At 67.9% G+C, this 49,656-nt stretch carries 38 protein-coding genes and 2 tRNA genes; 6 read left to right on the plus strand and 34 right to left on the minus strand.

The genetic code is table 11. From position 1 onward, the window contains the following. The first annotated feature begins 983 nt into the window (after nucleotides 1-983). A complete protein-coding gene (locus GZ997_RS11585) occupies nucleotides 984-3,446 on the plus strand; it encodes a DEAD/DEAH box helicase (RefSeq protein WP_162679998.1) in 2,463 nt (820 codons plus the stop codon). Nucleotides 3,447-3,485: 39 nt separating this feature from the next. Beyond that, nucleotides 3,486-5,084 (plus strand): cation:proton antiporter family protein, encoded by a 1,599-nt coding sequence (locus tag GZ997_RS11590; protein WP_162679999.1) that lies wholly within the window; start codon nucleotides 3,486-3,488, stop codon nucleotides 5,082-5,084. A gap of 8 nt (nucleotides 5,085-5,092) precedes the next feature. Here the strand turns inward: GZ997_RS11590 and GZ997_RS11595 are convergent, their stop codons facing one another. The 4 genes from GZ997_RS11595 to GZ997_RS11610 form a co-directional block, all read right to left on the minus strand. Next, a complete protein-coding gene (locus GZ997_RS11595; protein WP_162680000.1) occupies nucleotides 5,093-6,766 on the minus strand; it encodes a GTPase in 1,674 nt (557 codons plus the stop codon). Between the two features lie 26 nt (nucleotides 6,767-6,792). After that, complete coding sequence (locus GZ997_RS11600; protein ID WP_162680001.1) at nucleotides 6,793-8,562, minus strand: dynamin family protein; 1,770 nt, start codon at nucleotides 8,560-8,562, stop codon at nucleotides 6,793-6,795. Nucleotides 8,563-8,565: 3 nt separating this feature from the next. Further along, entirely contained in the window at nucleotides 8,566-9,990 is a 1,425-nt protein-coding gene (gene hisS / locus GZ997_RS11605; protein WP_162680002.1) for a histidine--tRNA ligase, read from the minus strand. 272 nt (nucleotides 9,991-10,262) lie between these two features. Beyond that, nucleotides 10,263-11,087, minus strand: coding sequence for an MBL fold metallo-hydrolase (locus tag GZ997_RS11610; protein ID WP_161924082.1), 825 nt, complete (start codon nucleotides 11,085-11,087; stop codon nucleotides 10,263-10,265). 225 nt (nucleotides 11,088-11,312) lie between these two features. On the opposite strand from GZ997_RS11610, the gene GZ997_RS11615 reads away from it, so the two are divergent. Beyond that, complete coding sequence (locus GZ997_RS11615) at nucleotides 11,313-12,947, plus strand: DUF349 domain-containing protein (RefSeq protein WP_162680003.1); 1,635 nt, start codon at nucleotides 11,313-11,315, stop codon at nucleotides 12,945-12,947. Nucleotides 12,948-13,062: 115 nt separating this feature from the next. Here GZ997_RS11615 and GZ997_RS11620 read toward each other — a convergent pair whose 3' ends face one another. The 9 genes from GZ997_RS11620 to GZ997_RS11660 all read right to left on the minus strand — a co-directional run bounded on the left by GZ997_RS11620 (nucleotide 13,063) and on the right by GZ997_RS11660 (nucleotide 22,099). Further along, nucleotides 13,063-13,920: a TrmH family RNA methyltransferase gene (locus GZ997_RS11620; protein ID WP_161924084.1), complete on the minus strand. Its 858-nt coding sequence runs from the start codon at nucleotides 13,918-13,920 to the stop codon at nucleotides 13,063-13,065. A gap of 603 nt (nucleotides 13,921-14,523) precedes the next feature. Further along, nucleotides 14,524-15,567, minus strand: a complete 1,044-nt coding sequence (locus GZ997_RS11625) for a hypothetical protein (RefSeq protein ID WP_162680004.1) — start codon at nucleotides 15,565-15,567, stop codon at nucleotides 14,524-14,526. Between the two features lie 6 nt (nucleotides 15,568-15,573). Then, nucleotides 15,574-16,050: a hypothetical protein gene (locus tag GZ997_RS11630; RefSeq protein WP_162680005.1), complete on the minus strand. Its 477-nt coding sequence runs from the start codon at nucleotides 16,048-16,050 to the stop codon at nucleotides 15,574-15,576. A gap of 271 nt (nucleotides 16,051-16,321) precedes the next feature. After that, on the minus strand, nucleotides 16,322-16,936 hold the full coding sequence (locus tag GZ997_RS11635; RefSeq protein WP_161924086.1) for a hypothetical protein: 615 nt from the start codon (nucleotides 16,934-16,936) through the stop codon (nucleotides 16,322-16,324). A 184-nt stretch (nucleotides 16,937-17,120) separates the two neighbouring features. Further along, nucleotides 17,121-18,179: a hypothetical protein gene (locus GZ997_RS12875; RefSeq protein WP_238994441.1), complete on the minus strand. Its 1,059-nt coding sequence runs from the start codon at nucleotides 18,177-18,179 to the stop codon at nucleotides 17,121-17,123. A gap of 3 nt (nucleotides 18,180-18,182) precedes the next feature. Further along, a complete protein-coding gene (locus GZ997_RS11645) occupies nucleotides 18,183-18,878 on the minus strand; it encodes a hypothetical protein (protein ID WP_162680006.1) in 696 nt (231 codons plus the stop codon). 41 nt (nucleotides 18,879-18,919) lie between these two features. Continuing rightward, entirely contained in the window at nucleotides 18,920-19,528 is a 609-nt protein-coding gene (locus GZ997_RS11650) for a hypothetical protein (protein ID WP_162680007.1), read from the minus strand. Nucleotides 19,529-19,613: 85 nt separating this feature from the next. Then, nucleotides 19,614-21,740 carry a DUF6571 family protein gene (locus GZ997_RS11655; RefSeq protein ID WP_162680008.1) on the minus strand — a complete coding sequence of 709 codons (2,127 nt, stop codon included), beginning with the start codon at nucleotides 21,738-21,740 and terminating at the stop codon, nucleotides 19,614-19,616. Nucleotides 21,741-21,868: 128 nt separating this feature from the next. Then, nucleotides 21,869-22,099 (minus strand): hypothetical protein, encoded by a 231-nt coding sequence (locus GZ997_RS11660; protein WP_162680009.1) that lies wholly within the window; start codon nucleotides 22,097-22,099, stop codon nucleotides 21,869-21,871. Nucleotides 22,100-22,469: 370 nt separating this feature from the next. Here GZ997_RS11660 and GZ997_RS11665 point away from each other — a divergent pair, with 370 nt between their 5' ends. Next, nucleotides 22,470-23,075: a hypothetical protein gene (locus GZ997_RS11665; protein ID WP_162680010.1), complete on the plus strand. Its 606-nt coding sequence runs from the start codon at nucleotides 22,470-22,472 to the stop codon at nucleotides 23,073-23,075. On the opposite strand, the gene GZ997_RS11670 is transcribed toward GZ997_RS11665, so the two are convergent. The 21 genes from GZ997_RS11670 to GZ997_RS11770 form a co-directional block, all read right to left on the minus strand. After that, nucleotides 23,048-25,414: a bifunctional (p)ppGpp synthetase/guanosine-3',5'-bis(diphosphate) 3'-pyrophosphohydrolase gene (locus GZ997_RS11670; RefSeq protein ID WP_162680011.1), complete on the minus strand. Its 2,367-nt coding sequence runs from the start codon at nucleotides 25,412-25,414 to the stop codon at nucleotides 23,048-23,050. The two genes, GZ997_RS11665 and GZ997_RS11670, sit on opposite strands and share 28 nt — an antisense overlap. Nucleotides 25,415-25,464: 50 nt before the next feature. Further along, entirely contained in the window at nucleotides 25,465-26,019 is a 555-nt protein-coding gene (locus tag GZ997_RS11675; RefSeq protein WP_162680012.1) for an adenine phosphoribosyltransferase, read from the minus strand. Further along, complete coding sequence (secF, locus tag GZ997_RS11680; protein ID WP_162680013.1) at nucleotides 26,016-27,119, minus strand: protein translocase subunit SecF; 1,104 nt, start codon at nucleotides 27,117-27,119, stop codon at nucleotides 26,016-26,018. The genes GZ997_RS11675 and secF overlap by 4 nt, the downstream gene beginning before the upstream one ends. After that, entirely contained in the window at nucleotides 27,116-29,176 is a 2,061-nt protein-coding gene (gene secD, locus GZ997_RS11685; RefSeq protein WP_162680014.1) for a protein translocase subunit SecD, read from the minus strand. The genes secF and secD overlap by 4 nt, the downstream gene beginning before the upstream one ends. Before the next feature lie 75 nt (nucleotides 29,177-29,251). Next, a complete protein-coding gene (locus GZ997_RS11690; protein WP_237564338.1) occupies nucleotides 29,252-29,680 on the minus strand; it encodes a preprotein translocase subunit YajC in 429 nt (142 codons plus the stop codon). 144 nt (nucleotides 29,681-29,824) lie between these two features. Beyond that, nucleotides 29,825-30,880, minus strand: a complete 1,056-nt coding sequence (gene ruvB / locus GZ997_RS11695) for a Holliday junction branch migration DNA helicase RuvB (RefSeq protein ID WP_237564339.1) — start codon at nucleotides 30,878-30,880, stop codon at nucleotides 29,825-29,827. After that, nucleotides 30,873-31,505, minus strand: coding sequence for a Holliday junction branch migration protein RuvA (gene ruvA, locus GZ997_RS11700; protein WP_161924097.1), 633 nt, complete (start codon nucleotides 31,503-31,505; stop codon nucleotides 30,873-30,875). The genes ruvB and ruvA overlap by 8 nt, the downstream gene beginning before the upstream one ends. A 57-nt stretch (nucleotides 31,506-31,562) precedes the next feature. After that, on the minus strand, nucleotides 31,563-32,177 hold the full coding sequence (locus tag GZ997_RS11705; RefSeq protein ID WP_272927777.1) for a crossover junction endodeoxyribonuclease RuvC: 615 nt from the start codon (nucleotides 32,175-32,177) through the stop codon (nucleotides 31,563-31,565). A gap of 123 nt (nucleotides 32,178-32,300) precedes the next feature. Further along, nucleotides 32,301-33,062 carry a YebC/PmpR family DNA-binding transcriptional regulator gene (locus GZ997_RS11710; RefSeq protein ID WP_161924099.1) on the minus strand — a complete coding sequence of 254 codons (762 nt, stop codon included), beginning with the start codon at nucleotides 33,060-33,062 and terminating at the stop codon, nucleotides 32,301-32,303. A gap of 183 nt (nucleotides 33,063-33,245) precedes the next feature. Beyond that, a complete protein-coding gene (locus tag GZ997_RS11715) occupies nucleotides 33,246-33,884 on the minus strand; it encodes an NUDIX domain-containing protein (RefSeq protein WP_162680015.1) in 639 nt (212 codons plus the stop codon). Continuing rightward, on the minus strand, nucleotides 33,868-35,070 hold the full coding sequence (locus GZ997_RS11720; RefSeq protein ID WP_161924101.1) for a PrsW family intramembrane metalloprotease: 1,203 nt from the start codon (nucleotides 35,068-35,070) through the stop codon (nucleotides 33,868-33,870). The genes GZ997_RS11715 and GZ997_RS11720 overlap by 17 nt, the downstream gene beginning before the upstream one ends. Next, nucleotides 35,067-35,726, minus strand: a complete 660-nt coding sequence (locus GZ997_RS11725; protein WP_237564381.1) for a hypothetical protein — start codon at nucleotides 35,724-35,726, stop codon at nucleotides 35,067-35,069. The genes GZ997_RS11720 and GZ997_RS11725 overlap by 4 nt, the downstream gene beginning before the upstream one ends. Before the next feature lie 55 nt (nucleotides 35,727-35,781). Then, a complete protein-coding gene (locus GZ997_RS11730) occupies nucleotides 35,782-36,963 on the minus strand; it encodes a glycosyltransferase family 4 protein (RefSeq protein WP_162680016.1) in 1,182 nt (393 codons plus the stop codon). 7 nt (nucleotides 36,964-36,970) lie between these two features. Continuing rightward, on the minus strand, nucleotides 36,971-37,954 hold the full coding sequence (locus GZ997_RS11735) for a phosphatidylinositol mannoside acyltransferase (protein WP_162680017.1): 984 nt from the start codon (nucleotides 37,952-37,954) through the stop codon (nucleotides 36,971-36,973). Further along, nucleotides 37,951-38,589 (minus strand): phosphatidylinositol phosphate synthase, encoded by a 639-nt coding sequence (pgsA, locus tag GZ997_RS11740; RefSeq protein WP_161924103.1) that lies wholly within the window; start codon nucleotides 38,587-38,589, stop codon nucleotides 37,951-37,953. Before pgsA ends, GZ997_RS11735 begins: the two co-directional genes overlap by 4 nt. A gap of 11 nt (nucleotides 38,590-38,600) precedes the next feature. Then, entirely contained in the window at nucleotides 38,601-39,197 is a 597-nt protein-coding gene (locus GZ997_RS11745) for an HIT domain-containing protein (RefSeq protein WP_237564382.1), read from the minus strand. A gap of 103 nt (nucleotides 39,198-39,300) precedes the next feature. Then, entirely contained in the window at nucleotides 39,301-41,343 is a 2,043-nt protein-coding gene (gene thrS, locus GZ997_RS11750; protein WP_162680018.1) for a threonine--tRNA ligase, read from the minus strand. Nucleotides 41,344-41,448: 105 nt separating this feature from the next. Continuing rightward, the gene (locus GZ997_RS11755) at nucleotides 41,449-42,489 is read right to left on the minus strand and encodes a GNAT family N-acetyltransferase (RefSeq protein ID WP_238994442.1); all 1,041 of its coding nucleotides are present in this window, start codon (nucleotides 42,487-42,489) and stop codon (nucleotides 41,449-41,451) included. Between the two features lie 185 nt (nucleotides 42,490-42,674). Then, on the minus strand, nucleotides 42,675-43,940 hold the full coding sequence (locus tag GZ997_RS11760) for a carboxylate--amine ligase (RefSeq protein WP_162680019.1): 1,266 nt from the start codon (nucleotides 43,938-43,940) through the stop codon (nucleotides 42,675-42,677). 85 nt (nucleotides 43,941-44,025) lie between these two features. Beyond that, nucleotides 44,026-44,097: transfer RNA gene (locus tag GZ997_RS11765), tRNA-Val, on the minus strand. 1 nt (nucleotide 44,098) lies between these two features. Next, a tRNA-Gly gene (locus tag GZ997_RS11770) sits at nucleotides 44,099-44,171 on the minus strand. A 440-nt stretch (nucleotides 44,172-44,611) separates the two neighbouring features. Between GZ997_RS11770 and glgX the strand changes: the two genes are divergently transcribed. Both glgX and treY read left to right on the plus strand, forming a co-directional pair. Beyond that, on the plus strand, nucleotides 44,612-47,080 hold the full coding sequence (gene glgX / locus GZ997_RS11775) for a glycogen debranching protein GlgX (protein WP_162680025.1): 2,469 nt from the start codon (nucleotides 44,612-44,614) through the stop codon (nucleotides 47,078-47,080). Beyond that, nucleotides 47,077-49,608 (plus strand): malto-oligosyltrehalose synthase, encoded by a 2,532-nt coding sequence (gene treY / locus GZ997_RS11780; protein ID WP_162680020.1) that lies wholly within the window; start codon nucleotides 47,077-47,079, stop codon nucleotides 49,606-49,608. The genes glgX and treY overlap by 4 nt, the downstream gene beginning before the upstream one ends. Nucleotides 49,609-49,656 lie beyond the last annotated feature (48 nt).

The following is a 49,656-nucleotide window of genomic DNA, read 5'->3' on the forward strand; positions in this document are numbered from 1 at the left end:
CAACCGTCCCAGAAGTCATGAGACTCAACCGTCCCAGAAGTGTGGAGACAGCACAGGCACCTACAGGTACGAACCGTCATGCGAAGTGCCGAAGCGTCGTAAGGGGACCGCGCCGTCACGCTGGGGCTGTGCCGCCGCGCGGGAAGCGCCGATGTGTCACCCCCGGGGTGCGCGAGCGAGTCCACCAGACGCCGCCCGGGAATACATGAGTTGGGGTCACCCCCGGGGGCGCACGGGTGAGCGGGCCCGGTTCGCGGCCCCTCGCAGCGGTGCGTGGCGCGCACGGCGCCGTGGGCGTGGTCCATACGTGGTTGCCTGTAGCTGGCTGACACCGGCGTAGCCCGCACGGCGCCGTGGGCGTGGCACTCGCCGGCTGTGACGTGCGCGCGCATGGGCACGTCTTTGCCTGCGGCGCCCGGGGCGCGGTAGCAGAATCACAGGCACCGCCGGAAGCGCCGGAACCGGTCGCTGGCCGGCGCCACCAACCGCCACCGCCCCGCTCCAGCAGCCGCATGGCCTCAACAACTCCAACGCCCCCTCCGCGCCGCCCACACGGCCGACCCTGCCGCCCCGCGCGCGACCCCGCCGAACCGAGCGCGACCACCACACCGCGGCCCGGCCCTCAATGCGCACCCGCAAACCTAAAGAGCCCAATTCGCAGGTCCGAAGAGACCGGACTCACGTGTGAGTTGTTGCGCGCAAGCGCAATTGGCCCGCCCGCCGCGGCGCGCTAACCCTAAGCTGGTACCAGGAGTGATCCGTGCTGTGAACCCCGTTCACGGCTCGTTCTGCCGCCTCAAGTCAGCGGCGCCGAGCGTGATCCCGTGAGTATGTACGTGAAGCCCGCGAATTCAGCCGTGTACTACGCGGCGGAAAGCCGGGCAGCTGTGGTGGGTGCGGCGCGGCAAGAGCGGAGGCCGCCCGGTCTCCCCCACACTCCGCGACCGGTTCCACACAGCGGAACCAGATACGGGAAAGCAAAGATGACATCTACCCCGACTGGGCCCTCTGCGCCCTTCGGCACCCCCGATGAGGCCCCCCTGGGCATCGACGACCTGTTCAGCGCGCAGATCGGCGGCGCGCCTGTAAGCACATCACCCTCTGACGTCTCCGCCGCACCGAGCCCGGCGAGCCCGGAGGGCGCTGCCTCGGACGAGCATGCGGACACCGTCGCCGCTCCTGCCGATGCCGACTCCGGCCCCGCCTTCGTTTCGCCCCCGTCGGCGGATTCCTTTGACACTCCGGCGTCCTCCGACTCCCCTGAGGATCCGGAGGGCCTCGAGGACGAGCACGAGGAGGACGACGTCGACCTGAACCTTCCGGAGAACGACCCCGAGTACCCCGAGACCGACTCGGACCCCGGGCAGGACGAGTATGACGACCTCGCCGCCGGTGATGCCCCGGAGGACGGGGCCGGCGCCGAAGACGCGGACGTCGAGGAAGATGACGACGCGGCACAGACGCGGGAGGATCAGGAGGATACGGAGGCCTCCGCGGAGGCTCCCGCAGAGGTAACCTTCGATGCTCTTGGGCTTCCGGCCGACCTGCTGAAGGCGGTAAAGGACATGGGCTTCGAGGTTCCGACCCCGATTCAGCGTGAGGCCATCCCCGTACTGCTGTCCGGACGCGACGTCGTGGGCATCGCCCAGACGGGAACAGGCAAGACCGCTGCCTTCGGACTGCCGCTGCTGGACGCCGTCGACGCCCGCGACGGCGCGGTGCAGGCCCTGGTGCTGGCGCCGACTCGTGAGTTGGCGCTGCAGAGCGCCGAGGCCATCACCGACATGGCGTCCCGCTCACGCGGACTCGACGTCGTCGCCGTATACGGCGGCGCCCCCTACGGGCCGCAGATCGGGGCGCTCAGGGACGGCGCCCAGGTGGTCGTGGGCACCCCCGGACGCATCATCGACCTGATCGAGAAGGGCGCTCTGAGCCTGGATGAGGTGAAGTACTTCGTCCTGGATGAGGCCGACGAGATGCTGCGCATGGGATTCGCCGAGGACGTGGAGACGATCGCCGCCACCATTCCGGCCGAGCGCCGCACCGCCCTGTTCTCCGCCACCATGCCGCCCGCCATTCAGGAGGTCGCCCGCCAGCACCTGGACAACCCGGTGCGTGTGGAGGTTGCCCGTCAGGCCTCCACCGTGGACACCGTCCACCAGACCTACGCGGTGGTGCCCTTCCGCCACAAGATCGGGGCGGCCGCGCGCGTGCTGGCGGTTACCGACGCTGAAGCCGCCCTGGTGTTCGTGCGCACCAAGTCCACCGCCGAGGACGTGGCCATCGAGCTTGCCGGCCGCGGCATTCAGGCGGCCGCGATCTCCGGCGACGTGCCTCAGCGCGAGCGCGAGCGGCTGGTCGAGCGGCTGCGCGCCGGCACCCTCGACGTACTGGTCGCCACCGACGTTGCCGCCCGCGGCCTGGACGTGGACCGCATCGGCCTGGTTGTCAACTTTGACGTGCCCCGCGAGGCGGAGGCCTACGTGCACCGCATCGGCCGCACCGGCCGCGCGGGTCGCCACGGCGAGGCCGTCACCTTCCTGACCCCGAAGGAGAAGGGCAAGCTCCGCCAGATCGAGCGCCTGACCGGCACCCGGCTGGAGGAGGTCACCCTCCCCTCCCCCGCCGACGTTTCGGCGCACCGCGCCGGCAAGCTGCTTGAGCGTGCCGCAGCCCGGTACGAGCGCGGGCGCCTGGAGATGTACACCGAGCTGGTAGCCGCCAAGAGCGAGGAGCTGGGGGTAGACGCCGACGAGCTCGCCGCCACTTTGCTGGCGCTGGCGGTCGGTGACGAGGGGCCGCGCCGACGCAGCGATGGCGAGCGGCCGCGGCGCGGCAACCGTGAGGAGCTCCTGGATGAGGACGGCTCCTTCGTGTCAGCGTCCTTCGAGGGCGGCCGCGACGACCGTCGCGGGCGCCGCGGAGACCGCATCGACGGCAAGCCGGGTGCCGGTCGCGGCGGGCGTCGACGTCATGAGGACGGCTCAGGCACCGTGTACCGCATTGAGGTCGGACACCGAGACCGGGTGCTGCCGGGGGCGATTGTCGGCGCCCTGGCCAATGAGGGCTCTATCTCCGGGTCGGATATCGGCAAGATCGACATCATGCAGTCCTTCTCCCTGGTGGAGATCCACACGCCGCTGAGCCAGGAGCAGCTGGAGAACATGCGCCACGCCACCTTCGCCGGCCGGGAGCTGCGTATTCGTGTGGACGAGGGGCCCGGGCACGGCTGGGATGGTCCGCGGGGTGGTCGCTCCGGTGGCGGGTACCGGGGCGGACGGAACAATGACCGCGGTTCCGGACGTTATGACCGCGGCGGCTTCAAGCGGCGCTACGACCGTGATGACCGCCGCAACGACAGGAATGACAGGAGCGGGCGCTGGGACAACCGCGGTTGGGACGGCCGCCGCAAGGGAGGCTTCCGCGGTAATCGCGACGGGCGGTGACGGTATCGGCCAGGAACCCGGCCGCAGAGAGGAGAGGGCATGATCCCCGCCGTGTATCTACTGGCCGTGGTGGTCTTCGGATTCACCGCCACCTTGCTGCGGCTACCGCCGCTGGTCGGGTTCTTGGCCGCCGGATTCGTGCTGGGATCATCGCCGCTGCCGAACCTGGGGTTCGTAGAGGTGCTGGGAGACCTCGGGGTTGCGGTCCTGCTGTTCACCATTGGGCTCAAGCTTGACCTGCGCGTACTGCGCCGCAGGGAGGTAGCGGGCACGGCACTCATCGTCATGGTGGTGCTGACCGTCCTCGGCACGGCGGTTGTGGCGGCGATGCTGGCGGCGGGCCTGCAGCTGGGCGCCGCTACACCCGCGGGCGTGGCGGCAGTCGGCTTCGCCCTGTCCTTCTCCTCGACGGTGGTGGTTGTCAAGCTACTCGAGGACCGCGATGATGCCGGCTCCCTGTACGGGCGTATCGCTATCGGTGTGCTCGTGCTGCAGGACATTGCTGCAGTCGCCTACATGACCGCCGTGTCAGGGCGTACGCCGAGCCCGTGGGCAGCCGCCCTGGTGCTGCTGTGGCCGGCATCCCGACTGTTCGGGAAAGTGCTCGACCGCATTGACCACCGGGAGATGCGTGCCCTGTTCGGCATGTCTATGGCGCTGCTTCCCGGCTACCTGCTGTTCGATCTGGTTGGCATCGACGGTGATCTGGGCGCCCTCATCATGGGCGCGCTACTGGCCTCGCACCCGGCCGCGAAGGAGCTGTCCGGCGCCCTGTTCACCATCAAGGAGATCCTGCTGGTGGGGTTCTTCCTCGCCATCGGGCTGGACGGTATCCCCGAGACCGCGTCCTTCGCCTTCGCGGGCGTGCTGCTACTCCTGCTGCCGGTGCGCTCGCTCGTGTACACCCTGGTGGTGCGTACGCTGGGCATGCGGCGCCGCACCTCGGTGCTCACCGGCCTGGCACTGACGGCATACAGCGAGTTCGCGCTGATAGTGGTGGGCACGGCCTCCGAGCACGGGTTGCTGGGCCGGGAGTGGCCCGCCGCGGTCTCCTTGGCGCTGGCGCTGTCCTTCGTGGTGTCTGCCACGGTCAACCACAAGCCAGTCGCACTGGTGCAGTGGATGTCCGCGCTCCTGCCCCACCGGCCGGTAGCTGCGCTGCACCCGGACGAGCAGCCCCTGCCGCTGGATGGCGTCAGCACGGTCGTGTTCGGCATGGGGCGCGCCGGACGCTCCACCTACACCCGGCTGTACGCCGACGGGCATAGCGGCGTGCTCGGTATCGACAATGACGCCACCAAGGTGGAGGAGCTGACGCGTCAGGGATTCAACGTCATTGAGGCCGACGCTACCGACCGGCAGTTCTGGGAGCGGCTGGGAGCCGTGCAGGTCTCCACGGTGGTGTTGGCCATGTCCTCGCCGGGTGCGAATGTGCACGTGCTGGAATGGCTGGACCGCACAAGGTTCGCCGGCCGGGTCCTGGCGATCGCCCGCTACGACGATGAGGCCGCCACCATGCGGGACGCGGGCGTCGACGTGGTTATCAACCTGTACGAGGGCGCCGGTGAGGCGCTTGCCCGTGCGGCTGAGTCACTGGGGACCGATGCGCCCGCATCAGCGGACGCCGACGGCTCCTGAGCCCGGGCTCAACGCGACGGCGGGCACAGAGTGTCCAGCAGGCCGCTCACCTCGGCGTAGCGGGCGAGCTCCTGCTCCAGGGGCGTCTCCACACTAGTGCTTACCACCTCGGCCACCGCCCGCTGCAGCCGTTCACGCGCACGCGCGCGACGACGGGCGGCGCCGACGCGCGCCAGGGCTGTTCCTGCCGCCGCCAGCGCCAGGCCTCCCAGCAAACCAGCCAGTAGCAGGATCGTCGGCCAGGGCACGTGTCCCCAGCGGGGCGGATCCACTGGCAGCAGCAGGTAGCGATCCATCAGGTACAGGACCGCCAGCCAGGCCCCACCGACCAGTGCCATCAGCGTGGTAAGCACCTGCGCGGCATTCGCCACCGCCCACCAGCGCGGAGAAGCCGCCTGCTCCAGGTCCGTGCGGGCCACGGCGGCGTCGAGCTGATCGTAGAGCTGCTTCGCGCCCTCACGCAGGCGCGCTGTGGCCTGTTCCCGCGCGGCATCCGGCAGCTGGCGGGTCCGCGAGGCGGCGTAGGCCTCGGTGGCTACGCGCATGGCCGCGTCGGCGGCCACGTCCGGCGCTGGCAATGAGGTGCGCGCAACCACCGGCGTGGGGCCGTCAGGCGCAGGTCGGTGCCCGCGGACGTCGGCCCCCAGGTGCATGGCGCGCAACGGATCACGGCGCAGCCGGGACACCCAGCGCGCAGGCAGCCAGCCGACGCGGCGGGCTGCCCCGAGCCGCATAGAGGCTCCGACGGCGTCGGCTATACGCTCCACGCCAATGGCGCGGCCGGCGGCCTGCACAACCGCCTCAAGGGAGGTATCCGCGGAAGGTCCGGGCGCGCCCACCCCCTCCCGGGGGAGTCGCTCCCGCACCAGCGCAGCCCAGGCCCTGGCGTCGGCGCACAGACGCGTGTGAGTCACGTCCTCGGCGTCGGCCACTGCACGGATGCGGGCACGCAGCTCCGGTACACCCTGCCCGGTGCGGGCACTGACCTGAATCACGTCCACACCCGCCATGCCCTCGGCGGCAAGCAGCCGGGTCAGGTCTTGCGTCGCCGCCTCACGGTCGCGGTCGCTGAGCCGGTCCACCTGGTTCAAGGCGACGACGGAAACGGCCGCGTGCTCCGCCATCGGCTCGATGAAGTCGTGATGAATCACGGCATCCGCGTACTTCTCCGGGTCCAGGACCCACACGAGGACGTCGACCAGGCCGGCGAGCCGCTCGGCTACGGCGCGATGCCGCGTGACATCGGAGTCGACATCGGGCAGGTCCAACAGGACGGTGCTTGGTCCGACCCCAACGGCTGACGGGCCCCAGGAGGGAGTCTCGGGTATCCGGACGCGCTCGTGGACTCCGAGCCAGTCCAGGAGCCTGCCGACGGCGCTGTCTACCGCGGGTGGCGGCGCGGTAGGCAGCGCGGCAATCGGCTGGGTCGACGTCGGCCGGGTAACCGCGACCGGCGCCAGCTCGGCCCCACAGATCGCGTTGAAGAGGCTGGACTTGCCTGAGCCCGTTGCCCCTAGCAGCGCAACCACTCCGACGCCCGGGGCGATGAGGCGGCGCTGGCCGGCCCGCTCCACCAGGGCGCGCCCGGTATCGATCAGGTCTGCTGGCACGAGGCCCTCACCGACCTCAACCAGGCGGGCAAGCACCCCCAGGGTGTCCGCGGTCGAGATGGGGTCCGGCATAGGTGGCAGGCGCCGGTGGCTCCGGTTCACGCTCCACCCCCGGTCAGATACTCCACTGCCACGGCGGCCTCCCGCATGCGCGCCTGCAGCTGCTCGGAAGGTGGAGACGGGTCTGGAAGGGCGCGCGTGAAGACTGACTGCTGCTCGTTGAGGAAGACCGCTACCCGCTCGTCGAGGGCCAGGCGCGAGCGCCTGGCGAGGTCACGCATTGCCTGGTCGCCGAACACCGCCTCCAGCACGCGCTGCGCTACCAGGGCGGTGCCGCCCGCAATGCCCACCTCCACCCCGGTAAGGCCACCGGTGTGGGCGAATACGACGACCATGAGCGCGACACCGATCCCGTTGACCCCAAGGGACAGCAGGCGGGCGGTCAGGTGCTTATCCGCCCCCTCGGCGCGTACCAGGTCCAGCACGTCGCCCTGCCAGTCGCGCACGAGCTGCTCGGCGCGCCGAGCCTGCTGCGTCGGCGGCGGCAGCGCGGACAGTGCGGCTGACAACGGGTACGGGGCGGACCCCGCACGCCTCCAGGCCCGCTCAGTCTCCAGGCGGGCCTGCTGCACCTGGCTGAGTAGTAGTGAGGCCAGGGAGGACTCGATGGCCTCCTCAACACGCTCGGCAGGTGCGGGACGCCCCAGCACCGCGGCGGTGACGCGGTCACGCAGGCGGCTGACCTGCGACTGCAGTCCCCGCAGGAGCTCGCCGGTGCCGATCAGTTCCTGCCACCGGGCCAGGACCTCACCGCGCAGCAGTGAGCCGTCCTGCGTGGCGGCGGTGATCCGGTCACGGGCCTCCGCGTGGCACGCTGCGGCTGTGTCCGCCAAGCGCGTGCGCTCAGTCTCCTGCGCCCGCACCGCCTCCAGGACGGTGGCGGCGTCCTGTAGGGCGCGGGCCAGCGCTCCGGTGAGGGTGCGCCGGGCTACTTGACGTCGCGCGGCGGCATCTGCCGCAAGCGTGCCGAGCCAGTGCCTGAGCGGTGCGACACTCGCGTCGGGCAGGAAACCGTCTGGATCCAGCGCGGTCTCCGGGATTACGAACACCGGCGAGGAGGACAGCCCGGCCGCCTGCAGGCGACGGCGCAAGTCCTCGCTGACGGCTTGAGCCGCCCCTTCGGGGACACGGTCCAGGACCACCGCGGTGACCACATCGCGGGCCGCTGCGGCATGCAGGTGCGCCCAGGCGACGGCGTCGGCGTAGCGGGAGGCTGTGGTGACGAAGATCCATAGGTCGGCGGCAGCCAGGAGCGTGGCAGCCAACTCCCGATTGTCGCTGACCACGGAGTCCACGTCAGGTGCGTCCAGGAGCGCCAGTCCCTGCGGAAGCGCGGAGCAGGACCGGATCTCAACCTCCCGGGGCGTGCGTGCACCCGCGGGCGTCGGGGGCGAGCCCTCGGTGACGCGCACGTGCGCCAGCGAGCCAAGCACCCGGTCGCCGTCGAACCAGGCGCCGTCACCGGTGGCGTGCAGCAGCAGGGGGCGCCGCGTTGTTGGCCGAACCGCCGAGGAGACGGCCACGTGCCGCCGCACGAGGGAGGACACGAGCACGGACTTGCCCGCCCCGGTTGAGCCTCCGACCACCGCAAGCAGAGGCGCGTCCATCGCGCTGACGCGGGGCAGCACGTAGTCGCCCAGCTGGTCGCCCACGATTCTGGCGGTGCGCTCGGCCGCGGCTGTATCCGGCAGCGCGTACGGCAGGGACAGCGCCGCCAGGTCCCCCTGGAGGCGGCGCAGGGCAGTCTCGGCGCCGGCACCGTCCACGTCACGCCCAGGCGCCTGCGCTGCTCCCGCGTCAGCGCTCATGGCTCAGCTCCGCTCCCCCACCCGGCCGGCGGCATCGTCGGCTGCGTGCAGCCTGGGAGCGAGGTCCGCCTGATCGGCGGGCCGCCAGGTGGCCGGCTCCGCCTGTACCTGCTCACCGGTGCGGATGTCCTTGACCGAGCCGAGCTCCCCGTCGGCGCCCGGGAACCACACGAAGGGAATACCGCGCTTGTCCGCGAAGCGGATCTGCTTGCCGTACTTCGCCGCCGTCGGGGACACATCCGCGGCAATGCCCCGGGCACGCAACTGGTCGGCGACGGCGTCGGAGGCAGACCGGTGCGCCTCATCGGTGACCGCGACCAGTACGGCCGTGGGCACGGCGCGCGTCACCTCCAGCATGCCGGCGCCAATTACGCGCGCGAGCAGGCGGGAGACGCCGATCGAGATGCCCACTCCGGGGAAGGTGCGCTTGCCGTCGGATGCCAGGGAGTCGTAGCGGCCGCCGGAGCACACCGAGCCCAGGTCCTCGTGGCCGGCCATGAAGGACTCGTAGACGGTGCCCGTGTAGTAGTCCAGCCCGCGGGCGATCTTGAGGTCGGCGACGATGGCGCCGGGGCGGCGGTGCGCGGCGGAGCGCAGCAGCTCGGCCAGCTCGTCCAAGCCCTGGACCAGCAACTCGCTGGGGTCGGCGCCGTTGAGCGCGGCCAGGACATCTGCGCGCAGCTGCTCGGCGTCAGCGCCGGTGATCCGCGCCAGCCTCAGGGCCGCGTCCGCCTGCTCCTCCGTGATGCCGACGCCGTCAACCAGCTCGGTGGCCACCCGGCCGGCCCCGATCTTGTCTAGCTTGTCGACCACGCGCAGCACCTCCGCCAGCTTCTCCTCGCCGACGCCGACCGACTGGTAGAAGCCCTGGGCGACCTTCCGATTGGACACGTGGATGGTGACGGCCGGGATCGGCAGTGCGGAGAGAGCCTCGTGCATGACCAGTGGCATCTCCACGTCGTGGAACAGCGGCAGGCTGCCATCACCGACCACGTCGATATCCGCCTGGACGAACTCGCGGAAGCGGCCCTCCTGCGGGCGCTCGCCGCGCCAGACCTTCTGGATCTGGTAGCGCTTGAACGGGAAGTGCAGGGTGCCCGCATTGTCCAGCACGTAGCGGGCGAAGGGGACGGTCAGGTCGAAGTGGAGGCCGAGCTGCTTGCTCGGGTCCGTCTCCTCCGCCTCGCCGGGATCAGCCTGCAAGCGTGAGAGCAGGTAGACCTCCTTACTGGTCTCACCCTTGCGAGTCAGCTCTGACAGCGGCTCGACGGCCCGGGTCTCGATCCCGCTGAATCCGTGCAGTTCGAAGGTACGGCGCAGGGTGTCGAGGAACTGCTGCTCGACGATGCGGGCGGCGGGAAGCCACTCGGGGAAGCCTGAGAGAGACGATTGCGCCTGTCGGACCTGTGCTGGAGCCATGGGCCGCATTGTGTCATGCCGTCTTGCCGAACCATGACACCGCCGGCAACAACCGACGCCAGGCGCACGCGTACATGCTCTGTTGCCTCGTTGCCTCTGTTGCGAACTTTTGCACCCTGGTGTGCGGCATATAGGCGTTCACCAGGGTGCAAACGGTCGTAGTAGAGGCGAGTGCCGGCGCTCACGCGCCGGTCTCGCCGTGTCTTGCGCCGTGCCCGCCCCGACCGGCGCTCACGCGCCGGTCTCGCCGTGTCTTGCGCCGTGCCCGCCCCGACCGGCGCTCACGCGCCGGTCTCGCCGCCGCGCACCTTGGCCTCGGCCAGGTAGGGGTTGGCATGGTGCTCGTGAGCCATGGTGGTGGCTGCACCATGCCCGGGCAGCAGCACTGTGTCGGGATCTACGGCGCTGGCCAGCAGCCGCAGCGTCGCCCACATCTGGTACTGGTCCCCGCCGGGCAGATCTGTGCGGCCCACACTGCCCTTGAAGATCACATCCCCGTCCAGCGCCACTAGGTAGTCACGTTCGTCAGCGTCGGCGGGATCATCCAGCGCCTCCGCCTCGAACAGCAACTGGTTATCGCCAAGCCTGGCGTTTAGGAAGAACAGCGTGGAGCCCTCCGAGTGCCCGGGTGCCGGCACTGCCCGGACGGCCACACCAGGAACCAACTCAACCGCGTGGACAAAGCCGTCCTGCGGGAAGGGACGCACATCCGCCGGGCGCAGCCAGGCGCTGCCGGCGAGGTCCGCGAAGGTCTTACCGTCAACCGTGATTCCAGTAGTGGCGGCGGGGTCGTCGAGGCGGTAATGATCCGGCTGGGGAATGTATACCGGCACGCTGGTGGGGTCCGCCGTGCCGCCCGGCCCGGCATCCACGCGTCCCTCGGTCACTGCGGCGTCGATCAGGCGCTGAGCGTCCCAGACGTGGTCGGCATGCCCGTGGGTAAGCAGGATGGCCCCCAACCGCAGGTGATTCGAGCGCATCAGCGCCATCGCGCCGCGGGCGGCTCCAGCACCCGGATCCACCACCAGCGCCGGGGCTCCCGGCTCAGCGGCCAGGACGTAACAGTTGGACCCGAAAACGGCTGCGAGGGTGCGCTCAATGAGCATGGCTGCCATCGTAGCGGAACTGTAGGAGTGGCTTACGCCACCGCATTGTCCGCTACGGGGTGATTCGCGAACAACCACTGCGGTTCCCCGTCACCCGGCCGACGGGTAGGCTCGGCACCAACTGCCGCCCTCCGGCGGCGTGTCGTCGTCCGGCCGTGTGCCGGACGTGAACGGAACGGAGCGGAACCTCCCGCCCCAACCCCGTCAGATCCGTGAAGGAGCGCAATGACCGAGCAGACACAGCCCCAGGCCGAGTCCACCACACCCGAGGTGGAACCCGCGGCCGCCGCCGGGCAGGCTGCTACCCCAAGTACGCCTGCGGCACCCGCTGCCGACGAGCAGGCCACCACCACCGACGCCCCCCAGCCCGTACAGTCGTCCGCCGCGCCGGAGCCCGCCGAGCCGTCATCGCAGGACACTGCCGCGACTGAGCCTCAGGAAGAGACGGCGCCGCAGCAGACGCAGCACGATGCGTCCTCTTCGCAAGCGGACTCGCCTGCGTCGGTCGACGCCGCGCCGACGGCTGAGCCACAGCCTGCAGCCGATGACAAGCCTGCAGACAGCCAGCAGGCCAACGAGCAGCCCGCACCGGCCGAGCCGGAGATCGACCCGGAGGCCGCCATGGACGCTGCCAAGTGGGGCCGGGTGGACGGCGAGGGCCGCGTCTACGTGCAGGACGGCGGCACCGAGCGTGAAGTCGGCCAGTTCCCCGGCGTCCCGATCGCCGAGGCCATGGCCTACTACGTGCGCCGCTACCTGGACCTGAGCTCCAACGTGGACCTGTTCGCGGCCCGGTTGCCGCACCTGTCGGTACGGGAGATCGACTCCACCATCAAGAATCTGGAGGAGTCCCTCAAGGAGCCCACCGCCGTCGGCGACCTGGAGGCTCTGCGCGCTCGGTTCGCGGCCCTGAAGTCGGTGGCCGTGGAGCGTCGCCAGGCGGTCGCCGCGGAGCGCGCAGCCGCTAAGGAGCAGGCGCTGAAGGACCGCACCGCAATCGTGGAACGTGCCGAGGCCGTCGCCGCCCAGGACCCGGCCCGCACCCAGTGGAAGTCCTCCGGTGCGCAGCTGCGCACCCTGCTGGAGCAGTGGAAGGAGGCGCAGCGCCGGGGCCCGCGCCTGGACCGCTCGTCAGAGGACGCCCTGTGGAAGCGGTTCAGCCACGCCCGCACCACCTTCGACCGCCACCGCCGCCAGTACTTCAGCGAACTGGACGCCAAGCAGGCCAAGGTGAAGGCCGCCAAGGAGGCGCTGATCAAGCGCGCAGAGGAGCTGTCCAACTCCACGGACTGGGCCGGAACGTCGGCCCGCTACCGCGAGCTCATGAACGAGTGGAAGAAGGCCGGCCGCGCCTCCCGCAAGGAGGACGACGCCCTGTGGGAGCGTTTCCACGCCGCCCAGCAGGTCTTCTACGACGCCCGCCGGGCCAAGGACGAGGCTACCGACGCCGAGTACGCCGACAACCTGAAGGTCAAGGAGGAGCTGGCCGCCAAGGCTGAGGCGCTGCTCCCGATTAAGGACCCCAAGGCCGCCCGCAAGGCGCTGCGGCCCATCCAGGAGGCATGGGACGAGGCGGGCCGCGTGCCCCGCAACGCGGTGCGTCGGCTGGAGTCGCGCATGCGCGCCGTCGAGGATGCTCTGCGCCGGGCGGAGCAGGCCGAGTGGCGCCGCACGGATCCGGAGACTCAGGCTCGTGCCCAGGGGCTGGCCAGCCAGCTGGAGGACTCCATTGCTGGGCTCGAGGCCGATCTGGCCGCAGCCAGGCAGTCCGGTGATGCCAAGGCGCAGGCGCAGGCCGAGGCGGCACTGACTGCACGGCGGGCCTGGCTCGACCAGGTACGCCGCACAACCCGCGCCTGATCCGCCCGGCACCTCCGGCCACAACGACGGCGGGCCTCCTCCTCCCGGTGAGGATGGGGCCCGCCGTCGTGCTATGCGGCGCGCATCGCGGGGGGGGGCTGCGGTTCGGTGCTGGCTACTGGGCAGTCGGCGCCAGGTTGCGCCAGGCGCGGCGGTGTAGCAGCACGCCTGCGGCGACCGATACGTTCAGCGACTCCACCGCCGGGTTCATCGGGATGCTCACCGCCGCCTGCGCCAGTGCCCGGGCCTGCGGCGTCAGCCCGGTAGTCTCGGCCCCCAGGATCAGGGCGAGCCTGCCCTCCCAGGCCGAGAGCCGGTCTAGCGAGCCCGTCGCCCCGGCGTCCACTGCGGCCACATGCCCGCCGGCGCGGGTGAAGTCGGCGATCAGTGCCTGCACCTGCGGCCAGTCCATCAGCGCCACCGGCACCGAGAAGACGTAGCCCCGGCTGGCGCGGATCAGGCGCCGGTCCGCGATGGAGGCCAGCCCGGAACCCACCAGCACGATCCCGGCGGCGCCAAAGGCGTAGGCACTGCGGGCGATCGCCCCGATATTGCCAACGATCCGCACGCCGTCAAGAATCAGCAGGTCGCCGTCGGCCTCAAGCAGCTGCTCGGGCTCCACCGGTGCAGGCACGCGGGCCACGCCGAATATCTCCGGGCGCTTGTCGGACCGGAATAGCTCAGTCGCCAGGCCGGCGGCCATGACGGTGACAGGAACCCGCCTACGGCCGCACTCGGCCACAAGCTCCCGGGGCGGGCGCACTGAGTCCAGGACATACACCTCGGAGAACCTCAGCCCTGCCCGCATAGCATTTAGTAGCGGCTCCAGGTCCTCCACCAGCACGGATTTACTGGGACGCCCCGCAACCTTCGCCAGGTCAGCAATCCGCTGCGCGGCCGGCGCCGACCTGTCGGTGAGGGCCCTTTCTCCGGGGTTGTCCCCGTAACCGTCCTCGGCGGTCTTCCCGGCCATCTCAAGTCCTCTCCTTGCGGGTCACTCGGTGCGCGGCGAGTCTAGCCGGTCAGAGCTGCGTGATCGTGATTGCGCCGGATCCTCCTCCCGGACCGTCCAGACCATGAATTGACCCCGGGTCATCATCGGCGCCACGGTTGAGTTGCGCGTTCACCTCCCCTACTGGCTCTTCCGGTTTGAGGGTGGTGGTTGTGCCCGAGTGAGGTGTCTGGTGCGTCGGCTGGGCGTTAACAACGCTACTTAACGTGCTGCTGTATGCCTGCGGGCCCTTCAGCAGGCCGTTAACGGGCGTTGTTAACCCCGAAGTGGCGTAGCAGACGGTACCGCTGCCGGGTATCGGGACGCGGTCCCCAAGTCCGCCGCGGCGAACCGCAGGCTCACCCGCACCATCAATTAGCCCGCACCCCGCCGAGATCACAGCCAAACACGCGGATACGACAGCCCCGCTACCTCGAACCTGCGGCCTGGCATACCGCCAAGAGCAACCTAACCTGGCTGACTAATCCCGGCTGATCGCAATGACACCGTCTTTGCCTACATCACCGTCCCCTCGACCTGGGGCGCCGGCTCCGGCCCATCCCACACGAGCCTCCCTGTGTGATGTCATGGTTGTTTGGTTGGTCTTGTGTTGAGGGTTTGGATTTCGGCTACGGGGATGGTGGTGGTTGTGGTGGTGGTGAGGGGGTTGAGGGTGCCGGCTTGTCCGGTGGTTGAGGTCCAGGTGGCGGTGTAGGAGATGCTGGCGTCCAGTGGGGTGACGGAGTCTTGCAGGTGGGCGGAGCTGCGGGTGAACATGATCATGCAGTTGGTGCCCAGGTGGTCGTTGCTCTGGGTCCAGGGGATGCCGAATCCGGTGCAGTCGACCTCGCTGTCGGGGGCTGATAGGTCGAGCCTGGTGGAGGCGGCGGTCACGGTCACGCTGGTGGAGCCGGCGGTGGCCTGGATCTGCACTCGGCGGGGGGTGTTGTTGGTGGTCCAGATCCAGGTGGCGAAGCCGACCACGGTTGCCTGCCTGCTGCCGACCTTGGGGTTGTAGTCGATGGTGGGGGCGGGGATGCTGGCGCCTTCCCAGACGGTGGTGGCCAGGGTGGCGGGGTCGATGTGCGGGGCCGGCGGGGAGTCATCGGTGGCGACCCAGATGACTGTGGGATTGTTGCTATTGAACTCGTGCTGTGCCTTCACGAAGCTCTGGGAGTCGGGAAACACCGAGGGATTACAGTAGGAGCGCCACCACTTGCCGCTGGTGTCCTCGGCGTGGTCCTCCCAGTCAGAGTACAAAGGCTTCAACCCCGGGGCGTCTTCGGGGGCGCTGCGGAAGCTCTCGGGCTCCTGGCGGTAGATCGCTGCGATCTCGGGGCCGGTGTAGGTCGGCTTGTACCCGCATGAGGGCGGGACCTGCACAACCTGGGCGGAGGAAGTCACTGTCTGGCTGGCGGGTGTGCTACCGGGGGAGGTGTAGGCCACGGTCACCGAAGCCTCAATCGACCCACCACCATCACCAGACGACGACACACCAGCAGACGGCGAGCCGGCCCGAGAGCCCTGGTTTATAGCCACCTGCTGCGCGTATGAGTTGCCGTTGATTAGGAGGGCTGACGCCAGGGCGAGGACGGCGGCGAGCAGGGCATGGATCGTCCGGGAACGCATCGACCATCACTCCGCAGTGCACTTGTCGTTGGAGACTGTGGTTTCGGCGGTGGTGAGCCAGTTTCCGTCCGGGCCTGGGACCATGATCACGTGGTACTCCGCGTAGCCTTGGTAATCGGGCCCGGTGATGTCGTTGCCGTCGGCATCGGTGACAGTGACTTGCGTACGGTCACTGCAGGAGTTGAGTTCTGCGTAGGTGCCGTCTTCGGCGACGGAAACCTCGGTGATTGTCACTCGCAGGGGCGGGTGCAGGCGCAGGCCGTTCAGGGCGCGAGCGTCCTGCTCAATCGTGACCAGCGCGTCGCCTGTTGCGACGGCGGGGAGGTTTTCGATGCCTTGGCCGGTGGACCAGATGCGCCAGGTGACCTGGTCGTAGGCGACATAATCGACCAGTGCCTTGATCTGGGCCTCGGTGAGGTCCTTGGGGATGGAGACCATGTGATAGCCCAGCTCCTGATCAGACAGCGACTCCGCTGTCACCACGCCAGCCGCCTCAGCAGAAGCAGCAGCCGACGCGGACGCCGACGCGGCGGCCGCGGACTCCGACGCCTCCGCAGACGCCGCAGCCCCCGGATCATAGGTAGGAACACTCAGAGGACCGTCATCTGAGGCGGACGAGCACGCCACCAGAGGCGCACAGGCCAGCAACAGTGCCAGCAGGACAGCCGCCGGGCGATGCCGACCGGGACGCGATACACGGGTTGAAGGTTGCATGCTGAATGGTTCTCCTTATGGTTCGGCGCGGCGACAGGAATCAGTCGTCGGTGCTGGTGGCCGCATCCTCGGCCTCAGACGTAGGGGAGGGAACTACCACGCGTGTGCTGGTTGTGGAGGCCAGCTCGGGGATGCTCGCCAGGGCAGGCTCAAGAACGGCGTGGAACCTGTCCACCTGCTCATCCAGGTTCTCTCGGGGACCCCAGTAGGTCAGGCGTGCCAAGAGTGTCTGGTTGTCGCCGTACCGCCAGGCCACATAGATCTCAACACCATCGGGCCACACCCAGCCCTCACCCTCCACACCCTCAAAAGCCACATCCCGGGCGGTATCAGGGTACGAGGCAGGAACCTCGTCAAATATAACCGGCCCATCGCTGGTATAAAGCTTTATACTGATGCCGTAGCGGATCTCAATCAGTCCGAAGGGATCGCGATCAGAGTCCATATCGCAGCGGTAGCTGTAACCGGTCTCCCCGGTTTCCACGTTCGTTGTGGGGCTGGTGCTGTAGCTGTACCAGTAGGTGTTGAAACCTAGGCTCTCCTGGAGGTCCTGGTTGGGGAAGACACCACAGATAGTCTCATCCGCCAGCGGCGTATCCGGCGGCGGTGTGGGCTCACCCGAACCATTAATGAGCCCACACCCTGCCGAAGTCACGACCAAGCATGAGGCCACGACAACAGCCCAAGCACGTCTGCCTGGAATCCGCAATTCGGCACGCCTCCGAATGGCATGACCTGGCTGTCTAGTCTCTCTTGATCGCGGCCTCACCATTCGTGCCTCCCTTCTCCGCCACAGACCAGGACCACCCACCATCGACACCAGCCTCCACACGTCATCCCTACGGCTCCGTACTTGGCCTAGTGTTGATGGCCTGGATCTCCGCCACCGGGATGCTGGTGGTCGCCGACGTGGTGTGGGTGTCCATGGTTCCGGTGGCCCCGTCGCTGGCGGTATAGCTGATCGCATAGGACACCTTCACGTCCACCGGCGTCACAGAGTCCTTGAAGTGCGCGCTGGAGCGGTTGAAGACGATCTTGCAGTCCGTACCCCTAGAGTCATTGTCCTCACTCCACGGGACCCCGAACCCCGTGCACTTGGCAGTCCCGTCCCTGGGCTGCAAAGTCAGCATCGAAGCCGTCGCAGTGATCGTAGCCGTAGTCGCCCCCGCCGTAGCCGACACCTGCACCTCCCTGGGGGTGTCACCGGTGGCCCACACCCAGGTATCCCAACCCACGATGGTGGCCTGCATGTCCCCGTATGTCGGGTTGTAAGCGATTGTGGCTGTGGGGATGGTTACTGCGTCCCACGCCGCCCGCGCCAACGTCTCACCATCTATCTCGGGCTCCGGGGGCACCTGCCCTGCAGGAACGTACACGGGGCCGTTTGAGCGAAAGTGTCCGGCGAGCTTCAAGTACTCCGCAAAATCGTCACCGTTGTAGTACTCCCAATCGCACCACGGCATATACCAGTAACCCTCACTGTCGTCCGCATACGACTCATAGTCCGGATATTGATCCCTCAGGTACGGCATGACATAACCCCAGTTGCCGTACACGGAATATTCTTTCTCCGCCTGCCTGGAGTCGATCCACTCCGCTACCTCCGCACCCGTCCGGTCCGGCTCATACCAGCACACCGGATGCACCGTAGTAGTCACCGACTGCGACCACGACACCACCCCACCACCAGAACCAGCCGACCCATCCGCCGCAGCCGACGTGGAGGTTGCCGTGACCGTCATCGTCACTGAACCATCAGAAGCCGACGTCACCGAACCAGAACCAGAATCCCAGTTGTGATTCTCATGCGCCCAGGCAAAGGATTCGACGCCCGTCACACCTGCGAACGACAGCAATAGAGCAAGTACAACTACCACTATTCGCTTGACCATACTCATCGGTCACACCGTACACTTATTAGTCGAACGCAAAGACTCTCCTGATTCCTTCCAGACTCCATCCTCGTAAGTCATAGTGACAAGAATTTCGTAACGACCTTGAAGAGTCTCTGGATTGCTGACATCATTGCCGGCCGCATCATAGTCAACTAGATCCGACTGATCGTCACACACCAATACCTGCGCCTGATATTGGTCCACGGCGAACACCCCAATTACGGATGTCTTAACCGTTCCGTCCGTGTGCCCATCACCAGCCGCTTCCAGATTGTTCCTTAGGTTCTGGTAGGTTTCTGTGGCCATTAGGGGTTCGGCGTTTTCTACATCGGAGCGGGTGAACCAGATGTTCCAGGTGACCTGGTCGTAGTGGATGAAGGCCTTGAGCACCTCGGTCTGCAGCTCATCCAGGTCCTCAGGTATGGAGGTCACCACGTAACGGTCAGTCGACAGCGACTCCGCTGTCACCACGCCAGCGGCCTCAGCGGAAGCAGCGGCCGACGCGGACGCCGAGGCGGCGGCCGCGGACTCCGACGCCTCCGCAGACGCCGCAGCCTCCGGATCATAGGTAGGAATACTCAAGGGATTGTCATCGGAATCAGACGAGCACGCCACCAGAGGCGCACAGGCCAGCAACACCGCCAGCAGGCCAACTACTAGCCGGTGCCGACAGGGGCGGGACAGGTGTGTTGATAGTTGCATGCTAGACAGCTCTCCTTTGCAGCGCGGGGTGTAGGGGTTGGTTAGTCGTCTGGGTCGGTGGCTTCGCTCTCGGCTTCGGGCGTGGGCGAGGGAACTACGACGCGTGTGCTGGTTGTGGAGGCCAGTTCGGGGATCTGGGCCAGGGCGGGTGCGAGGGTGGTGTGGAAGTTGCTGGCCTGCTGGTCAAGGTTCTCTGGTGGGCCCCAGTAGTTCAGTCGGGCCAGGAGCACCTGGGTGTCGTTGTATCGCCAGGCCACGTAGATCTCTACGCTGTCGGTCCATGCCCAGCCCTCGCCCTCCAGACCCTCGAAAGTCACCTCCTGGGCGGTGTCGGGGAACTCGACAGGAATATCATCGAACTCCACCAGCTCGTAACCGGTATCAAGAGGTGTGCTGATGCCGTAGTCGATGTTGAGCAACCCGAAGGGGTCACTGTCGGACTCCATGTTGCAGCTGTAGTGGTAACCTGACTCGCCGGTTTCCACATTCGACGTGGAGCCGGTGCTGTAGCTGTACCAGTAGGTGTCGAATCCGAGGGTGTTCTGGAGGTCCTGGTTGGGGAAGACACCACAGATCGTCGCATCCGCCAGCGGCGTATCCGGAGACGGCGTGGGCTCACCCGAACCACTAAAGACACCACACGCAGCCAAAGAAACGACTAGACACACTGCCGCGGCGACTCGACCGCACCACGAGCGCGACTGCCGCCGGGCACTGTAGCAAGAGCGTGTAATTTTACCCCCTTTTGATGGTGATATCACCGTCCTTACCTCCTTCACCGTCACTGCCCTGGACCAGGCGCTGCCCTTTGCCAATACCGTCATCGATGGCTCCGTCGGCACCGGTGAGGACGTTGTCAGGGTCATGTTCGGGACCGATATCGTCGGCCCAGTAGTGGATCTGCTTGTTCTGCTCATCTGTAGGTGGGTTGTCGAGGTTGAAGGTGGTGGTGCCGTCGGGGTTGGTGGTGTACCACGAGTAAGGCTCACCGCTGCCCGAATGCTGGAGATACTCTGAGTTGAAGGCCTCCGGGTCGGTTATCAGCCCCTGGTTGACGGCCTCGGCGTATGCCTGGGCTTCCAGCGAGGAGGGGGTGCCGGTATCGGGCACGTCAACATCGGGGAGGTCGTCGGGGGTGAGCTGGTCGACCATTATCGGCTCGGTCACGGCCTTGCCCACATCCCAGGCCAGCTTCGCACCTTTGCCGGTTACGCCGGCACCAACCACAGTGGTCAACACGCTCACCATGGTGCCCATGGCGTCCTCGGCGGCCTTTTTCTCGGCGGCCGAGGCCTCCTCAAGATCGACCAGGCGCTCGCTACCGATCGCGTCCAGGTACCCGAACACGCCCCCAACTTTCTGATACTTCTTCTTCAACTGCTCTAGATCAGTAGTATTGGGGTGTTTTTCCATGGCGGCACTGGTGAATGCGGAGGCGATGGTGGCGGCGGCATTCTCGTTATCAATGAGCCGATATATCAGCGTGCTGTACAGGTTCCTGTCGTCATGGTCGGTCTTGCTGTCATCGCCCCGGTACAGGCCCAGCCCCCTGGGATACCCGCCGTTTGCGACGTCAACGCCTTCCTTGGCCGTGTTGGCCACCACCACGGACAGGTTCTCCTTCATGGTCTCGGTGTAGTTCGCGAAGGGCACCTGGTCGACGGCGAACTCCATGGACCTGGCCACGGCCCAGGTGGCCGCGGCGGCGGTGTCCGCATCCCCGCTGCCACGCATGGCCGAGTTACCCGCCATAACGGCGGTAAAACCGTCCAGGCCGACCTCACTGTCCCACTCCCGCCCCGTCAACAACTCCCAACGCTTCTCGGACTGCTCCCCAGGCACCCACTGCCCGCCACTCATCTGCCCATCCGGGTTGAGGTACTTGAAGGCAGCCTCAGGATTGTTACCCATGGCCATCATCACCCCATACAACGGGTCCATGGAGTAGCCCTGCAGCGCGGTGCCCTCGTTGTATATGAAGCCGTAGACGGGGTGGTTCCAGCCGTGCAGGGAGTTGGGGGTGGTGCTGGCGGCTGATCCATCGAAGGGCAGGTCCTCCAAGCCGTCGGCCAGATCAACCAACGTGGCTGTGTCATACATCGCCCCATCCACGGCCATCAGGGCGTTCAGTGCCGACATCCGCCCCCGGTGCCCCTTAACCGTCACCGCCTGATACATCGCATCCGACCAGGAGTCATGACCCGCGGGCGCCTTGCCGGACTGGGTTGCCGAGGCCAGCACCCGCCCCAACACATTTACAGCCCGATCAACAGCCTCTTGATCGATGGAGATCTGGTCGCCACTAGCAGTCGTGTAATGCCACTGCAGCTGCAGCAGCTCATCCAGGTACCCGTCCACACCACCCAGGGTCTGAACCACCGCATACCCGTAGGCGGGCACGTCCTGGTTGTTCTCCATGTCATTGAGGATCTCCTCGACGGTGCGCCCGTCCTCGGAAACGCCATCGGCGCTCTTACGTGCCTGCTGCAACGCCTCTGCGTCCTTCGCGCCGTTGGCTACCGCGTTACCGTTGTAGGCCTTGACGTTACCGGGGGTGTCCTCCACCCCGTCGGGCAGGTAGTAGGAGATCATGTCACCGTCCATCGGCGTGATCCCGTTGGAGTTCATCTCCACGGCCTGATCCAGCCGCACCTGCAGCTCCTCTGCCGTCTGTGACAGGTCACTGATACGCGTACGGGGAACCGACCACCACTCGACCTTGTCACGGATCTCGGCAGGATCGCCGTACTGGTAGTTACTCCTGCTAATGGAGTCCAACTCATCGTTATTCGAGGAAACGAAACTCTTCAGAGCGTCAATGAATGCCCGTAGGTCTTCCTCATGCAAATAGACATAAGCCATGTGTTACTCCTGAAAGACTTGACTAGCGACCCTCGTTGAACACCTGAGCGCAAAGACAATGCGCCCCGCATGCTGTGGTAAGGTCACGCACGAGCGCATCAACCGGCGGACAGCGGCCAGCAGTACGCTCAAGCATCCAGAGCGCCCTCCAGGTCGTACCAATCATTATAGATTGCAGTCACAATCTCACTGACCAGGTCCTCATAATCATCAGCCTTAGGAGACTTCCACGCATCGGACAAGTCCTGCGACAAGGTCTCAGCCTTACTGCTACCATCCTCCAGGCCGAGATCCGCGCGAGAATCCTGTACCATCCCAAGGAGCTCAGCCACAGCCTCCTCCTTCTCCTCATCAGTCACAACAAAACCAGCCTTTCCAGATGTTGAGCGGACAGTACGCACCTCAACATGCGCCTGCTGGCCGAAGCTAGCGGGTCACCGCTATTGAAACGAGCGAACGAGAACACGAGCGAGCAGAGTCCCTTCCCCGGGCTGGCGCCCGGACATCTGACTATGCACCGCCGCACCAACTCCGGAAGGCCATGCGTAACACGTCGAACACCACCAAGTTACCATACCGCCATATATATCGGTACTGGCAGCGGGCTCGACTGACCTCTCCCCGGACGCGCGCCCCTCAGGGCTGCCTGTACCACCGACCGCGTCAGAGTTTTCCACAGGCCCGGGACGAGTGCTTCCGCCCAGGTGCCGTAACGGGAAGGATTGGCCCATGACCGCTTCTAGCACTCAGGGCACACCGCCGGGCTCCATGACGCGCACAGTACCCGCACGAGTAGTGCTGGCGCACCTGCTGCGCGAACCGGTGCAGCCCGCGCTGGGCCCGCTAACCCGCCAGGAGCTCCACCTACTGCACTACCCCGATATCGACGAGCAGGTCCTCACGGAGGTGGCAGGCCAAATGGTGCCTACAGACATGATTTGCACACCGTTCCAGCGTGCCCGCGCTCTGAAACCGATTGTGTCCGTAGGCGGGACGGTAGCCGGCCGCACCGCGCTATGGGTACACACGGGAGGCTGCCCGCCAAGCCGCGTTGAGCTGGCGACGGGCACCGGCCCCGGCACCGTCGTGAAGCTCGCCGGATTGAACTGCCTACCCCTGACGAGAGTCGTCGTAGACCTGGCGCGCACCGCCCCGCCCGGGATCGCCGTATCCGCCGTACTGCGCGCGCGCCGGGCCGGAGTCACTCGCGCCGAGTTGGAACCCGACCTGCTGGCGTGCCGGGGCGGCCGCATGCGAGGCCTGCGCCGGGCCCGCCGACTGATCGACGACTTGTACGCGCCGAGGTCTCAGGCGCCTACGTGCGCGTCCTCATGATCCTGCTGGCGGCGGGTGGCCGAGGAGGTCAGCCGCCGTGCCTCGAAGACGCCGTCGATGCGGCGCAGGGAGGCGAGCGTGTGGTCCAGGTGGCTGGCCTCTGCTAGTTCGACCACGAACCTGCCTACCACGACCCGGTCGCGGGAGGTACCAACGTTCGCGCTGATCAAGTTGACGTGGTTGTCAGCCAGGACGCGTGTGATGTCCGCCAGCAGACCCCCGCGATCGAGGGCCTCCACCTCCAGCTGCACCAGGTAGGCGCTCTGCGCGTGGTCGGCCCACCGGACTTTCAATATGCGTTCCGGCTGCTGCCTGAGCTGTTCGACGTTCTGGCAGTCGGCGCGGTGCACGGACAGACCCGAACCGCGGGTTACGAAGCCAACGATCTCATCCCCGGGCATGGGGGTGCAGCACCGGGCAAGCTTGACATACACGTCGCCCTCGTCCATGCCCTCGACGACGACGCCCGGGTCCCCGACACCGCGGGTGCGCTGCTGGGTCAAGGCGGCACGGGTGGGTAGAACGCCTTCCGCAAGAGTCTCCTCCGCGCCGGCCTCGCCACCCATGGACGCAACCAGCGTATCCACGACGTGCTGGGCGGAGACGTGCCCCTCCCCCACCGCGGCGTACAGCCCATCGATGTCCTGCTTGTTCAGCGTCTCGGCCACGTTGAGCAGAGAGTCATGGCTCATCAGCCGCTGGATCGGAAGGTCCTTCTTGCGCATCGCCCGGGCAATGGCACTCTTGCCGGCCTCAATGGCCTCCTCGCGGCGCTCCTTGGAGAACCAGGCCTTGATCTTGTTGCGGGCGCGCGTGGAGCCGACGAAGTTCAGCCAGTCGCGGCTGGGCCCGGCACCCTGCGCCTTGGAGGTGAACACCTCCACCGTGTCACCGTTCTCCAGCTTGGTGTCAAGCGGTACGAGCCGACCGTTTACACGAGCGCCAACCGTGCGGTGACCTACCTCCGTGTGCACGGCATAGGCAAAGTCCACCGGGGTGGACTCGCTCGGCAGCGCCAGCACGTCGCCCTTAGGCGTAAACACGTAAACCTGCCCGCCGGACATCTCGTAGCGCAGGGAGTCCAGGAACTCGGCGGGATCCTGCGTCTCCTTCTGCCAGTCGACCAGCTGCCGCAGCCATCCGAGCTCGCCGGCGTCAGAGTCACCGGGCGCTCCCCCCAGCGGGCTGGGACCGCTGGCGTTCGGGTCCTCCTTGTACTTCCAGTGCGCCGCCACCCCGTACTCGGCCATGCGGTGCATCTCATGCGTGCGGATCTGGATCTCCACCGGCTTACCGCCCGGGCCGATCACCGTGGTGTGCAGGGACTGGTACAGGTTGAACTTGGGGACCGCGATGTAGTCCTTGAAACGCCCGGACATCGGAGTCCAGCGCGAGTGCAGCGCCCCCAGCACCGCGTAGCAGTCCTGGACTGTGTCTACAATGACACGCACTGCCACCAGATCGTAGATGTCATCGAACTCCTTACCCCGCACGATCATCTTCTGGTAGATCGAGTAGTAGTGCTTAGGCCTGCCGGTGACAATGCCCTTGATCTTGTTGACCCGCAGGTCCTCCTCTATCTGCAGGCGCACCTGGCGCAGGTACTCCTCCCGAGCGGGCGCGCGCTCTGCCACCAGGTGCTCGATCTCGTCATACACGCCCGGGTACAGCGCTTTGAAGGAGCGGTCCTCCAACTCCCACTTAATGGTGTTCATACCCAGTCGGTGCGCCAGGGGTGCATAGATCTCCAGGGTCTCCTTGGCCTTGCGCGCAGCGGTCTCCTCCGGCACATACTTCCAGGTGCGGGCATTGTGCAGCCTGTCACCGAGCTTAATGACCAGCACGCGAATGTCCTTCGACATGGCCACAATCATCTTGCGGACAGTCTCCGCCTGGGCGGCGTCCCCGTACTGGACCTTGTCCAGCTTGGTCACGCCATCAACCAGCAGGGCGATATCGTCACCGAAGTCGGCGCGCAGCCGTTCCAACGTGTAATCCGTGTCTTCAACGGTATCGTGCAGGAGGGCGGCGGCCAGAGTCTGCGGCGTCATGCCGAGCTCCGCCAGGATGGTGGCCACCGCAACCGGGTGAGTGATGTAGGGCTCGCCCGACTTGCGCATCTGCCCGGCGTGCGCCTTCTCCGCAACCCGGTAGGCGCGCACGATCAGACTGGTATCGGCCTTGGGGTGGTTTGCGCGTAGGGCGCGCATTAGCGGTTCGATGGCGGGCGGGGTCGAATGCCCCCGTGCACCGAACCACGCCAAGCGGCTGCGCACGCGCGACCCGGGCACAACAGTCTCATCCGCTGCGCCGGTTCCGTTGCGCGTGTCAGTCGTCATACCCGGATCATAGCCGGGTTAGCCGACACGAGTGGCAGCGGTGAGCGGAATCAGGCCGATTCGAAAACCACGACGGACTCGACTTCCCGGCCGGCCAGCTTCTCCCGGCCCCCGAGCCCGGCGAGCTCCAGCAGCATGCATACGGCCTCGACCTTCGCGCCGGCCTGCTCCAGCAGGCTGATGGAGGCCGCGGCGGTGCCACCAGTGGCCAGCACGTCGTCGATCACCAGTACACGCGACCCCTCCTCGACCGTCTCGGGCCGCAGCTCCATGCGGGCTGTGCCGTACTCGAGCTCGTAGTCGACACCCAGTACCGGGCCGGGCAGCTTGCCGGCCTTGCGAACAATCACCATGCCTATGCCCAGGTGCACAGCCAGCGGCGCGGCCAGGATGAAGCCGCGGGACTCCAGCCCGGCGACGGCGTCGATATGACCGCGGTAGTGAGCCGCCAGGCCGTCGATCAGGTTGGCGAAGGCCTCCCCATTGGACAGCAGCGGCGTGATGTCGCGAAACAGCACACCAGGCTCCGGGAAATCCGGGATCTCCCGAAGATTGTCCAGAACCAGACGCGTGAGTTCCTGGGGCAACGCGGACGAAACTGTCATGACCGCTTCCTCTTCCTCTTGGGCTGGGCGGAGACACCACGGTGGTGTCCGGGGATGACTGGGGCGGCCGCCGGGGCGGCTGCAACGGCGGCCAGGGCCTCCGGGTCGTCGCCGACGGCGGCAATGCGCTCGTCCCGTACCATGGCGACGCGGGCGGCCTGCTCCTTTACAACGGCCTCACGGCTGCGCAGGTCGACCAGGAGCGGGGTGGCTAGGAACAGCGAGGACACCGTGCCCGCGATCATGCCGATGAACAGAGTCAGCGCAATATCCCGCAGGGTGCCCGCCCCGAGGATGAAGGCGCCAACCACCAGCAGCGAGGCGACCGGCAGCACGCCCACGACCGATGTGTTGATCGACCGGATCAGCGACTGGTTGACCGCGAGGTTGGCCAACTCGCCGTAAGTCGAACGATTTTGGGTCTCAAAGCCGCTCGTGTTCTCCCTGACCTTGTCGAATACGACGACCGTGTCATACAGGGAGTAGCCGAGGATCGTGAGCACGCCGATGATTGTGGCGGGGGTGACCTCGAAGCCGCTGGCGGCGTACACGCCCACGGTGATCAGGATGTCGTGTACGAGCGCCAGCAGGGCCGCGGCCGCCATCTTCCAGGTGCGGAAATATGCCCAGATCAGCGCGCCGACGAGCACGAAGAAAATCACCAGGCCGCGAATTCCCTTGTTGGTGACGTCGGAGGACCAGGTGGGTCCGATCGTCGTGGCTGACACGTCCGCGTCGGCGACGCCGTAAGCATCCGCCAGCGCGGCGGACACACCGTTGAGCTGCTCGTTGGTCAGCTCGTTGGTCTGCACGCGCACGGAGGATGAGCCCACCGTGCTCACCGAGGCTCCTGAGGCCAGCCCCTCCTCCGCCAGGACGGCGTTGGCAGGCGCAACGTCGGGCTTGGCCAGCGCAGTTACGGTGATCTCGGAGCCTCCGCGGAAGTCAATTCCCGGTGTCAGGCCGACCGTGCCGATCAGGATGATCGAGGCCAGCACCGCAGCGCCGGCGATTGCATACCACAGGCGGCGCCTTCCTACGAAGGGGAAGGAGGTATTTCCGGAGTAGAGCTCGTTGCCGAGTTGGGCAAGTGACTTCATGCCTGCTCATTCTCCTTTTCGCTTGTCTCCTCGGCGTCGTCCGCATCCCCCGCGCCCCCGCGGTCCGGCACGTCACCGCTGTCTGTATCCGCCTGTGCACGCTCCTGCGCGCGACGGGCCTCGGCACGACGCCGGGCCAGCGAGCCACTACTGGTTGCGGCGGCGGCCAGCAGGCCGCCCCGGTAGGCGGCGCGCGAGCGTGCCCCCAGGTGCTCGGGGTCAAGGCCCGACAGGCGATGCCCTTCGCCGAAGAACCGGAATCTCAGGATCCACACCATCATCGGATGCGTGAACAGGATGATAACGGCGAGGTCAACCACGGTGGTCACCCCCAGCGTGAAGGCGAAGCCCTGCACGCCGCCGACGGCCAGGAAGTACAGGACAACCGCCGCCAGCAGGTTGACCGAGTCGGAGACGATGATCGTTCTACGGGCGTGCTGCCAGCCCTCATCCACGGCGGCCACCAGTGTGCGGCCGTTGCGGACCTCGTCGCGGACGCGCTCGAAGTACACGATGAAGGAGTCCATCGTGATGCCGATCGCGATGATCAGGCCGGCCACGCCCGCCAAGGACAAGCGGTAGCCCATCGACCAGCTCAGCAGGGCGATGACCAGGTAGGTGCCGGCGGCAGCCACGAGCAGCGAAGCCACTGCGACGACTCCCAGCCCCCGGTACTGCCACGCCAAGTAGGCCACGATCAGCACGAAGCCGATCAACCCGGCGATCAGCCCGTTGCGCAGCTGCTCGGTGCCCAAGGTCGCGGAAATACGCTGCTCCGACTGGACCGTGAAGGACAGTGGCAGCGAGCCGAAGGAGAGCTGGTTAGCCAGGGTGTTTGCCTGCGCCTGGCTGAAGTTGCCGGAAATCTGCACCCGACCATCGGTGATGGCGGTCGTGACATCTGGGTTGAATCCAGAGGACATGATTGTCAGCCCATCCAGCACGATGGCGAACTGTGCCTTCTGCGAGTCGTTTGAGGTCACGTCGGTCGCGCCGGAGGCGGCTGCCGCAGACGCGGCGTCCCGGTAAGCGATAAGGCGCTCTGAGACCTCGGCGAAGGCCTTGGTGCCGGCCTCGTCGAACTCAAGGGACACCACCCAGTTGTTGGTGGTTGCTCCCTGGCTGGTGGTCTCCAGTCCCGATGATGCGGAGGCGACATCGGTTCCGACGATGTCGGCGGGTCCCAGGATGTAGATCGTCCCGCTGCCGTCACGCGCGCAGGAGATCACAGCAGAGCCGGGGTCCTGGGCCTGGCCGGTGAGAGACTCCGCGGCGGTGCAATCCGTCAGGTACGCGTCATAGATGAGCTGCTCCGAGATCCAGGAGTCGGAGGAGTGGTCATCGCTGGTGGCTTCCAGCGGGTCTGGGCTGATAGTGCCGTCTCCGTCCACATCCGCGAGGGTGGTAGCCATCTCCTCCACCGTCACCGTCGCGGTGGGCAGGGGTTCAGCGGCCGCATCGGTCTCCTGATCCTCTGCGTTGGCGGTGGCGTCGCTGGACGCCTCCGGTGTCTCTGATGTCTCTGGTGTCTCTGCGTCCGTGGGCGCGCCGCTCTCCGATTCACCCGGAGCAGCGCTTTCGTCCGGGGTCGCGCTTTCAGCCGGAGTCGCATTGGCCAGGCTGGATACGTAGCTGTTCTGCGCCTCGGCGTAGGCCGCAGCACCGGCTTGCAGTATGCGAATTACGGGGCGGAAGTACAGCACCGCCGAAGTGCGCACCAGGTCGAGAGTCTCCTCGCTGGGAGTGCCCGGCAACGACACGATGATGTTGTTCCCGCCCTGCCGGGAGATCTGTGCCTCGGCAACACCGGAGGCATCCACGCGCTGGCGGATGATCTCAATGGCCTGGTTGAGGTCTTCCTCGGTGATATCTGAGCCATCGGAGGTGGTGGGCGTAAGAATGATCTGGGTGCCGCCCTCCAGGTCCAGGGCGAGCCCCGGAGTCATCTGGGTGCGTCCCGTGATGGCGCCCACCGCCAGCGCGGTGTAGCCGAGCACGATGACCAGGAGCAGCACCAGCAGGCGCCGGCCCGGATGCTTGAGCTTATTGGTGGACACGCGGTCCTCTCTTCGGGGCGGGATGCGCCGTCGCCAAGGGGCGGCCGACGCTCTGAATTCGGGGTGGGGCAGGGCTCAGGCCTGCGGCTGGGGCTCCTCCGGGTGACCGTCCCGGCCGGGCGCGGCGGAATCCTCGGCACCGGTGGCGGCGGCCTCGTGGACAGCGTCCGGGTCACCCGGCTCGTCCTCAAACTCGCCCGCAGCGTCGTCCGCGGTGTCCTCCTCAGCGGAGGCGAAGGGCGGCTCCTCAGCCCCGACGACCGCATTCTTGGCCCACAACGACTCATCTCCCAGCGGGGTAGCCAGGGTGACCACGTCACCGTCGACCTCTACTACGGTGCCGTAGAAACCGGCCCGGGTACGCACCCAGGTGCCGGGCACCAGCGCCTCCTCGGTGCGGCGTCTCTGCTCATCCAGCATCCGCTCCTGCTGCTTGCGCGCGAACCTGGACATCAGCCAGAAGGCCAGCAGCATGACGATCAGTATGAGCAGCATGGGGTCCATGGTAATGACTCCGTTCGTGAAGAAACCCTGCATCGCCCGGGCGATAGCGTCTGCGAGTCTAGGCCACCCGGGGGTGCGCACGCCCGCCCGCTCCGCCGACGGAGGTGTGACACGCGCCCCTTATACCTTCCGATTTCGACCTGATCACGCAAAAAGTGTGCCGTCCTCGGGCGGACGCAGGCCCAGGTGCGCGTAGGCTGCGGGGGTGGCCATGCGCCCCCTGGGTGTGCGGACAATCAGCCCCTCCCTGAACAGGTACGGCTCGGCCACCGTCTCAATGGTCTCAGGCTCCTCCCCCACGCTCACCGCTAGAGTGCTCAGGCCCACGGGCGCGCCGGCGAAGCGCGTGCACAGGGTCTGCAGCACCGAGCGGTCGAGCCGGTCCAGGCCCAATTCGTCGACCTCGAAGACCTCCAGCGCCCCGCGGGTCGCGGCCAGGTCCAGGCGCCCCGGTGTTCCGTGCACCTGGGCCCAGTCCTGAACCCGGCGCAGCAGGCGATTGGCGATACGAGGAGTGCCGCGGGAGCGCCTGGCGAGCTCACCGGCCGCGTCACCTTCGATGCGGACCCCCAGCAGGTTGGCCGACCTGGTCACGATACGGGTCAGGTCCTCCGGCCCGTAGTAGTCGAGATGGCCCGTGAAACCGAAGCGGTCACGCAGCGGAGCGGGCAGCAGCCCCGCGCGAGTCGTGGCGCCGACTACGGTGAAAGGCGGCAGGGTCAGCGGAATGGAGGTCGCCCCTGGTCCCTTGCCCACGACCACATCCACCCGGTAGTCCTCCATGGCCAGGTAGAGCATCTCCTCGGCGGTGCGGGCGAGCCGGTGAATCTCGTCGATGAACAGTACGTCCCCCTCCTCCAGGGAGGACAGGATCGCGGCCAGATCCCCCGCGTGCTGAATCGCGGGCCCGGAGGTGATGCGCAGTACGCCGTCGACCTCGTTGGCGATGATCATGGCAAGCGTGGTCTTGCCCAGCCCCGGCGGACCGGACAGTAGCACGTGGTCCGGGACCGCTCCGCGGGCCAGGGCGGCGCGCAGCACAACCGACAGCTGCCCCCGCACCACCTGCTGGCCGACGAAGTCCTCCAGCCGCTTGGGCCGCAGAGCAGCCTCCGCCGCACGCTCGGCGTCATCCGCGGAGCCACCAACCAGGCGCCCGTCGGCAATCGGGCCGCCGCCCTCCCCAGGGTAATTAGCCACGCGTGCCACCTCCCAGGTACCGCAGCGCGGCACGCAGCAGTTCCGGCAGTGGCAGCGGGGTGGCTGCTCCGGCATCGGCGCGCTCGGACTGGACGGTGGCAACCGCGCGGGTCGCTGCCGCCTCGTTCCAGCCCAGCTGCACCAGTGCGGCAACGACATCGGGATTGGCCTCGGCGTCCGCGGCCTGCTCGGGCCCGGGCACGGTGCCAGGCTCGCCGCCCACCGGTGGGCCGAGCTTGTCCGCGACGTCGATAATCACCCGCTGGGCGCCCTTGGGGCCGAGCCCGGGAACTCGCTTGAGCGCGGCGACGTCGTTAGCGGCAACAGCCCGCCTCAGCGCATCGGGAGTGTGCACGGACAGGATTGCCAGGGCGAGCTTGGCGCCCACCCCCTTCGCCCCGAGCAGCACTTGGAAGCAGCGGTGTTCGTCGGCATCGGCGAAGCCGTACAGGGACAGGGCGTCCTCACGCACAACCAGCTCAGTGCGGACGAAGCCCTCCTCGCCGGCGCGCAGCCCGGCCAGGGTCGCCGGCGTGGCCTGGAAGGTCATGCCGACGCCGCCGACCTCGATGGTCGCGGCCCCGAGCGAGGCCTCTAGTACGGTTCCGCGCAGTGAGGAGATCATGCGGCAGTGGCTCCTTCAGTCGAGGGCGTCGAACACCTGTTCGGCATGGTGCTGACTCTAGCGTGTTCGGCGGCGGGGGTCGACGGCGCCGGTGCGCCGTGCACGTGCCTGCGCGGCGGCCCATGCCTGCTGCGCCGGGGTACGAGCAGAGGCGCGGATCGACCCGCCGGCCGAGACCATATCCGTGCTGCCGTCAATCCCGGTGCCGCCGCCGCGCCACCCGTGGCAGATCGCCTGCGCGAGCGCATCAGCGGCGTCCGCCGGCCGCGGCGGGGCGTCCAAGCCGAGGATGCGCTGCACCATCGCCTGAACCTGCGCCTTAGTGGCCGTGCCGGAACCCGTGACCGCGGCCTTGGCCTCACTCGGGGTGTGCTGGGCCACCTCCAGGCCGGCGCGGGCACCCGCCACCATGACCACGCCAATAACCTGGGCCACCGAGATCACCGATCGCAGGTTGTCGTGCGCGAATACGCGCTCGACCGACATACTGGTAGGCGCCAGCCGCGCAATCCAGTCGTCCAGCGCGTCGGCCACGGCCATCAGCCGCAGCTCCGGACTGTCTGAGGCCGGAGTGCGCACCACCGCCACCTCCACCAGGCGGGCGCGGCGGCGTGGATCGATATCCACGCAACCCAGACCGCAGCGCGTCATGCCCGGGTCGATGCCCAGCACGCGCTGCTCGGCCACGGCACGGCGGCGCGCGGCCCGCCGCCCGGCCCGCTCAGTGGCCAGTGGCGAGGGACCGGCCGACGTTTCGGTCATTGCCCGGACGCGAGACAGTGCTGTGCGGGGCCGTCAGTCGTCCGCATCCAGCTCGGCGGCAACCGCAGGCGTGATGTCGACGGAGGTGTAGACGTTCTGCACGTCATCCAGGTCCTCCAGGGCGTCGATCAGGCGCATCACCTTGCGCGCGCCCTCAACGTCAACCGTGACCGTGGTTCCGGCGACGAACTGGGACTCGGCGGACTCGTAGTCCATGCCCGCGTCGGTCACCGCCGTTCTTACCGCCACCAGGTCGCCCGGCTCGGAGATGATCTCGAAGGACTCCGCGCCCTCCACTACCTCCTCGGCACCGGCATCGAGCACCGCCATGAGGATCGTGTCCTCGTCGATGCCCTCCCCCTTGGCAACTTCCACCACGCCCTTGCGGGTGAAGTTGTAGGCGACCGAACCGGGATCAGCCAGGGACCCGCCGGTACGTGTGAAGGCCACGCGTACATCCGAGGCAGCCCGGTTGCGGTTGTCGGTCAGGCACTCGACCAGGAAGGCAACGCCCTCGGGGCCGTAGCCCTCATACATGATGGTCTGCCAGTCCGCACCGCCGGCCTCCTCACCGGAGCCGCGCTTGACGGCGCGGGTGATGTTGTCAGCCGGCACGGAGTTCTTCTTGGCCTTCTGGATGGCATCGAAGAGAGTCGGGTTACCGCTCGGGTCGCCACCGCCGGTGCGGGCCGCGACCTCGATGTTCTTGATCAGGCGGGCGAAGAGCTTGCCGCGCTTGGCGTCAATGGCGGCCTTCTTGTGCTTCGTGGTGGCCCACTTGGAGTGACCCGACATGTGTTCTCCTTGTAGTCTTCCGTTCCTCCAGCCCGGCGGCGGGCGGGAGGCCGCTAACGAACATACCGACGCCTATCCTAGGGGATCGGTCAAAACACGCCGTCCTGCCAAGATCGGTCACGGGTGCCCGCGGCTCCTGGGGCGACGGCACGAGCCGGCCGACCGCCCTGGCCTCCACCGGGATCAGTGCTCGACGACATGCCGCACCCGGCCGTCCCAGCCCTCCATAAGCTCCCGGGCCAGTGCGGGCAGCATGTGCGGGTACACGGTCATCCCGGCTGCAACGGCGGCGTCGAGCTCATCCAGTTCCCACCAGCGCAGCGAGTCCAGCAGCTCACGTTCCGTGTCAGTCCAGCCCGACTGGTCGACGACGTCGTCCCCTGCCGCCAGGTGGGTCAGGTAGAACAGCTCGTCCTGCCTACAAGTGACCCGGTTGAAGGCGAACACGGCTCTGCGCTCCACCACGGGGCCGGTGAAGCACGCCTCCGCCAGGCCGATGCCGGTCTCCTCAGCCAGTTCGCGCCGGGCGCCGCCAAGCGGCGTCTCACCCGGCAGCAGGCCGCCTCCCGGCGTGAACGCCCAGGAGCGGGAGGCGTCGCTGAAGTCGTGCCCGACTACCAGCAGGATTGCCGGTCGTGGATCCCGGCGCAGCGCAATCACCCGCGCAGCCCGCCGAAACGGCAGGCCCTCGGCGTTGAGCCGCCACTCATCCGGATCCAGCAGCCGCCTCCAGTTAGCCGGCACTCGCCGCGGGTCGCGCCCATCGGCGGCCAGCCCGGCAGCCCCGCCACCGTGGGCAGGGCGCTCACCGGGTGAAGACATACCGGTTCTCCATGATGGCCGTCAGGAGGGCGGCCTCGTGCGGGGCGAAGTCGGCGTCCGCGTGCCCGTCGATCGCCTGCTGACGCAGCTGCGCCAGGGCGGATGCACACCCGAGGAACTCACGCATCGCCCGGGCCTGCTCCGCGCCCCGGCTCCTGGCCCAGCGGAGGGCCGCCGCACGGCCGGCACCGGTGGTGATCATGGTCACCTCGGCGGGTGAGAACCAGCCGGCACGCTGGTAATCAGCCAGCCGTTGCCGCATGGTCAGGCGCTCATTCCAGCGCAGCCAGAGCACCAGCCCGATTGCCGCCATGAAGAACGGCAGCGCCACGTAGAAGTACAAGGACGGTTCGGTTATCAGCATGCCGTTCCAGAAGGCGTGCAGCACGATCGCGCCGGCCAGCCCCAGGGGCGCGGTCCACACCCAGGCCAGGGGCGAGCGCATGCGCGCACTCGCACCGATCGCCAGCCCAGTGCAGGCGGTGAAGGTCACGTGCGCAAACGGCGATGCGATACCGCGCAGGAGGAAGGTCATCAGCAGCGTGTCGGAGGACTGCACGAAGTACAGGATGTTCTCGGCGAAGGCGAAGCCGGCAGCGACCACCGCTGCGTATACGATGCCGTCCACGGCGCCGTTGAAGTTGCGCCGCCAGATCAGGAAGATGACGAGCACCCCCAGCCCCTTGGTGACCTCCTCGATTATCGGGGCACTAACTACGGTTAAGACGAACTCGCCCCCGCTTACGGAGCCGGTGGCGGCCGATACCAGGAGTGATGCGGAGGTGTTGACCACCAGGGAGATGACGGTGGCCACACCCGCGCCCCAAAGGAAAGCGGCGGCCAGTAGCCCCGGCGGTTCCGGTTCCCAGCGGTCGATCCAACGCACCGTGGCCATGACGATGCCCAGCGGCACGAGCGCCAGCAGGATGGAGACCAGTAGCTCCGAGACCGGCCCGCTCGATGAGGCGTAAATGGTCAACAGCATCAGCGCCAGGCCTAGCGCACCGACACACGCCAGCACCGTACTGGCCACGGTTCCGCGATGCCGGTGCACCATCGCCTGCGGAGTCCACAGCGGCGCGGGGCGGGGCTGGGTGGAGCCAGCCGGAGGGTAGCCGGAGCGCTGGTAGCCGGGCCGCGGTGCCCACGACTCTCCGGGGCCCGGGTTGGTACCAGAAGCGCTCATGACTGCGGCTCCTCCTGGACGCCCTCCACCTCTGCGGTAGTGGCGTCATCGATGTCGAAGGTCTGGGGAAGCGGGGCATGACCTGCCAGGTGCAGCAGGCGTACATCGAGCGCGCCGCGCAGGCGCCGGGCCTCGGCCACATGGGTGTTGTGGAAGCGGCGCGCCAGCACCAGCCGGTATGCGGCACGATCAAGGCGCTCCAGTGACTCGTTTCCCCGCGGGTCGCCGTTCAGCGAAACGCGCGTTGACGGGTCGAGCACCGCACGGATCACGCGGGTTAGGTCCGACTCGATGCGCATCCGCGTGCGCGTGCCCCCGCCTTCACCGGTAACGCGCCCGGGCGCATCGGTGTCCAGCCCGTCCTCAACCAGCGGGCCCTCGGCATCGAGCGCGTCATATGCCGCCCGCGACAGTATCAGCGCCGACGCCGGATCGAGCAGCCCGGTGGCCGCCAGATCTGCCGCCGCCTGTGCCCGGTGCACCAGCTGTGCCTCAAGGGTGGCGCGCGAGCCCAGTACCTGTCGGTGGAGCCGATCCACCCGCAGAGCCTTGGCATACAGTGACCAGGCCACGGCGAGGACCACGAGTGCGATCATCAGGATGACCACTGCGGGCAGCAGCCAGGCGGGCGGGCCGCTGCTAGCGGCAGCCGCCATGGGCCAGGGCATGGCGGGGACGGTGAGTAGTGGAGTCAACTTCGCGAGCATCCGGTCAGTCCTCAAGGGCGTCGCGCAGCCGGCCGACCATGGTGCGCGAGCCCGGGGCCACGGTGACGCGAGTATGGGCGGTGGACAGGGCCATGTCGTACACGTCGAGGATGGCGTCGGTGACCGCCGACCAGTCGTAGCGGCCCACCACCGCTGCGGCGGCCGAGCGGCGCTCCTGGGCCGCCGCGGGATCTGAGAGTGTGCGGATGATGGCGCGGGCCAGATCGGCCCCGTCACCGTTGCGGAACAGGTAGCCGTAGGCTCCGGCCCCGAGCACGTCGGAGAAGGCCGTCAGGTCGGATGCGACCACATTGGTGCCCGCCGCCATGGCCTCCACCAGCACAATGCCGAAGGACTCCCCGCCGGTCTGCGGTGCGACGTAGCAGGAGCAGGAGGCCAGCATGGCGGCCTTGTCAGCGTCGGAGATGCCGCCTAGGAACACCACCCGGTCACCGTACTGGGCCAGCGCGGCCCGCTCGGCCTCGGCCTCTCCGCGCCCGGCGATGAGGAAGCGGGCCGCGGGCACCTGCGCCAGCACCTCCGGGATCGCATCCGCCAGGACATGCAGTCCCTTGCGCGGCTCGTCCAGGCGGCCCAGGAAGGAGATCGTGGGCGCCTCCGGCGTGCCGACGAAGCGCGGATCGTCCTTGGGCGCCTGTGCGAACGGGGCGACGTCGACGCCGTTCGGGATCACCACGGCGTCACCGCCGTGATATTGGATCAGCGTGCGGCGGGCCTCCTCGGAGACGGCGATCCGGGCAGCCAGCTTCTCCATCAGCGGCACCGCCACCGGGGAAAGCAGCTCGCGGGCGAGCGAGCGGTCCATGGCGGCGTGGAAGGTACCGACCACCGGACCCGATGACGCCTGCAGCGCGAGCATGCCCACGCTGGGAGTGATGGGCTCGTGGATGTGCAGCAGGTCGAAGTCGCCGGCGGACAGCCAGCGGTGGGCGCGGCGCGCAACCGCAGCGCCGAAGTTCAGGCGCGCGACCGACCCGTTGTAGGGGATCGCGATGGAGTCACCGGCACTGGTCACCCACTCGGGCAGCTCCAGGTCCTGCGAGGCGGGTGCGAGCACCTGCACCTCGTGTCCGCGGCGCATGAGCTCCTGGGCCAGGTCCATCACGTGCACCTGGACCCCGCCGTGGGCATCCAGTGAGTAGGGGCAGACGATACCTATCCTCATGACTTCCTCATGACTCCGGCTCCTGCTGGGCGGCCTCGGCCGCGTGCCGCCGGGCGAGCCGCTCGTGGTCCAGATCGGCGTCGAAGACCGGTTGCAGCATATGCCAGTCGACGGCGTGCTCCGCCAGCCGCGGCGAGAGATCCGCCACCCACGAACGTGTCCAGGCCGCGGTCTTCTCCCGGCCCTCCAGGCCGACGGGCGCATCCACCGGCCGGATGGTCAGCACGATCCCCCAGGCGGAGCCGGCCCGGCGGCGGCGCTCGCCCTCCAGGCGCTCGTAGTGCAGGGAGGCGTTGTATAGCGGCACCCCGAGCCTCACCGCCAGAGCGGCCGGACCCGCGGCCACGCGCGCCGGGTGCCCCCCGAGCTCGGTCAGTACACCGGTGCTGGAAAGGTCGCGGTCGGCCAGCAGCGCGACCGCATAATGGCCCTCCTGCGCGGTTTGAACCAGGCGGTCGAAGACCTTCTCGCCGCGGCCCTGGCCAATGACCTTCACACCGAGGGACTCACGGAAGCTGACGAACTGCTCGAACAGGTCAGCGGGCTCGAGCCGCTCGGCGACGGTAAGCACCTGGGCCAGCTCCTGGCAGGCCCAGGCTGCGGCCAGGTCCCAGTTGCCCATGTGCGGCAGCGCGATGACGATGGATCCGCGGGCGAGATCCTCGTAGGCACGCGGGTCGACCTCGGGGCGCACGCGGGCATGAACCTGTTCCATGCTCATGCCGGGCAGGGCGAAGGCCTCATAGAAGTACCGCATGTAGGAGCGCATGCCGGCGCGGGAGGCGCGCCGTATCTCCCGTCGGGAGGCCTGCGGCAGCAGGCGCGCCAGGTTCTTCTCCAGCTGGCCTACACCCTGTTCGCCACCGCGCAGCCGGTGCGCCGCCCAGGCGGCGTCGGCCCCCAGCGCGGACAGCCCGTAGCCGACGGGTGCGGGCAGCTTCCGCACGTGCCGCCAGGCAAAGCGGTACAGGTCCTCAATGCCGACGCTCACCGCCGCACCCCCTGCGGCGCACGCGCCAGCTGCTCATGCACGGTCGCAATCCGCTGGATGACCGTAATCAGGCTGGCGGCCGCGATCAGGGCCAGTGCCCCTGTGAGCACCCACGGCGGCGCACCCAGCCCGACGGCGAGCACGCCGACGGCGGCGATCACCAGGCGGTCGGTGCGCTCAGCGATACCGACGGCGGCCTTGGCTCCAACTGACTCGGCGCGGGCACGCGCGTAGGGCACTGCCGCGGCGAGCACTACCACGCACACCGAGACGGCGACCGTCCAGGTGCGCAGCGTTCCCGGCTGCAGGTGCAGGGCGGCCCATACGGCCAGGGAGCCGAAGACAGCGCCGTCCGCCAGGCGGTCCATGGTGGAGTCCAGGAAGGCGCCGAAGTCGGAGGCGCTGCCCGTCAGGCGGGCCAGAATCCCGTCGAAGGAATCGCCGATCAGCACAAGCGCCAGCAGCACCGGGCCCAGGATGAAGCGTCCTTGGGGCAGGGTAAGTACCGCGACGGCGATGGTGGCCACCGTACCGGCGACGGTGAGCATATTGGGGGTGACTCCGATCCTGGCGAGCAGCCGGGCGGGGCCGGTGAATAGGGCCCGGGTAATGCCTCTTCCGTGTTGTCCGAGCATCAGCGGGCTCCTCAGTGGTTCGGGTCGGGGCGGGCGGCGGGTCCCGTTCCCGCGGGCGCCGCGTCCCATGCCGCGGCGAGCCGGTTGCGCTGTTCGCCGAGCAGCTGCGGCACGGGCTTGGTCTTGCCGATGATCGGCATGAAGTTGGCGTCGCCGGTCCACCGCGGCACGATGTGCTGATGCAGGTGGGCGGCAATGCCGGCGCCGGCGACCTCGCCCTGGTTCATGCCCAGGTTGAAGCCGTGGGGATGGGACACCGCACGCACTACCTCCATGGCCCGGGCGGTGAGCCGCCCGATCTCTGTCCGCTCGGCGTCCGTGGCCTCGGTCCAGTCCGAGACGTGCCGGTAGGGGCAGATCAGTAGATGGCCGGTGTTGTAGGGGTAAAGGTTCATCAGCACGTAGGCGGTCTCGCCGCGGTGGACGATGAGGGCGTCCGTGTCGCTGCGGCCGGGCGCGGCGCAGAACGGGCACTGCGAGGCGCTGTCGTTGGTCGGCTTGTCCTGGCCGCCGATGTAGACCATGCGGTGTGGGGTCCACAGGCGCCCGAACGGATCGGGTGTATCGGCCGGCTGGAACGGGGCCTCGATACGTACGCCGTCGACCACGGTGCCCTCCAGTTCGCTCAGCGTTGGCGCCGGCCCGCCCGCGTCCGCCTGCGTCCCGGCCGGCTCGGGGGCACCCGCCGACCCGGCGGTCTGGTCGGTAATGTCAGTCACGGGTGAGCTTCTCCCCCGCCGGGTCATTGATGCGCTCGGCGATCACGTGGGTGATGTGTGCCACGGCCTCGTCCACGGGCACGCCGTTGGTCTGCGAGCCGTCGCGGAAGCGGAAGGAGACCGCGCCGGCGTCGGCGTCCTCCCCGCCGGCGATCAGCGTGAATGGGACCTTCTCCTTGGAGGCGTTGCGGATCTTCTTGCCGAAGCGGTCGTCAGAGTGGTCCACCTCCACGCGCACGCCCCGCGCGCGCAGCTTGGCGGCCACGTCGTCGACGTAGGCGTCGAAGGCCTCGGCCACGGGCACCAGCAGCACCTGCACGGGTGCGAGCCAGGCGGGGAAGGCGCCGGCGTAGTGCTCGGTGAGCACGCCGATGAAGCGCTCCACGCTGCCGAGCTTGGCGGCGTGGATCATGATGGGGCGCTTGCGCGTGCCATCGGCGGCCGTGTACTCCAGGTCGAAGCGCTCGGGCTGGTTGAAGTCGTACTGGATGGTGGACATCTGCCAGGTGCGGCCGATGGCGTCCTTGACCTGCACGGATACCTTCGGCCCGTAGAAGGCCGCGCCGCCCGGATCGGGTACCAGTTCCAGTCCGGTGGAGTCGCACACCTCCTGCAGGGTGCGGGTGGCGGCCTCCCAGTCCGCGTCCGAGCCGATGAACTTGTCCTTCTTCGCGCCGTCCTCATCGCGGGTGGACAGCTCCAGGTAGAAGTCATCCAGTCCGAAGGCCTTGAGGATCGACAGGAAGAACTCAATCTGCCGCCGGATCTCCTCCCCCGCCTGCTCGGGAGTGCAGTAGGTGTGGGAGTCGTCCTGGGTGAAGCCCCGCATGCGGGTCAGCCCGTGTACCACGCCGCTCTTCTCGTACCGGTAGTCGCGGCCCATCTCGAAGAACTTCAATGGCAGCTCCCGGTAGGAGCGACCCCGGGAGCGGAAGATCAGGTTGTGCATGGGGCAGTTCATGGCCTTGAGGTAGTACTCCTGGCCGGCCTTGGTGAGGTTGCCCTGCGCGTCACGCTCCTCGTCGGCAAGCATGGGCGGGAACATGGTGTCCGCGTAGTAGGGCAGGTGCCCGGAGGTGTGGAACAGGCCGCCCTTGGAGATCTCCGGGGTGTGGACCAGGTCATAGCCGGCCTCGATGTGCCGGTCGATTACGTACTGCTCAATCTCGTGGCGCAGGATGCCGCCCTTGGGGTGGAAGACGACCAGGCCGGGGCCGATCTCCTCGGGGAAGGAGAACAGGTCCAGTTCGGCGCCGAGCCGCCGGTGGTCGCGGCGGGCGGCCTCGGCCATGCGGGTCTGGTAGGCCTTCAGGTCCTCCTTGCTGGCCCAGGCGGTGCCGTAGATGCGCTGCAGGGAGTCGCCGTTCTGGTCGCCCTTCCAGTAGGCCGCCGAGGAGCGGGTCAGGGCGAAGCCGTTGCCGATGAGCCTGGTGGAGGGCAGGTGGGGGCCGCGGCACAGGTCCTTCCAGGCGACGGTGCCGTCGCGGCGGACGTTGTCATACATGGTCAGTCCGCCCGCGCCGACCTCCACGGAGGCGGACTCGGCGCCGGCGCCCTTGGTGGTGATCAGCTCCAGCTTGTAGGGCTGGTCGGCCAGTTCGGCCTGCCCCTCCGCCTCGGTGATGTCGCGACGGCGGAAGGTCTGGCCCTCCTTGACGATGCGCTTCATGCGCTTCTCGATCTCGCGCAGCAGCTCCGGGGTGACGGCGTCGATGCCGCCGAAGTCGTAGTAGAAGCCGTCGGTGATGAAGGGGCCGATGCCGAGGTTCACGTCCGGGAAGAGCTCCTGGACGGCCTGGGCCATCACGTGAGTGGCCGAGTGCCGCAGGATGTTCAGCCCGTCCTCGCTGTCCAGCGTAATGGGCTCAACGACGGCGTCAGCAGGCAGGACGCGGTCCAGGTCCCAGGGCTCGCCGTCCACCTTCATGGCCACCACGTCGCGGGCGCCCGCGAACAGTGCGGTACCCGTAGTGCCCGTCTCAATAGTGCGCGGTGCGCCGTCCAGGCTGATGGTGAGTGTGGGCTGGGGTGACACGGATGCTCCTTTTGATCAACTGATCAGCTCGGTGCGAGCTGTACTGGTGCTCGCACGCAGGGGATCATACCGAGTACCCAGCGTACCCAGCGGGACCGGCCCGCCTCAGCGGCCGAGCCGGGCGCGCACGGCGTGACGCGCGCGACGCGCCTGCACCAGGGCCCGGTACTGCAGCGGCCGTACGGCCACGTCCCAGGCGCCGTCAACCTCAGTGGGGTGCCGCGCGAAGCGCCGCTTGTACCGGCCCACGCTGTACAGCTCCGGCACGCGCGTGGACTCCGCCCCCATCAAGTCCAGTCCCCACAAGCCCTCCTCGGCCAGGGCGCATGCCACGGCCCAGTCCAGCGCCTCCGCGCCCCGGAATCCGCGCGATGCGTCGGAGGATGCGCCGTAGTAGGCGGCCGCGTGCTTGCCGGAGACCGTCACCAGGTCCCAGCAATGCGGCACGCCGTCGCGCCGCAGCACAAACAGGCGGGCGTGCTCCGGCCCGAGGCTGGTGAGCATGTCCCAGTACACGCGGGCGGGGTGGGGACGGAAGCCGTCACGCTTCGCGGTCGCTACCAGCACCTGGTACACGGCATCAAATTCCTCGCGGCCCAGTCCGGTCTCCTCCGCAATCGTGCAGCCGGCCTCCCGCGCCACGCGCTCGGCGCGGCGCACCCCGCGGCGCCCGTCCTTCGGCATGGCTGCGCGAATCTGCTCGGGCGTGCCCGGGCGCAGGTCAATCACGTAGGTGCGGTCGTAGGTGATGGAGCCCATGAGCGGGAGCGTGTCCGACGCTTGGAAACGTGCATGCATGCGAATGAACACGATGCGCCGGTCACGGCGCCGCACCTCGGCAACCAGCAGCCGACGCAGCTCGGCCTCGCGGGCGGGCGTCTGCTCCCCCAGCCACACCGGCCCGTGCTTGGCCCACAGAAAGAACCAGCGTGACACCGAGTACCGGTACAGCGCGATCACCGCGACGTACTTGCCGTCAACCGTATAGGCGTACCGGCCGAACAGCTGCCGGCCCTGGCTGCGTTCGAATGCCTCCCACGGCTCGGTCTGCTCCAGGGGCGCGGCCGTGCCCCCGATCGCGAGTCGCATCTGACGGGCATCAAGGGAAACGAGGCTGCCGGGGGCAGGCGGCGTCGCTGTGGGCATGAGGAGGCACTCCTGTGAGAAAACTGTGTTTATCCCACGATAGGCGCCTGTGCCCGCAAAACGCCCTCATACCACAGGATGATCCCGGACCCTGATTTCTCCTCCGGGAGATCCCTCGCCCCCATCCCTGAGGAAGGGGGGCGCCCAGAGTCCTGAAGCAAACCGCCGTACTGGACGGCCGTGCGTCAGTACTCGCCTGCCGGGCGCCGGCGCCGCAGCAGCGGCTTGGGGTGGTAGCGGTGGAACTTGCGGTCGTGGTTGAGCTTCTGCGCGGCTACCAGCAGGCGCCTGCGCGGCGAGCGCTCGGCAGGATCCAGCAGCGGGTCCACGGCGCGTGGCACCAGTCGCAGCACCCGCCTGCGCAGGGCCGGATCGTCAAGCTGGTGCAGCACGAGGTGATGCGGCAGCAAGCTGTAAAGAACCTCTCCGCGCGCTTCGCGGCGAGGGCCCGGTCGGCCGTCAACCAGGTCGGAGATCATGGGTACCATCGGATTGACGCCCGCAGCACTCATGTAGAAGGAGTTTCTCCCGATACGCGGGTTGACCTCGAAGAAGACGGCCCGCCCGTCACGCGGGTCGATCTTGATGTCAAAGTTGGCGAAGCCGCGGTACCCCACGGAGGCGAGCAGGCGCTCCGCCCCTTCCCACAGCTGCGGGTAGGGCTCGGTGATCATTGCCACCGGGTTTCCGATGAGGGTGGGCGCGTGATCCTCGAGCAGCACGCGGGCCGAGCCGATGACCGTCGTCTCCCCGGTTGAGGCGATGTAGGCGGTTACGGACCGCATGTCATCGTCCTGACCGGGGATGCGCTCCTGAATCAGGAAGGTAGAGTCAAAACCGGCCCGGCGCAGGTCCTCCCACAGGGCGTGCAGCTGCTCCGGGGTGTCGAGGAAGTAGATCTTCCGCTTGCCGTCGAAGTCCAGGTTGTCCCAGTCCGAGCCGATGGCGGCCTTGCCCACCAGTGGGAAGGGGATGTCGATCTCCGGATCGCCTCCGGCCAAGTCCTGCCCGGTAATCTCAACCTGCCGGGGGGTGTGCAGCCCCAAGTCCGCGCAGGCCCGCGCAAAGGCGACCTTGTTACTCAACTCGTCCATGGCCTGAACCGAGGGGAAGGGCACCACGTACTGCGGCTCGAGTTCCTCCCGGTGCGCGGACAGGTCGCGCGCTACCGAGTCGCGGTTCGCCATGACGACGGCGCTGCGCTCCGCGCGGCCGTCCACCAGTTCACGCAGGCAGCCGATCATGGCGGCGGTGTCCGTTGACACCTGTGGCACCACGTCGATATAGGCCGACAGCCCGATGGCCTCGATCGGGTGCGCCGACAGCAGCTTGACCCGCTGGCCGGTGGCGTCATGCAGCTGCCGCGCCAGGGCGTAGGCGCCGATGTCACCGCCGATTACCACGGGAAGCAAATCCGGCCGGGCGGGGAGCTGGCGCTGCGAGCGGGGCAAGTTGGACCTCCTGGAGGTTGGCCCGAGCTGCCGGGCCGCAGTTAGAAATGAAGACCTCGGACGGCGCGGTCCGAGGTCTTGCCAGTGGGCGATACTGGGATCGAACCAGTGACCTCTTCCGTGTCAGGGAAGCGCGCTCCCGCTGCGCCAATCGCCCGAGCGGATGACGGGACTCGAACCCGCGACCCTCACCTTGGCAAGGTGATGCTCTACCAACTGAGCCACATCCGCGTGCTGCACTCCGTGGGGAGGCACGCGAGAAAACTAGCAGAGCGCTCCGGACGCTGACAAATCCTCTCGCCACCGCACGGCGATGAGCTCGCTCACGGCACCCCTCCCAGGGCCTGAGTAGTGCGCGCGCACGCATCGCCCAGCACGCTCCTGCGAGCGCAGCTCCGAATCCAAGTCGTGCGCACGGTTCCCGTACTAGGAAGCCAATCCGTGGCACAGTTGAGCCCATGCACAGTCCCGAGACAACCTCCGCCGACTTGCCGGAGCGTTCCACGCAACCCGATGAGCGGCGCACCGACGGGCCACAGGAACAGCCGGCGCCAGCGCCCGCCGCCCGATTTGCGACGGCGCCACGAACGGAGCCACGCAGGCAGGCACCGCCGGAGGAACCGCCCGGGGATCCGGTGGAGGCTCTACCTAAGGAACTGCCGGAGGAGCCGGTGGAGGCTCTGCCCGAGGAGCCGCCTGCGGAGCAGGCCCTGCCCGAGCGGGCGGTCTGGCCGGGACGCCCCTACCCGCTGGGTGCCAACTACGACGGCTCGGGCACCAACTTCGCCCTGTACTCCTCCGCGGCGCAGGCCGTGGAGCTGTGCCTGTTCGACGACGCCGGCCGCGAGACCCGCATCCCCCTGACCGAGGAGGACGCGGACGTGTGGCACGCCTACTTGCCCTCCGTGCAACCCGGGCAGCACTACGGGTACCGGGTGCACGGCCCCTATGACCCGGCGCACGGGCACCGCTGCGACCCCTCCAAGCTCCTTCTGGACCCCTATGCGAAGGCGATCTCCGGCGAGGTCACGGGTTCGCAGGCGCTTTACTCATACGACTTCAACGATCACTCCGCGCGCAATGAGGAAGACTCCGCGCCTGTAACCATGCGTTCGGTGGTGGTGTCCCCCTACTTCGACTGGGGGCACGACCGCCCGCCCGGCCACCAGTACCACAACACGATTATCTACGAGGCCCATGTCAAGGGCATGACCAAGCTCAATGAGCGCATTCCGGAGCACTTGCGCGGCACATACGCCGGCCTGGCCGAGCCGGCGGTAATCGAGCACCTCAAGAACCTGGGCGTCACGGCGATCGAGCTGATGCCCGTGCACCAGTTCGTCAACGACACCTTCCTGCAGGACAAGGGACTGTCCAACTACTGGGGCTACAACACCATCGGCTACTTCGCACCGCACAATGCCTACGCCGCTCACGGCTCCGACGGCCAGCAGGTGCAGGAGTTCAAGACGATGGTAAAGGCCTTCCACGAGGCCGATATCGAAGTGCTCCTGGACGTGGTCTACAACCACACCGCCGAAGGCAACCACATGGGCCCCACGCTGTCCTTCCGGGGTATCGACAACGCCGCGTACTACCGGCTGGTGGACGGCGACCAGGCGCACTACTTCGACACCACGGGCACCGGCAACTCCCTGCTCATGCGCTCCCCCGCCGTGCTGCAGCTGATTATGGACTCGCTGCGCTACTGGGTAACCGAGATGCATGTGGACGGCTTCCGGTTTGACCTGGCCTCGACCCTGGCCCGGCAGTTCCACGAGGTGGACAAGCTCTCGGCCTTCTTCGACATCATCCACCAGGACCCGATCCTGTCTCAGGTGAAGCTGATTGCGGAGCCGTGGGACGTCGGCGAGGGCGGTTACAACGTCGGGGAGTTCCCCGCTTTGTGGAGTGAGTGGAACGGTAAGTACCGGGACACGGTACGCGACTTCTGGCGGGGGGAGCCCTCCACCCTGGGGGAGTTCGCCGCCAGAATCACCGGCTCCTCGGACCTGTATGAACGTTCCGGTCGGACTCCCGTATCCAGTATCAACTTCGTCACTGCCCACGATGGCTTCACCCTGCACGACCTGGTGTCCTACAACCAGAAGCACAATGAGGCCAACGGTGAGGGCGGCGCCGACGGCGCATCTGACAACCGCTCCTGGAACTGCGGCGCGGAGGGCCCCACCGACGATCCGGAGGTGCTGGCGCTGCGGGGACGGCAGGTGCGCAATTTCATCGCCACAATGATGTTCAGCCAGGGCGTGCCCATGCTCTGCCACGGCGATGAGATGGGCCGTACCCAGGGCGGGAACAACAACGGCTACTGCCAGGACAATGAGATCACCTGGGTCAACTGGGACCTGACCGAGGAGCAGGAGGACCTGCTTGAGTTCACTCGTAGCATGATCCGCCTGCGCCGCGAGCATCCGGTGCTGCGGCGGCGCCGATTCTTCACCGGCGAGGCCGGCCATGGAGGGGAGTCGGAGCTCGGTGAGATCGAGTGGCTCAGCCCCTCGGGCGCGCGCATGACCGACGAGGACTGGGATACCTGGTACGCCCGGGCGATCACCGTCTTCCTCAACGGCGACGCCATCCACGAGCCCGACGAGCGCGGGCAGCGTATTCGCGACGACTCCTTCCTGGCACTGTTCAACGCCTCTGCGGAGGACATCGTGTTCACCCTGCCCGGAGCTGACCACTCCCCCCGCTGGCGCACGGTGCTAGACACCGCTCCGAGCACGGCTCCCCGCCCCGAGCAGGTGGCGACGGGCTCCGGCGAGGAGTGGCGGGCCGAGCAGGAGGTGACAGTGGAGGCGCACTCCATGCTGTTCCTCATTTCGGTGCCTGAGCCCGAGCCGGTCCCCGCCCCGGACCGGCGCCAGCGCGAGCGGACGCTGCCCGACGCCGCGGCCAAGCCGAGTGACACGCCCGACGCCGCGGCCAAGCCGAGTGACACGCCCGACGCCGCGGCCAAGCCGAGTGACACGCCCGACGCCGCTCCAGAGCCAACCGGTGAGGGCACGCGGGGCTTGGCAGACGCCGACGCCGAGGAGTCCGACCAGCAGCCGCAGGCGCCCGCACCGCCGCGTGCTCCGCACGCCCACCCAGCACCGTCTGAAGGAGAACCCGAATGACCGCGCCCGGCTCCAACCCGCACCTGCCCGCACCCGAACGGCGCACGCCGGTGACGACTTACCGGCTGCAGCTGGGTGAGTCTCTTACATTCGCGGACGCCCGCGCCCTGCTGCCGTACCTGCGTCAGCTCGGGGTGACCGACCTGTACCTCTCCCCCGTGCTGGCCGCCAGCCCGGGATCCACCCACGGCTACGACGTCGTCGACCACACCCATATCAGCGCCGTGATGGGAGGGCGTGAGGGCCTGGAGGAGCTGGCCCGGGAGGCTCACGCGGCAGGTTTGGGCATCGTCATCGACATCGTCCCCAACCATATGTCGGTGCCGACTCCGGCCTGGCACAACCCGCCCCTGTGGTCGGTGCTGCGAGACGGCACCGACTCCCCCTATGCAGCCTGGTTCGACGCGCCTGCCGGCGACAAGCTGCTGATGCCCGTGCTCGGCCAGCGCATCGGGCAGGTCCTTACCGACGGCGAGCTGACCGTCGAGCGCCTGGCCGTTCCCACCGAGCCGGAGCGGGGCGAGCAGTGGGTGCTGCGCTACTACGACCAGGTCTTCCCGCTGGCCCCGGGCACGCATGACTTGCCGCTGCCGGAGCTGCTTGGCCGTCAGCACTACCGGCTCGCCTACTGGCGGGTGGGCGATGAGGAGCTCAATTACCGCCGCTTCTTCGACATCGTCACCCTGGCGGCGGTGCGGGTGGAGGATCCGGAGGTGTTCGCCGGCTCCCACGCCCTGATCCTCGAACTGCTGCGGGACGGCACCATCGACGCGCTGCGGGTGGACCACCCCGACGGCCTGGCAGACCCCGAGGGCTACCTGGAGCGGTTGTCGCGGGCCACCGGCGGCGCCTGGATCGCCGCGGAGAAGATCCTCGCCCCAGACGAGTTCCTGCCGCAGTCCTGGCGGACCGCGGGCACCACCGGCTACGACGCCGCCTGGCGTATCGACCAGCTGCAGGTCGATCCCGCCGGAGTCCGCACCCTCGGCGCCCTCATGCGGGAGCTGACCGGGAACGTGCCGCTCGACTATGCCCGTGTCTCCGGTGACGCCAAGCGGGAGATCATCGCCGGCTCCCTGGCCTCGGAAGTGAACCGGCTCGTGGACCTGCTGCACGCGTTCACCTCCCGGGACCTGTACCTGTCCGACCACACCTTCCGCGATCTGCGCGCCTGCGTGGTGGAGCTCCTGGTGGCCGCGGACCGCTACCGGGCCTACGTGCTTCCGGGACGGCAGGCCGACCCGGAGCAGGCCGCGGTGCTGCGGGAGACCGCCGAGCGGGCACGCGCAACCCTGGACACCGACCAGTACCCCACGCTCGACCTGGTGGTGGCGATCCTGCTGGGCGAGCAGGTCGGCGCCGGCGAGCCCTCGGACACGCCCGAGCGGGCGGAGATCATCACCCGGTTCCAACAGGTGTGCGGCGCGGTAACCGCCAAGGGGGTGGAGGACACCACCTTTTACCGGTGGACGCACCTGACCAGCCTGACCGAGGTGGGCGGTGACCCGGCAGGCTTCGCGCTGCCCGCCGATGAGGCGCATGCGTGGGCCCAGCGCGTCCAGCATGACTGGCCTGCCACCATGGTCACCTCCACCACCCACGACACCAAGCGGAGCGAGGACGTGCGCGCCCGTATCGACGTGCTCGCCTCTTACAGCAGCGAGTGGGTGGAGCTTGTCCACCGGCTGCGTGACCTGACCGCGGGCATACGCCCCGCCGACCTGGACGGCGTCACCGAGAACCTGCTGTGGCAGACACTCTGGGGTACCTGGGCCCCCGGATCGGCCGACCCGATGACCGGTGAGCGCCTAGGCGCATACCTGATCAAGGCCGCGCGCGAGCAGAAGTCTTGGACCACCTGGACGGCGCCGGACACCGTGCGCGAGGATCAGCTGGCGCACTACGCGGCCGCCCTAATGGCCCGCGCAGACGTGGCGGAGGAGCTCAATGAGTTCGCCGCGCTGACCGCCCGCGCCGTACGCGACACGATCCTGGCGAACAAGGCGATGACACTGACGTGGCTGGGAGTGGCCGACGTCTACCAGGGCAGTGAGGTCACCCGCACATCCTTGGTGGATCCCGATAACCGCCGCCCGGTCGCCTACGCGGGCGAGGCCGGCTTGCAGGCCGCGCTGGAGCGTGTCTCACAAGCGCCGACAGATGCGGCGATGTCACTGGATGACGCCAAGCTGCGGCTGACTTCCCAACTGTGCCGCCTACGCGCGGACAGGCCCGACACCTTCGTCGGGAGCCGCTCCGGCTACCGGGCGCTGCCGACTACCACGGCCTGCGCCTTCGCCTACGCCCGCCTGCTGGACGAGGAGGCTGACGTCGTAGTGGTGGTGCGGCGCCTAGGCCGTCGCCTGGAGCGGCTCGGCGGCTGGGGCAACCACACAATCGTGCTGCCTCAGGGCAAGTGGACCGACGTGCTCACCGGGGCCGAGGTTACCGGGGGCACCAGGCTGCTGGGTGAGGTGGTCGGGGACGAGTCGGTGGCAGTCCTCGCCCGCCCACGCGCCGACGCATAAGCATCCAGTCGGCGCTGTGCCCGGGGATACAGCCCGGGCACAGCGCCG

Origin of the sequence: Actinomyces sp. 565 (assembly GCF_010365615.1) — a bacterium.
In the GTDB taxonomy this organism is placed as follows: Bacteria; Actinomycetota; Actinomycetes; order Actinomycetales; family Actinomycetaceae; genus Actinomyces.

Coding starts and splice junctions, on each gene's coding strand:
- GZ997_RS11585 (WP_162679998.1), top strand. CDS start 984: ATGACATCTACCCCGACTGGGCCCTCTGCGCCCTTCGGCACCCCCGAT.
- GZ997_RS11590 (WP_162679999.1), top strand. CDS start 3,486: ATGATCCCCGCCGTGTATCTACTGGCCGTGGTGGTCTTCGGATTCACC.
- GZ997_RS11595 (WP_162680000.1), bottom strand. CDS start 6,766: ATGCCGGACCCCATCTCGACCGCGGACACCCTGGGGGTGCTTGCCCGC.
- GZ997_RS11600 (WP_162680001.1), bottom strand. CDS start 8,562: ATGAGCGCTGACGCGGGAGCAGCGCAGGCGCCTGGGCGTGACGTGGAC.
- hisS (WP_162680002.1), bottom strand. CDS start 9,990: ATGCGGCCCATGGCTCCAGCACAGGTCCGACAGGCGCAATCGTCTCTC.
- GZ997_RS11610 (WP_161924082.1), bottom strand. CDS start 11,087: ATGCTCATTGAGCGCACCCTCGCAGCCGTTTTCGGGTCCAACTGTTAC.
- GZ997_RS11615 (WP_162680003.1), top strand. CDS start 11,313: ATGACCGAGCAGACACAGCCCCAGGCCGAGTCCACCACACCCGAGGTG.
- GZ997_RS11620 (WP_161924084.1), bottom strand. CDS start 13,920: ATGGCCGGGAAGACCGCCGAGGACGGTTACGGGGACAACCCCGGAGAA.
- GZ997_RS11625 (WP_162680004.1), bottom strand. CDS start 15,567: ATGCGTTCCCGGACGATCCATGCCCTGCTCGCCGCCGTCCTCGCCCTG.
- GZ997_RS12875 (WP_238994441.1), bottom strand. CDS start 18,179: ATGAGTATGGTCAAGCGAATAGTGGTAGTTGTACTTGCTCTATTGCTG.
- GZ997_RS11645 (WP_162680006.1), bottom strand. CDS start 18,878: ATGCAACTATCAACACACCTGTCCCGCCCCTGTCGGCACCGGCTAGTA.
- GZ997_RS11655 (WP_162680008.1), bottom strand. CDS start 21,740: ATGGCTTATGTCTATTTGCATGAGGAAGACCTACGGGCATTCATTGAC.
- GZ997_RS11665 (WP_162680010.1), top strand. CDS start 22,470: ATGACCGCTTCTAGCACTCAGGGCACACCGCCGGGCTCCATGACGCGC.
- GZ997_RS11670 (WP_162680011.1), bottom strand. CDS start 25,414: ATGACGACTGACACGCGCAACGGAACCGGCGCAGCGGATGAGACTGTT.
- GZ997_RS11675 (WP_162680012.1), bottom strand. CDS start 26,019: ATGACAGTTTCGTCCGCGTTGCCCCAGGAACTCACGCGTCTGGTTCTG.
- secF (WP_162680013.1), bottom strand. CDS start 27,119: ATGAAGTCACTTGCCCAACTCGGCAACGAGCTCTACTCCGGAAATACC.
- GZ997_RS11690 (WP_237564338.1), bottom strand. CDS start 29,680: ATGGACCCCATGCTGCTCATACTGATCGTCATGCTGCTGGCCTTCTGG.
- ruvA (WP_161924097.1), bottom strand. CDS start 31,505: ATGATCTCCTCACTGCGCGGAACCGTACTAGAGGCCTCGCTCGGGGCC.
- GZ997_RS11710 (WP_161924099.1), bottom strand. CDS start 33,062: ATGTCGGGTCACTCCAAGTGGGCCACCACGAAGCACAAGAAGGCCGCC.
- GZ997_RS11715 (WP_162680015.1), bottom strand. CDS start 33,884: ATGTCTTCACCCGGTGAGCGCCCTGCCCACGGTGGCGGGGCTGCCGGG.
- GZ997_RS11720 (WP_161924101.1), bottom strand. CDS start 35,070: ATGAGCGCTTCTGGTACCAACCCGGGCCCCGGAGAGTCGTGGGCACCG.
- GZ997_RS11725 (WP_237564381.1), bottom strand. CDS start 35,726: ATGGCGGCTGCCGCTAGCAGCGGCCCGCCCGCCTGGCTGCTGCCCGCA.
- GZ997_RS11730 (WP_162680016.1), bottom strand. CDS start 36,963: ATGAGGATAGGTATCGTCTGCCCCTACTCACTGGATGCCCACGGCGGG.
- pgsA (WP_161924103.1), bottom strand. CDS start 38,589: ATGCTCGGACAACACGGAAGAGGCATTACCCGGGCCCTATTCACCGGC.
- GZ997_RS11755 (WP_238994442.1), bottom strand. CDS start 42,489: ATGCCCACAGCGACGCCGCCTGCCCCCGGCAGCCTCGTTTCCCTTGAT.
- treY (WP_162680020.1), top strand. CDS start 47,077: ATGACCGCGCCCGGCTCCAACCCGCACCTGCCCGCACCCGAACGGCGC.